This is a genomic window from Acinetobacter sp. YH12086 (genome assembly GCF_013419345.1).
In the GTDB taxonomy this organism is placed as follows: domain Bacteria; phylum Pseudomonadota; class Gammaproteobacteria; order Pseudomonadales; family Moraxellaceae; genus Acinetobacter; species Acinetobacter amyesii.
The window spans coordinates 1-57,671 of sequence record NZ_VPAF01000012.1 but is presented as its reverse complement, the minus strand read 5'-3'; the positions used below and the strand labels follow the sequence as shown (position 1 = coordinate 57,671).

The window sequence follows — 57,671 nt, the reverse complement described above, 5'->3', positions numbered from 1 at the left end:
AGAAAATCAAAATAATTACAGCAGACACGATACGTAAGATTTTCTTTTGATCGTTAAAACGATTTGAGAAATAGTCAGGTAGGGTCAAGGCATTATTTTGAACTTCGGTATGTACACGAAGACGACCTGCCACAAGTAGCCAGTTGAGCCAAGCACCGATGATCAGACCAATTGCAATCCACATTTCAGATAAACCTGAAAGGTAAATCGCCCCCGGAAGACCCATGAGCAACCAACCACTCATATCCGATGCACCTGCAGAAAGGGCAGTGACAAAGCTCCCTAATCGGCGGCCACCTAAAATGTAGTCAGAAAAGTTACTGGTCGCACGGTAAGCAAGTAAACCGATCACGACCATGGCGACAATATAAAAGAGAAAGGTAATAAGGGTGGGATTCAGGGAGCTCATACGGTATCCGCTTTGGCGTTGGACAATTGCGTTTAATTAGGGGACTCAATGGGATTTGCCTAAGCCAAGTAGGTGAAATCGAACGATAAGTCCTAAAACGTCAAAAAAATAACGTGAAATTTAAACATAAATTCACAAACTTTGCCTTCTTTTTTGTTTTGGGCATAAAAATGGGCCGTATGTCACGACCCATTTTAATTAATGCAAAGATTTAGTTATTACGTCCCATCACACCACGAATCGTATTCAGTACATCCGCAGGTAATACCACAGTTTTGGCATTATTAGATTTAGCCATATCTTGCATGGCTTTGACGTATTGTTCACCCAGTAAGTATGCAACTGGAATTTCTTTATCGCCGACAGCTGAACTCACCATTTCAATTGCACGTTGAGAAGACTCTGCCAGTACCACTTGAGCTTCTGCATCACGACGAGAGGCTTCCAAACGACCATCAGCTTCCAAAATAGCCGCTTGTTTTTCACCGTCTGCCTTGGTGACTGTTGCACGACGTTGACGTTCCGCTGCTGCTTGCTCTTCCATTGCCGCTTGCATGGTATGAGAAGGTTTAATATCTTGAATTTCTACCGTTTTAAGCGTAATACCCCAGTCAGAGATATCATCAGAAATAGCAGCTTTAAGTTTAGCCTTAATATGATCACGCGATGAAAGTGCATCATCGAGGTCCATTTCACCGACAATAGAACGCAAAGAGGTTTGAACTAAGTTTTGAATCGCCCATGTGTAGTTTTCAATACCATAAACTGCTTTTTCAGGTGTGGTTAAGTTGATATAAGCCACAGCATTCATCAGCAGTACCGCATTGTCACGTGTGATCACTTCCTGAGAGGGAATATCTAACACGATATCTTTGGTTGTCACTTTATAAGCCACTTCATCGACATACGGAATCACAAAGTTCAGCCCCGGATTGAGCGTGGTATGGTATTTACCTAAACGCTGAACAATCCATTTATAACCTTGGGGAACAATACGGACACCTTTAAAAATGGTGACGGCTACAAAAACTAAGAGCGCTAAAAAAACAATAGAAACACCAGACATGTCATTTCTCACTTATTTATGGATTGTCAGTGGGGTGGTTGCTGCTGTGCAGTTGGACGACTAAATCATTGCCTAAAATATCGGTCACGCGAACACGGTCGCCGACTTGAAGTGCATCTTGGGTACGGCAATGCCATTCGTCTGAACCTAAAACAGGCATTGGGAAGCGAACTTTAACGCTGCCATGATTGAGCTGGGTTTGAATCACCATACCCACTTGGCCAATCGTCGCTTCACGGGACAGACCTGCTTTGGTTTTATCAATGGATAAAGGCTTAATAAATTTGAACCACAAAAATGTGCAGAGCACGGCAAAAATAATCCAAACCACAATTTGGACATTAAAGTCCATGGATGGAAAGATCCAATATAAGATCCCAACCAAAATTGCAGAAACGCCAAACCATAGCGCAGCAAAAGACGGCAAAATCAGTTCAAAAAGCATCAAAGCGACGCCCAATACAAACCAGTGCCAAGGTTCTAAAATAAATTCCATACATCTACTCTTATATAAGGGTGAATTGATATAGATGAACCAGTATCTATATCAATGTAGCAGATGTATAACTCAATGAATATAAAAAAAATCGTTGAATTATATTTTCGCTTTTGGTGCTGGTTTAAAGGCCGCAGGGGACTGTTTAAAGTTATCGATCGCCTTAATAATGCTATTCACTTTGAGCTGTGCGGCTTTTTCACCTTCTAAAATCGTCGCATTGCTCGACTTCAAATCGAGTGTGCCGATATGTCCCACTTTAGGTTGAATCACGAAATTAGCATTTTTCAGTTCTTCATTAATACTTTGTTGTCCCATGATATTAATGGTTTGATCGAGTAAACCAAACATGCTTACGGCTTTGCTACCGTCAGGACGCGCAGAAATATCAACCGCAATCACGATATCTGCACCCATATCACGTGCCGTTTTCACCGGAATCGGGCTGACTAAGCCACCATCGACATATTTCACCCCTGCAATGGTTGCAGGTACAAATACATTTGGAATGCTGCACGATGCACGTACCGCTTGGCCTGCATTACCACGGTTAAATTCAGTTTTACTGCCATTATCCAAACGGGTGGCTACAGCAGCAAAGCGTTTTGGAAATTGTTCAATCGATTTATTGCCGACGTTTTTATTAACAAAGTCTTGCAGTTTTTGCCCTTGAATAATGCCTTGGCTATTTAAGGTTAAATCACGAATATCAGACTCTTTAAAGTTCAGGGCCAATTGCTGCATTTGATATGGCGTTTTACCGCTGGCATATAAGCTGCCAACAAAACTACCCGCACTGGTCCCAGTCACAATTTTAGGTTTAATACCGTGCGATTCGAGCACTTTAAGCACACCAATATGTGCAAAACCTTTGGCACCGCCGCCACCGAGCGCAATCGCGATCACCGGTTCACGTGCTTTGGCTGGTGTAGGTGTCGTGGTCGCAGGTGTTTTGGTTGCAGAATCACAGCCAGTGAGTGCCAATACAAAGAGGCTAGGAATCAGGTATTGCAAAAGTTTCATGGGTGAAATCTGATGGTTAAATATACAAAGTGCACATCACATCAAAAAAATAGCCATTTGACTAGGGCTTTTTCCAGTGCTTTTGTAACGGCAAGGCCAACCATTCGGGATTTTTCGGGGAAAATTTGCCATCATAAATCTTCAAAATTTTTTCGAGATCAGTTTCAAAATCTCCACTGGGTTCAAAAACACCCAAGCAATGAATGGTTTTCTTTGCATAATCAAAGCTAAACATCACAATAGGTATCTGTGCTTCATAGGCAATATAGTAAAAACCACTGCGGATTTTATCGGCTTTTTTTCGTGTTCCCTCAGGTGCCATTCCAATCCAAATTTGATCTGTCGCTTGGACAATCTCAGCAATTTCATGCGTCAGTCCATGTGGATTTTCACGTTGCACAGGGATCACGCCGACCCAATCCAAAAGTGGTTTTAAGGGAGTATCAAAAAGGGTGTTTTTACCAAAAATGGTTATTTTTATCCCGATTCCAAGCAAGGCGAGAAAACCATGCCATGCATCTATATTAGAAGTATGCGGAGAAATGATCGCTACAGCTTTGGCAAGGTTGGGAAATTCGCCGTCAAATTTCCATCCTTGTGCCAAAAAAAGTTTTTTAAAAATAGCGCGGCTCAGAGTGGAACCACGTGATGGGACTTGATCGGGCAAAACCGGAAATAATAGAGTCTCTTGATTCATTGCATATTCTTATATAGGTGAAATCCATTTTTGATGTGATGCACATTTAAAAGTACGGCATCAGCATTGACCTTTATCTTAGGTCGATGATTTTTTTAGATCATTGGCAAAATAGCCGTATTTTGACTACTCTAAATGTAACTTCAGCGCACTCAACATTTAGGAACATATGATCCAGCTTCGTCAGCTCTATCTTTTACTGTTTTCCTTATATTGGGCGCAAGGGTTACCTGTCGGTTTTATGACGCATGCTTTACCAGTGATTTTAAGAGCGCAAGGTGTATCTTTGGCACATATTGGTGGCTTTGGATTACTCATGCTGCCATGGTCGATCAAAGTTTTTTGGGCACCGTGGATTGATCGACATGGTTCAAGGTCCAAAGGGCACTATCGGAGTTGGATTATTCCAATGCAGTTGTTGTCCGTGGTGGTCTTGGTCTTCCTGTCTTTTTTGCCGATCCAAAGCTTGAATGAACCAATGTATTTGCTGCTGTTTTTTGTGGCTTTACTCAGTATGAATTTGGTTGGTGCGACTCAAGATGTCGCAACCGATGGCTTGGCCGTCAATATTTTAAAAACTGACCAACAGCACTGGGGCAATACCTTTCAGGTGATTGGTTCCAGACTCGGCTTTATTGTCGGTGGTGGTGCTGTGCTTTGGGCCTTGGATTGGTTGGATTGGCAAGCCACCTTTCTGTTTTTAGCGGCATTGGTGTTCATCAATACCATTCCTATTTTTATGTATCGAGAACCTTTAAAGCCACAGCTCAACATAATTTCCTCTCAAGAGAATGATAACAACCATAAGCATACTTCAGACTTGCTCTACGCTATTCGCCAGTATTTGACTTATTTTACCCAAACTAAAACCCTCACACTGTGGCTGATGATCTTATTGAGTTTTAAGCTTGCAGATGGTCTAGCAGGTCCTTTACTTAAGCCGCTGATGGTCGATTTAGGATTGAGTTTTAGTCAAATTGGTCTGTATGTCACCATGTTAGGTGCGGTGGCTGCTTTAATTGGGGCGGGGCTTGCTGGTCTTAGCTTGAAGTATATTTCTCGGGCGCAAGCCTTGGTTTTCTATTCGGTATTGAAAATATTCAGTTTATTGACCTATGCATGGCTGGCTTTGCAGTTCGAGGCAAAACGGCCCGTCCATGAATGGCTGATCTATGGGATCAATGCTGCCGAAGACATGATTTCAGCCATGCTGCTTGTGATCATGCTGACTTTGGTGATGCAATATAGTCGTAAAGCATTTGCAGCAACGGACTTTACATTTCAGGTTGCCATTATGGCTACGGTGAGTGGGGGGCTGTATAGCATCAGTGGCATAGTGGCCGATCAGTTGGGTTATAGCACTTATTTATTTTGGATCACAGGTTTGGCTGCATTGAGCTTAGTCCCGATTCTATTTTGGGGAAAAGCATCAAAAAATGACCAAAATCACTTCTAAATCATGATTTTGGTTGTTTTTTATCAGCTAAAGCACTAAAAGAGCAATGCAAATATTATTTTAATAATTTTGTAATATGTTTCGCGTGTGTAATATCTGTTACAAAATAATTTAAGGAAAATTTTTGATGAAAACTAAGTTAGCAGCGGCTATCGGATTGAGCCTTTTGGCTGGGTCAACCTTTGCAGCACCAACCTTCTACGGTGAAATTGATGCGTCAGTTGATTATTTACCTGAAGATAATAAAACGGGTGTTTCAGATAAAGATGTCGTTGAAATCAGTTCTAACAGTTCTTTCTTGGGTTTAAAGGGCGATGAAAAACTGACTGACCGTTTAACCGCAGTTTATGCAATTGAATGGGCATTTAACTCAGACGGCGAAGGCGATGACTGGTCTAAGCGTAACCGCTTCGTTGGTTTGAAAGATGCGAAACTTGGTACATTGAAAGTCGGTGCACACGATACACCATTAAAACAATTGTCTAGTCCAGTTGATACATTCAATAACTACGTGGGTAACCGTGCTGATGTTACAGGCATCATGACGGGTGAAAACCGTGTAGATAACGTTGTTGTCTATGAATCACCAGCATTTAAAATTGCTGAAGGTGCAATTAAAGTTAATGCATTGTTTGCAACAGGTGAGTCTTCAGGAATCAAGAGTGATAAAGGTGTAGTAAAAACTGCAGGTCGTGGTCTTGGCGATGCTTGGTCGGCGTCTGTTGTCTATGACAGCCCCGTTGTTGTCGCAGGTTTAGCGTATGACAAAGCCATTCCATCGAACTTTGGTGGTGTAGGGATCTTAAATGCTCAAACTCCTGAAGTTACAGGTACCAAAGTTTTTGCTGCCGCAAATACCGTTCGTGCGATTGGTCGTGTAAATCTTGAGGGTGGTTTGGCACTGAAAGCTTTATATCAAACGTCTGAAGTAGAAAAAACACCATATTCAAGCAAAGAAGACACAAACACGAATGCAGAGAATGCAGCAAATATTGATGATGCTCAAGGTTGGTTAGTCGGCGCAGAATACAATCTACCTTCTGCAAAAGCGTGGACAGTCAAAGCACAATATAGTCAAAATACTACGACCTATAAAGTGGGTGATGATTACGAAGCTCAGCAATTCATTGCAGGTGCAGATTATGCATTTAGCAAACAAGTGAAAGCTTATGGTTATGCAGGTTACTTAGCACTTGAACAAGGTTCTAATGAAAGCGAACAACCTGTTTTAGGTACAGGTCTAGAATTTAAATTCTAAGACCTTGATTTAAGTTGTTCAAAAGGCGATGTTTTACATCGCCTTTTTTTATTTTTCTTGCTTGGTTTTGATCAGTTTTAAGTGATTTTTAAGTTTGAATTTTTAGATTAGGGCATCAAAAATCAATAATTGATGCCAATATGCTTCAGGTCATAGCTAAAATACAGCAAAAAATTCCAAGACTTAGTTTAAGTCAATTTAACCTCGTGCTTGCCTTATGGCTTGGGGTGGTTTTGAACCTCGCGTTTTATCAGCAAATCCAGCAGCTCACACCTTATACGGGATTGAAGGCCGGACTATTTTTAGCGGCAACCGTACTGGTGGTAGTGGCACTTTATAATGTGCTGATGCAACTCCTGCAATGGCGATGGAATTCAAAACTTTTGGCGAGTGTTTTGCTGATCATTGGTGGCTTGAGTGCTTATTTCGTCAATAGTTTAGGCGTGACCATTACATCTGACCAAGTGCAGAACATGATGCAAACAGATGTAAAGGAAGTGCAGGATTTAATCTCGCCACAATTTTTTATCTGGGTCTTTGGACTGGTTATTTTGCCAGTGCTTTTGATCTGGCTTTTACCACTGCATAAAGAAGCCCTAAGCACGGTGGTAGCCAAAAAGGGTCTACATATAGTGCTATCGCTCATCCTGATGGGTGCTTTGCTGTTTGTTTATTTTGTCGATTATGCTGCGATCTTTCGTGAGCATCGTGACTTAAAAGGCATGCTCTCACCACAAAACACTATCGCTTCTATATTTTCCTATTATCACAAAAAAGCACCGAAACAGAATTTGCCATTGTTGATCTATGGTGAAGATGCACATATGGTTGAAAACGTAAGCGCCAAAAGCTTACCAAAATTGATGGTCTTGGTGGTTGGTGAAACTGCGCGCGCGGAAAGTTTTTCACTCAATGGCTATGCTAAAAATACCAATCCTGAACTCAGTCAGCAAAATATTATCAATTTTAGCCAAGTCAGTTCATGTGGCACCGCAACCGCTGTGTCTGTTCCTTGTATGTTCTCGGGCATGCCGAGAACCGAATATGACGAACAGCTTGCAAGTCATCGCGAAGGTTTACTCGATATTGCACAGCGTGCAGGCTATAAGGTGACGTGGCTAGATAATAATTCAGGCTGTAAGGGTACATGCACACGTGTTGAAAAATATGAATTTCCTGAAGCATTGAAGAAAAAGTGGTGTGATGCCGATGGCGAATGTCATGATGAAATCTTAGTGGATGGTTTGAAGGCATATTTGGCTTCGATTCCCAAAGCAGATCAAACTCCCCGTTTAATTGTGTTACACCAAATGGGCAGTCATGGCCCTGCCTATTTCAAACGAAGTACCACAGCGTTTCAAAAATTTAAGCCAACCTGTAATAGCAATGCCATACAGGGATGTAGCTCGACGGAATTAATAAATAGTTATGACAACAGTATTGTCTATACTGACCATGTGCTGAGTGAATTGATTAACACCTTAAAAGTGACTAACAACTATCAAACAGGACTGTGGTATTTGTCCGATCATGGTGAGTCGACAGGTGAACATGGCTTATATTTACACGGTTCTCCATACGCAATTGCACCGTCACAGCAAACCCATGTACCGATGTTGATGTGGTTTTCACCGGCGTGGCAAAAAAATAATTCAGCGCAATATACTTGTTTAATGGCAAAAAAAAGCCAAAAATTAAGTCAGGATAATCTATTTCCATCGCTATTGAGTTTGCTCGATGTGCAGACTCAAGTGATTGATGAAAAAAACAATATGTTGCAACAATGTACTTCAGTACAGCGCAGGACTTAAGCCATGCACAAAATACTTATTATTGAAGATGATTTCATGATTGCCGAATCGACTAAAACCTTGTTGAACTATCAACAGTTTGAAGTCGAGTGGGTGAATAATGGTATCGATGGCTTAAAGCTCATAATGCAAGGGGGGATTGATATCGTCTTGCTAGATCTGGGTTTGCCGATGATGGATGGTATGCAAGTCCTGAAACAAATTCGTCAAATGCAGCCCAAATTGCCGGTATTAATCATCTCGGCACGTGATCAATTACAAAATCGTGTAGATGGTTTAAACCATGGGGCAGACGACTATCTGATTAAGCCATATGAGTTTGATGAACTACTTGCACGGATTCATGCACTCCTTCGACGCACAGGGCTGAGTTCAGTCGAAGCACCACAGAAAATTTTAAAACATGGTGAATTGATTTTAGATATTGAGCAGCATCTTGCGCGCTATAAGGGGCAATATGTCGATTTATCTAACCGTGAATGGGCCATATTGATACCACTGGTGACGCATCCGAATAAGATTTTTTCGAAAGCTAATTTAGAAGATAAGCTTTATGATTTTGATAGTGATATCAGCAGTAATACTATTGAAGTGTATGTGCATCATCTCAGAACAAAATTAGACAAAGATTTTATTCGCACCATTCGTGGTTTAGGTTATCGACTCGGTTAAGGCAAAGGAATTATCAACCATGCAGCAGCCTTATTCTCTGAAAAAGAGACTAATTATTTATGTGTCTGTTTTCAGTATGCTGTTGGGCTGTCTTTTGGTGTTTTCAGCTTATCGAATTGCACTTGAAGAAATTAATGAAATTTTAGATGCGCAAATGCAAAATTTGGCGGAACGTGTTGCAGAGCATGATCCGCAGCCTATTCGCAGCGAATTTGATCAACATAAGCGTTATCACGAAGAAGATTTATTTGTTGATGTGTGGACTTATCAGTCCAATGCGCATCAAACCCATCAATTAAAATTATTGGTCGCGCCTCAGCCCAAAGCCGGTTTTTATACCCACAATACCCAACAAGATGAGTGGCATACCTATATTTTGCCACTTGCAGATCGGCAAATTCAGGTCAGTCAGCAAGAATCGGTACGACAGCATCTTGCTGCTGAATTGGCCAGTAGCATGTTTATTCCCTATTTGGTTTTTATACCTTTTGCATTAATCGCTTTGGGATGGTTGATTCAACGCAGTTTAAACCCACTGGAAAAATTTAAAAAAGAACTGGCAAAACGGGATGCCTTTGAACTTTCTCCAATCTCTCAAATGCCGTATCCAGAGGAAATTGCACCGACTATTATTGAAATGAACCAGTTGTTTGAACGAATTTCATTGTCACAGCAGGAACAGCGCCAGTTTATTGCTGACGCAGCGCATGAGTTACGGACCCCGATTACCGCACTGAATTTGCAAATGCAGATTTTGCTACAAAAATTTCCACAAGATGACGCTCTACAAAATTTGAGTAAAGGTTTAATTCGTATTCAGCATTTGGTCAGTCAATTATTGAGTTTGGCAAAACAAGACGCCTCGGTCTTTGAACTTGAGCGCAAACAACATTTTGATCTTAAGCAAGTCGCAACCAATTGCGTGGAGCAACTGGTACATTTGGCTATGCAAAAAGATATTGACCTTGGCATGGAGCAACAACAAAGCATTGCCTTATATAGTCTTGAGCCAACGGTACATTCAATCATTTTTAATTTGATTGATAATGCCATTAAATATACCCCTGCACAGGGCATGATTAATGTCTCCGTCTTTGAACATGCGGGGCAGGCGGTTGTACAGGTTGAAGATAGTGGGCCTGGCATCGACTCAGCTTTATATGAGCAAATTCGAAAACGCTTTTATCGAATTTATAATCATGAAGAAATTGGAAGTGGTTTAGGGCTGGCAATTGTAGATAAAGCCGCAAAACATATCGGTGCGGAATTGGAGTTTTCTAAAAGTGAAACATTGGGCGGTCTGAAAGTGAGCTTACAGATTCCATTCAGTGAATCATGAGTGACTCAATCATTTTCAGATCAAGTTCAATTTAGACACTTAAAGATTAGATCCATGTAAATGCTTTGCTCTTTTGCTGCGTAGTTGTAGTTAATGCAGTGAAATGGCGAGAAAACAGCACATACATGACACAATTAAATGCCCAAATGATCCATACAGTCCAAAGGTTATGACTCAGAAAATGTGCACCCCGCATCATTTGCGCCCAGCCAAAAGCAAAGCCTAAAATCAGCCCAGCAGATAAAAAGAAATAGGCACGGGCAGGTCGATGTATTCGATAAACAAAATAGCCCGTGATTAGGGCAAAACCAGTCGCAGCATGGCCACCGGGGAAACAGTGTCCTTGGCGTGCTGAAAAATCCCAAGAAAAGCCATGGGCTGTAGCGACTGTCATATTCCAAGGGCAGGCATGCGCAGATTGTGATTTGAGCAACCCAATGACTGCCGTGCTGAGTAGAGCCACTACGATAAAATAACCGAATTCAAACTTACGTGCTTTCAGATGCGGATATTTAAAACTGCATATCCATGCTGCGATATAGAGAACATAAACGCCTATGACGATATTCTTGATATAGCGATGGTTCAGCACCGCAAGTGCCCAATCATTACGATGAGGAAAACCACCATGTAGGTCGACCCAAGGCTGAATAAAAGTTTGGTCGAGCGAACCACCGACGGGAAAAACATAAAGGAGGCCAACCAAACTGAGTGCGAGCAGCAGGGCTTGTCGTAATAAAAATGAACGGTTCGAGAGCATAAGTCGTGTGATGTGCTGAAATTATTTTGTTTGAATGCTGCTATTTGAAACCACAAAACTTAAATCAGACTTAATCGGCTATTTGAACAGTATCGATATCGATAGCGAAGAAGGTGCATAAAGCAAAACGGGCATTGTGTTAAAGTTTTTGAAAACTCAGTAATAAAGATTTATGAGCATACGTGCAGTCCTTTTTGATTTAGATAATACTTTGACTCATCGAGATCACAGCGTTCAGGCCTATACGCAGTATTTAGCCGAGTCTTATCAGTCGACGCTGGTGGAGGTAGACCTTGTACAGATTAAACGTATTATTAATCGTATAGATAATGGGGGATATCCGAAAAAAGAACTCCTTACTCATCCGAGTATTGGGGCATCTGTCGCTTATGCTCTACAAACGGAGCTGGATTGGATACATCAACCCGATTTTGATGAGCTCACACAATTTTGGTTTCAGCACTTTGGTCAGTTTGCCGTGGCGATGCCGGGAGCATTGAGCTTGCTGCAGCAACTAAAACAGCAGCAGTATAAATTGGCGGTGGTGTCGAATGGTGGACATGCCACACGCCTGAATATTTTAAATGGACTGGGTTTTGCATCGTATTTTGATCAGATCATCAGCTCGGAAAGTGCAGGCATCAGTAAGCCCAAAGTTGAAATATTTCAGTACAGTTGTCGTGAGTTGGGCGTGACGGAAACCGAGTGTTTATTTATTGGTGATCATCCTGTCAATGATATTTATGGTGCGAGCCAAGCAGGGATGTCTGCTGTATTGCTTGAAGGCTTTCATACTTTAAGTGCTGAACAACAGCACAGCATTCCGAATAAAATTCAGCATTTGGATCAGGTCTTAAATTTTCTGAAATAATGCTAACAGAAATAAGGTATTGTCGAATTTTAGGGTTAAAAAAAGCGGCTTAAAAGCCGCTTTAGATTGTGTTGTTTAGAACATGTTTTCTTCAGAGTTTGCCGAAATGCGGTGAATACTTAAGTCTGCACCACGGAATTCTTCTTCTTGATCTAGGCGAATGCCCATCGTTACTTTGAGTAAACCATAAACGATAAAACCACCAGCCACTGCAATCACGATCGCGAGCAGCGTACCGATACATTGAGAGATCATTGAAATACCGCCTAAACCGCCCAACCATTTTTGTCCAAATACACCCACTGCAATACCACCGAAAGCACCACATACACCATGTAGTGGCCATACGCCAAGTACATCATCGACTTTGAGTTTGTTTTGAGTGTATGTAAATAGTTTGACAAAGATCAGACCTGCGATAGCGCCGATAATCAACGCACCGACAGGATGAACCACATCTGAGCCTGCACAGATTGCAACCAAACCTGCTAAGGGACCATTGTGTAAGAAACCCGGGTCATTTTTACCCATAAAGTTTGCTGCAAGCGTGCCGCCCACCATTGCCATGAGAGAGTTAATTGCAACCAGTCCTGAAATGGCATCCAAACGTTGCGCACTCATCACGTTAAAGCCAAACCAGCCAACGATTAAAATCCAAGAACCTAAGGCAAGGAATGGAATACTTGAAGGCGGGTGCGCGCTGATACGACCGTCTTTTTTATAGCGTCCATGACGTGCGCCAAGTAAAAGTACTGCAGCTAAAGCGATCCAACCGCCCATGGCATGTACCACGACCGAACCTGCAAAGTCATGAAAGGCTGCGCCAAATGTGCGTTCTAACCATGCTTGTAGCCCAAAATTACCATTCCACGCCATGCCTTCAAAAAATGGATAGACCAAAGCGACCAATAATAATGTGGCAATCGCTTGAGTCCGCATTTTTGCACGTTCAGCAATACCACCCGAAATAATCGCTGGAATGGCTGCGGCAAATGTCAGCAGGAAGAAACAACGCATTAAGTTGTAGCCATGATCGGCTGCTAAAGTGTCCCCAATATGGAAAAAGTGCTGACCATAAGAGATGTAATAACCCACAAAAAAGTATGCAATTGCGGAAATAGAAAAGTCAGTCAAAATTTTACTCAGCGCATTGACCTGATTTTTATGTCGTACTGTACCTAATTCTAAAAATGCAAAGCCAGCATGCATGGCAAGAACCAAGACTGCACCAAGAAGGAGAAAGAGGAGATCTATATTTTGCATAAGGTGTTCCAGTTTAGTGCGCTAGTTCACGAAAAGAAGTTCAGTATATCGAGCGGAATAATTTCGAAAAGAGGAGTGAGAGAGGGAAATTTTGATTAAAAAAACTAAAAAATGTAGAAGACTCGATATAAAGCAAAGACTTGCTTGAGCATGACAATAATGCACTAAAATAGTGCAATAATGATTTGCAATGACAAAATTAAATGAATGATTATTAAGTAAAAACTATGTTTTTAGAATCTGTTTAAAAAATGAAAAACAAATAGCGCCATTTCTGAGTTAATTCAGGGCAATTCATTATTTTGTATTTTTATCTGATTGATAGATGTTAGCGCGAGAATGAAACTTAAAATTGACGAATGATACATTTTGGGAGTCTGTCTGAGCATCTTGTGGTCTTCAAAAGATGAAAGCTGGATGGCTTGCCTGAACTGAAATAATGCACAGATATTAACCAATGAAATCTCTGCTGTTGCACTTTTAGATGGCGAAATAAACATCCAAGAGGGGGTTTTGTGGTGATGGTCGTTGGATCTTACTGTATTTTGATGACGTGTTTAATTGAAGCGGCACAGAATTTTAAAATTTAAGCCTTGAATGCTTAAGCTAAACGCTGTGTATTAATCGCTTCAGCCCAGTCACAACATCCGCAGCGCGGGCAGGTATCCTGAGCACCGTGAATGTACATGGTTTTGCCACAGTGCGTACAGGCATACAGCTGATGCATTTTGATATCTCGAACCGCTTTGTAGGGTTTCGGAAATAGTGGCAGTCCATAACGTACCTGCTCAGGTGGATAAAACAAAATACTAAATTTGCCATCACTTTCTAATAAACCAACTCGAACTTGTCCAAGATGCTCCACATTTTGCTGACGCATTTCAGAGAAAAATTCATCATGCGACATTTTTCCTTGTTTAATCTTTTCTAAAACCAATTCACCATCTTCAACAATGTAGAGGGCTTTGCCTTCAATTAAATCTTCAAAGGGTTGGTATTTCATCATGAGCCAAGTGATTACGCGGTATAAACCAATCACTACCGTCATCACAATGAGCGCTTGTAAGAGGGGGAGTTCCTCTTCAAACATCGGGTCGCCTGCAATAGAACCCAAAGCAAGGAGGATGGCAACTTCAAAGATGGATAACTGACGCACCCCGCGTTTACCTGTTAGGCGTAAGAATACGATGATTAAAACGAACATAATGACGCTACGCAAAATCACTTCGGCAGCAAAAGTCCATGTAGTGTCATGGATGAATATTTGATTTAAATCCATGTCTCATCCTTTTTTATCGTTATATGTTTTAACTTAGCAAAGCGCTAGGCGATAAAGCAGCTCAATTGTGTTAATTTTTAAGCATTATTTGAAAATGGATTTCATGCTAACGGTATTGTATGCATGAGATATTTGATGAAAAAAAGTGCTTTAAAATAGCCATAAAAAAAGCACCGACGAATCGATGCTTTTGATGTGGTCTGGCAATTTTTAAAGATGCTCAGTTATTTAATATGTTCTGCAATATCCGTAAAGATTACACCTAAACCATGTGCGCCAGCATCTGGATAGCCAAGACTACGGTCGCCTACAGTTCCCGCACGTCCCATACGCGCTACAATCTCTTTGGTATTTTCAGCGCCTTGAACCGCCGCTTTTGCACCAAGTACAAAGTTTTCTTTAAAGGTTTTATCTGTATGGGCAGACCAAGAATCTGCGCATGGCACAAGTGCATCAATCAGGGTTTTATCACCCACCACTGCGCCGCGTCCAAATGAACGCTCACCTGTAGTTTGAATGCCTTTGACCGCTGCTTGCAGCATCTCTGCGAAATCAGCGACAGTTAAAACTGATTTGCCTTGAATTGATTTCGCTGCTGCACGGAATGCTGAACCCCAGATTGGGCCAGACGCGCCACCACAATGTTCCATAATGATCATTGAGCAGTTCAGCATGAATTCATCCATCTGCTGCGCTTGAATCAGACTTTGCCATTCACGTTTTAATTGCTTAAAGCCTTTCGCCACGCTCATACCGAAGTCGCCGTCACCAGCATGCGCGTCCAGCTCACAGAATGGCACTTCATTTCTAATGATACAGGCAGACATCACATCCACCACATAACGCATGTTTTCGATGGTGAATTGCTCATTGCTAATCACCGCATGTTCAGGCTGTGTTTCAACTTGGGTGTTTACTACAGCTTTGGCTGAAGCATCTTTGGACACAAAAGTTAAAGGCTTTGCTGCTGAACCATCCATTTTAAATGCAGGGGTGTTGGCTGCTGCATCGAGGTAAGTTTTCAATTCATCATCGACAGAAAGCAAGGACACAGATGCACCATTCATGTCGATACTGGTCATATAGTTGCCGACAAATGTGCGGTAAATTTTGATGCCTTTACGTGCAAGGTGTTCGCATACATCATGGTTAAAGACATACAACTCTTGCAGCGGTGTGCTACCAAAACCGTTGACCAAAACTGCAACTTCAATCAAATCAGGACGATCCAGAAATAGGTCATCAACAATGCGCTGCGCCAGTTCTTTAGATGGCAGGATTTTTTCACGACGGATGCCCGGTTCACCGTGAATGCCGACGCCGTATTCCATTTCATCATCAGCTAAAGTGAACGTTGGCGTGCCTTTGGCAGGAACGGTACATGAGCTATAGGCAAAACCAAGGCTAATAACGTTATCCGCAGCTTTTTGAGCCAGCTCTTTCACGCGAGCAAGTTCATACCCTTTAGAGGCAGCAGCACCGGCAATCTTATGCACGAAGATTGTACCAGCAACACCACGACGCCCAACGGTATATAGGCTGTCTTTAACCGCAATGTCATCTGCCACTTTTACATAGTCAACTTTAATGCCGTCTTCAGTTGCAAGGGCTGCGCCATTCTGGAAATTCATCATATCGCCAGAATAGTTTTTGATGATCATCAGCACGCCTTTGTCAGTTGCGACTTGCTGTAAGGCTTTATAAACCTGAATTTGCGATGGAGATGCAAATACATCACCACATACGGCAGCGTCTAACATGCCTGTGCCTACAAAGCCTGCATGGGCAGGTTCGTGACCGCTACCACCACCACTGATAAGTGCCACGTTATTGTGTTTTTCTTTACGTGAAATGATTTTGTGCGACTCGTTAAATGCGAGTTCTGGATGGGCAAGAACAAAGCCTTTGCACATTTCAATTACGATGTTTTCTGCACCGTTCATGAGTTTTTTCATGGATGTACCAATCTGTATTTATAGGGGAGAATGTAAAAAAGTTTATTATTATCGAAAAACATAATGTTTGCTGACATAAAAGTGTAAAAAAGGGCGGTTTTAGATTGAAGAGTTAGAAAATAAACATTTTTTGATATATAAATCTTGTTGGAATGAATCCCCCTAAATCCCCCTTTTTTAAAGGGAGGTTAGGAGGGATTGCATAATTGAGGTGTAGCAGTCATCTTTTGTAAGAAAATAGTAACGCAACTTGAATGTTGTTTTTTAAGTTTTTGAAAAATATAATTTATTTGTATTTAAATAAGTGAAAAATTATGACAGAGTATACAAAAGTAAATTTCTTAGTGGGGGTTAATGGGAGTGGTAAAAGCCGACTTTTGAATTCTATAGGACAAAAGTATTTAAGGCAAAATAAAAGTGTTTTAGCAATATCAAATACGGTCTTTGATAAATTTCATCAAAAAGGCTATAAAAAATTAAGTGCTAGAGCAGGAAAATTTTTTTTAAAGAAGACTATAATTGATTCAATATTAAGTGAAAATAACAGAATCTATAATATCTTAGAATATTTAGGTTATGAAAAAGAGCTAGGTGTTTTAATCTCATTCTACCCAGATTTTGATGGTGATTTTCTAACATATTTTATTAGAAGTATAGATAAATATAATAAATTTAAAGCGCCTGATGCGCATAGTTATATTGACTATAATTTAGATGACCTTGAAGCATTCTGTATTCAATTAAAAGAATTTTTACATCCATATAATGATTATGATGAATATTTCTTTGATCTTGGATATTGGGGGCATCTTGATAGAAACCTCAAGACAATGCCAATTTTTAGAAAACTTTATGAATTATTTGCAAATAAGAAAATAATTAAAATTGACTTCTTGCTATTTAAAGGTAATCAAAGTTTTAAGTTGGATGGAGCAAGCTCAGGAGAGTCTCATTTTTTGGCACAGATGCTATTTTTGGATAATAGTTTAAATAATAATGAAAAAAATATTATTTTAATTGATGAGCCTGAAATTAGCTTACATCCAAAGTGGCAAAGAGAGTACTTGGTCAAGATATATGATTATTTTTATTTGTATGATATGAAAATATTTATAGCTACACATTCGCCACTAATTATTTCAAAAATTCAAGTAAATCAAAAAAAATTATATGATGACTATATAGGAAATATTGAATATAAAATATTTAAGGTCGTAAATCAAAACTTAACTGTTATAGAAGAAGATGAAGACTATAGTATTGAGTCTTTATATTGGGAAGTATTTGGTATTCTAACTCCAGATAATTCTTTTTTATCGAGATATTGTGTAGATTTACTCGATCAATATGATCTTGGAAGGATTACACATGATGAAATTTCTCAAAAATTTAATGAACTCAAAGATGCATGTGATCTCGATATTCAAAGAAATACACTAAATAAAATATTTGATGAATTTGTAAGAGGTTAAGCAAATGAGCTCTATAGATTTCTCGAATTACCAATGTATATACCCTAAGCTAACTTTAAAAGGTGAACCGAGAGCTCACCCATGTGTTTGTAAAAATAAACCTTGGGATTGCAAATCTTTTAAAGGCTTAAAACAGCAAATTAAAAAGAAGCTAAAAGCTGATTTTGATTTAAGATGTTCATATTGTTTAAGAAAATTTTCTGAAGATGAAGACATTATTGTTCATATAGAACATGTATTACCTAAAGATGTTTATACAAAATATACTTTTGATGATAGAAATTTAGCCTTATCATGCCCTAGATGCAATACAGGATCTCAAAAGGGAACTAGAGTTGATTTCATCAATAATCTATTATCAAATAAGAATTATGATGATTCTGTTGATTTTTCCTTAGATAATTATTTGTTCATTCATCCTGTATTAGAAAAAAATATTAATTTTTACCAGCTGATTAGTTTGGATATAGATAAAGATGTTTTTAGAAGATATAAAATTATTAATTATCATCCTAAGCTCCGCTACACTTTTAAATTTTTTAATTTAAAGAGAATCGAAGTAGGTAGTCTAGATAGTTGTATGGGAATTCCTAGAAAGCAAATAGAAAGACTTAAAGATAAATATTTACGAATTCCAACTCAAATATAAAAAATCCCCTCATTAGAGGGGATTTTTTCAAACTAATTACTGAACTGAATCATCCAAATTTGGCGCTAACCAACGCTTCGCCTCATCCAATGTCCAGCCTTTACGTTTCGCATAATCCTCAAGCTGATCGCCTGCGATTTTACCCACGTTAAAGTATTGGCTTTCAGGGTTTGCATAGTAGAAACCGCTGACAGATGAAGGCGGCCACATTGCAAAACTAGAAGTCAATTGCGTACCAATCTTGTCAGTGGAACCGAGCCAGTCAAACAATGGTGCTTTTTCAGAATGCTCAGGACAAGCAGGGTAGCCCGGTGCAGGACGGATGCCCACATACTTCTCTTTAATCAATTCTTCATTGCTTAAGGTTTCAGACGCTTGGTTACCCCAGAACTCTTTACGGATGCGCTCATGCAAATGCTCCGCAAACGCTTCCGCAAAACGGTCACCTAAAGATTGCGCAAGAATTGCAGAGTAGTCATCGCCTTTAGCTTTGTACTCATTGGCCATTTCTTCTGCACCAAAGATCGATACAGTGAAACCGCCCAAGTAGTCTTCTGCGACACCTTTAGGCGCAATAAAGTCCGCTAATGACAAGTTTGGTTTACCTGTCACTTTATCAGACTGTTGACGAATGTGATGGAAGGTATGCGTAACCGATTGACCATCTTCGCTATACACTTCAACCGAATCCGCTGCAGAACGGTTAGCAGGGTAAATACCAAACACAGCACGAGCATCAAAACGTTTGTTGTCGATGATGTCTTTTAGCATGGTCTGTGCTTGTTCATACAAGTCAGTTGCTGCTTCACCTACAACTTCATCCGTTAAGATAGCAGGGAATTTACCTGCCAAACTCCAAGAAATGAAGAACGGTGTCCAGTCAAAGTACTCAACTAATGTTTCCAATGGATAATTGATCAGCGTTTGCGTACCAATAAAGTTTGGCTTCACAGGCGCATTGGCAGCAAAGTCAATTTTTAAGCCATTTTCTACAGATTCAGCATACGTCAGTTTGGCCGCTTTTGGCTGTTTATTGGCAATACGCTCACGGACTTTTTCATATTCAGCACGGGTTTCTGCAACAAACTTCGGTTTCATTTCTTTAGAAAGTAAAGTTGTTGCTACACCCACCGCACGAGATGCATCGGCAACATAAATCACCGCATCATTTGAATATTGCGGATCAATTTTTACTGCTGTATGTGCTTTAGATGTGGTTGCACCGCCAATCATCAATGGAACATTAAAGCCTTTGCGCTGCATTTCTTTCGCAACAAAAACCATTTCATCTAAAGACGGTGTGATCAGACCTGATAGACCAATAATGTCGACTTTTTCATCAATCGCAGTTTGCAGAATCTTCTCGCAAGGCACCATCACGCCAAGGTCGATAATGTCATAGCCGTTACAGCCCAACACCACGCCCACGATATTTTTACCGATGTCATGCACATCGCCCTTCACAGTTGCCATTAGGACTTTACCCTTAGATTGGCCAGCTGTTTTTTCCGCTTCAATGAACGGGTTCAGCCAAGCTACAGCCTGTTTCATGACACGTGCAGATTTCACGACTTGCGGCAGGAACATTTTGCCTGAACCGAACAAATCACCTACAACGTTCATTCCGTCCATCAGCGGACCTTCAATCACATCGAGTGGACGTTTAGCTTTTAAGCGCGCTTCTTCAGTATCTTCATCGATGAACGTTGTGATGCCTTTAACCAAAGCGTGTTCAAGACGTTTTTCAACTGGAAGTTCACGCCATTCCAAGTTTTCCACTTGTTTTTGTGCAGCGCCTTGACCACGGTATTTTTCAGCAACTTCAAGCAGCTTTTCTGTAGCTTCTTGATGGCTTTCACCTTGGTTTTGGTTCAAGATCACATCTTCAACCGCAGCTTTCAGTTCAGCATCAATATCATCATAAATCGCCATTTGACCTGCGTTGACGATACCCATAGTCATGCCTTGCTGAATGGCATGGTATAAGAACACTGAGTGAATCGCTTCACGTACAGGCTCGTTACCGCGGAAAGAGAACGATACGTTAGACACACCGCCAGAAATCATGGCATGCGGCAAGTTTTGCTTAATCCAGCCAGTCGCTTCAATGAAGTCCACAGCATAGTTATTGTGTTCTTCAATACCAGTTGCCACGGCAAACACGTTCGGGTCAAAAATGATGTCTTCAGCAGGGAAGCCAACTTCATTCACTAACACGTCATAAGAGCGCTTACAGATTTCTTTTTTACGTGCAGCTGTATCGGCCTGACCATTTTCGTCAAAGGCCATTACAATTACGGCAGCGCCATACTGACGGCACAAACGTGCTTTTGCAACGAACTCGTCATAGCCTTCTTTTAAGGAAATCGAGTTAACAACCGCTTTACCTTGTACACATTTTAAGCCCGCTTCAATGATTTCCCATTTAGATGAGTCAATCATGATCGGCACACGTGAAATTTCAGGTTCAGAGGCTACAAGATTCAGGAAGTGCACCATTGCGCCTTCTGAATCCAGCATGCCTTCATCCATGTTGATGTCGATAATCTGAGCACCGGCTTCAACTTGCTGCTGTGCAACTTCTAAAGCTTCGGCAAAGTTTTCTTCACGGATTAAACGTAGGAATTTTTTAGAACCTGTCACGTTGGTACGTTCACCGACGTTTACAAACAGCGAATCTTCTGTAATGTTGAACGGCTCTAAACCGCTTAAACGGCAAGCGGGTTTGGTTTCTGGCACTTGGCGCGGCGCAATGTCTTTTACGGCATTGGCAATAGCACGGATGTGATCCGGCGTTGTACCGCAGCAGCCGCCAGTGATGTTAATCAAGCCACTTTCTGCAAATTCTTTAATAAAGGCAGCGGTTTGTTCAGGGGTTTCATCATAACCGCCGAAGGCATTTGGTAAGCCAGCGTTCGGATGCGCCGAAACAAAAGTATCGGCAACGTCAGCAATGGTTTTTACATGCGGACGCATGGCATCTGCACCTAGGGCACAGTTAAAGCCAATCGACAATAAATCACCATGACGCACAGAGTTCCAGAACGCCTCTGCGGTTTGGCCTGTTAATGTACGACCTGAGGCATCGGTAATCGTGCCTGAAATCATCAATGGCAATTCGTAGCCAATTTGGTTGAAGACTTCTTTCACTGCAAAAATGGCAGCTTTACAGTTCAAAGTATCAAATACTGTTTCAATTAAAAGAATGTCTGCACCGCCTTCAATCAGGGCATGCGCAGCTTCAATATAGTTTTCTTTTAACTCATCAAAAGTAATGTTACGAAATGCTGGGTCATTTACATTTGGCGAGATCGAGCAAGTACGTGAAGTCGGGCCAAGCACACCTGCTACAAAACGCGGTTTTTCAGGCGTTGAGTATTTTTCACAAGCGGCTTTGGCAATACGCGCTGCTTCACGGTTGATCTCTGATACCAAATCTTCCATGTGGTAGTCAGACATTGAAACTTTAGTGCCGTTAAAGCTGTTGGTTTCAATAATGTCTGCACCAGCATCGAGATAGGCTTCATGAATGCCTTGAATAATTTGCGGTTGAGTCAACACCAATAGGTCATTATTGCCTTTGAGGTCAGATGCCCAATCTGCAAAACGCTCACCACGGTAGTCAGCTTCTTCGAGTTTATGACGCTGAATCATGGTGCCCATTGCACCGTCGATAATCAGAATCCGTTGAGCGAGCAGCTCTTTTAGGGTGGCAAGCGTGGACATAAATAACCCCAATCCGATGGAATATAAAATCGGCAAATATATTAACAGAATTCATTGCAGTTTTATTGATATTCAATCATCTTCACAGTGCGCAATTATTAGCTTGTTGAATTAATGAGCAATATTGCAACTTGATAATTTCATATTCCAATTTCATATAAATGTATGGAAAGCTTCATGAATTTGTAATATTGCTCAGGCAAGATTAAAAAACATCCAGCAGGGCTATGCAATATGACAAAAAAACATGACAGATGAAATATAAGTTGAAACATTGGGTTTTAAAGAAAATAAAGTTTAAATACGCAGATTAAATAACTGATTTACTTTATGAAAGTAGAGTATGGAAGTCGGTGTTTAACGCTTAAAAAAAACAAATAAAGCATGAAAAATTGCTTTATATGACACCGCTTTGTCATATAATTGTCATAATTAAATTGAACAATATGGGGATTTTAAAATCCTCTATTCCTGCCTGCATGAATTCTAAACAAACTCCCGTAGATTCAGCGCACACGTCGACTCCTCAAAAGTCCACGAATGTTCATGTGCCTACACCGAAATTCTTTATGCCGGTATTTTTAACGGTGATTATTTCAACGTTGATTTATATTGGTTTTCAGGTGACTGCCGATTTAGCGCATGTTCCGCCTTTAAGTCTTTATTCAATGATTTTATTGGGCACAGCCTTATTCATCGCACTTGGCTTTGAATTTGTAAATGGTTTCCATGACACTGCAAATGCAGTAGCAACAGTGATTTATACCAACGCCTTGTCAGCACCGGTTGCGGTAATGTGGGCGGGTTTCTGTAACTTCCTAGGCGTAATGGTTGCCAGTGGTGCAGTCGCTTACGGCATTATTGCCTTGTTACCTGTTGAATTGATTATGAATGTCGGTTCAGGTGCTGGCTTTGCCATGGTTTTCGCTATGTTGATCGCAGCGATTTTGTGGAATTTAGGGACTTGGTTCTTAGGCATCCCAGCGTCTAGTTCGCATACTTTGATTGGTTCTATTCTTGGCGTTGGCATCATGAACTACCTGTTAAATGCAGGTGGTGGTGCGAGCGGTGTAGATATGGAGCAGGTGCTTAAAGTCGGTAAGGCGTTATTGTTTTCTCCACTGATTGGTTTTGCATTTGCAGCCCTAGTTTTCTTGTTGGTGAAGCGTATTTTCCGCAAACAGCTAGAATTGTTTCAGCCACCAGAAGGCAATAAGCCGCCACCACCACTGATTCGTGCAATTTTGATCTTTACCTGTACAGGTGTAAGTTTTGCGCACGGTTCAAATGATGGTCAAAAAGGTATGGGGCTGATCATGCTGATTTTGATCGGATGTGTGCCATTGGCTTATTCATTGAATAAGAACTTAGATAATCAACATATTCAATCTTTCCATCAGTTATCTGCTCAAACTGCGACTGCGATCTACGCAGAGCATAAGGATATTCCTGATGCACAAGCACGTGATGTACTCACCAAATACATTCAAACCAAAGAAGTCAGCCCAGAAGTTGTGCCAGCTTTGGCAAGTTTGACCGATCATTTAGGTGAGCGTGTTGCACAGTATGGCGACTTAAAAGATATTCCTGAACAAGAAGTATCTTCGATTCGTAATGACATGTACCTCAGTACCACTGCTTTTAAACGTCTAGATAAAGCTGAACAACTACCAGCAATGGCAGAAGCTGAACAAAAGACAGTGAAGGAATATCGTAGTCACTTAGATTCGTTCTTGCAGTACATTCCAACATGGGTAAAAGTCGCTGTTGCATTGGCACTAGGTCTTGGAACCATGGTGGGTTGGAAACGTATTGTTGTGACTGTCGGTGAACGTATTGGTAAAAACCACATGACCTATGGTCAGGGTATGTCTGCCGAGCTTGTTGCTATGTCAACGATTGCTGCTGCGGATGGTTTTGGTATGCCTGTATCGACTACACACGTACTTAACTCTGCGGTTGCAGGTACCATGGTCGCGAATAAATCGGGTCTGAACTTTACAACAGTGAAAACCATTCTATCGGCTTGGGTCTTCACTTTACCTGCAACGATCTGTCTATCAGGTTGCTTGTACTGGTTATTCTTGAAAGTGTTCTAAGCAACTCAAATTCTAGGTATAAAAAAACGCTGCTTCGGCAGCGTTTTTTTATGGCTTTATCTCAGACATCACCGATTTGAATGGGATGACTGAGCTGAAATGGAATAGTCAAACTAACAAGTTGAAGCTTTGCAAAGTTCAACACTTATTTGAACCAATGCCGTTACGCTTTTTTAAACAGTCCCAATACTTTTTTCACGGGCAATTTCTCTTCAGCAAAACCATACAGCGCCGCAAAAGGTAAGGCGGTACGTGCCAAATAAGCTACACGCCATAAGCCACCATGGTTGGCACCATGCATCATGAGTTCTAAAGGATGGTCTAGCGCTGTTTCAGGGTTTGCAACTGAGTGAGGATTTCTCAAGTCATGAATCCATAAAGCCGCCATGAGTGCATTGGTGGTTTCAGGTTGAAAAGATTCAACATCAAATAAACTCGCACCATTAAATGCGGCTTTTAATAATGGATTCTTCGTCACTGAGCGAGTCGTGGTGGATGGCGCAATATTGATACTAACCCGCTGACCATTTTGACGTGCGACAGTTGCGCGCCATTGTTGGATACGTTTTGCGAGTGCGTAGTTTGGACCTTGTTCCACCACCAAACAGTCAGCGATACCATAGGATTTTCCATTGTCTGCTGTGGTGGTTTGCTCATTATTTTGCTTAAAGAAATGCTGACCTGTGACTTTGGCAATGCTTTGCGTCAATAGCTTTTGTGCAGACGCACGGTTTTGGAATTTGGCTTGCGCTGCCGTAACAATCTCTTCTGGAACCGCATAGACATCGGTCGGAGTACACATAAACATCAAGCTGGTGTCGGCTTTTTGTTGACTGACATAAGCCATGATGCTGTCCATCGCCATTGCAACACGAACATGCTTTTCACCATCTAAATAGGCAATTGCAGCCAGATCAAGTTGATGTTCACTTTGTGCAAGCCACTGTGCAATTTCAGGAATGTGTGTCAGTAAATTGGCGCCCAATTTGTGTTTTAGTTCTTGAATGGGAGTGTCTTCATGCACAGCGTCGAGACTTGGTGCATATAAAGTGGCATTACCGGCCTGAACCGTGCTTAAGATTCGATCCCAAACACGTTCATTATTGAGGTCGATAGCTACAATATTGGCTTTCCATTTTGCTAACCACGTCAGAGGGCCTGCTTCGGAGGCAGCACCAAAGAGCACCATAGTCCGATCTGACAAATCGAACCATTCTGGGTGTGCAATGGCTTCACGTAATGCGTCGGCATGACTGGCTTCAATGATGCCAGCATCTTGCCATTTTTGAATCTGAGCCAGTAAAGCCTCACCTTGAAGTTTTTGACCATGATAGGGCACATACCACTCAGGCGCTGCGACACTTTCACCTTTTAATTTCACGGTATGCAGCGGATGTGCAGTCAAAGCTACTGCATCTTTGAGCGTATACTTTTCTTGATTACGATAAAACTCAAAGACGTGATGCGCTTTATTTAAACCTTGCTCAGCAATGTTGATCGCAGCTTCAGATGATTGAATTCCTTGTTCAACCAAGGCTTTAAAATATTCAGGATATTTTTTACGCCAGTTTTTTTCTTGTTTTGCACGTACAGAAGAGTGATGGTCAACTGCAGCTAAGGCTTCAGCGATAATTTCACGACCAGTTTTAGATGTACTCGGCTTTTGGTTTGAAGCCGAAATGGGAAATTGAAGACCTTCAGTTGAACTCGACATGCAAAATATCTCAGCTAATTTTGTCATTAATATACAGATGTATACATTATCTATGCCAAATTAAAAAATAGGGTGGCATAAAGTGCCAGATTTATATGATTTGTCATGTGCTTTTGTGAACTTTCGTAGAATATACAGCGTCAATTTTTATTGTCGGAATTGAAAAAGCCTTCGGTTTGAAGGCTTAAAAGAAGAGGGCATTATATCAATAACGGCAAATCAACAACGGCCTTTTTTAGCCTGTCCGGGCGGGCAAAAGTCGCCATGGCGATCTGGATAATTATAAGGATAGTGATTACGATCTGGGTCGACCACGATACTGCCTTCACGGGTGTGAACCGCACAAGCACTCAACACGCAGGTCAACAACAAACTTGAGAACATCAGGACTATTTTCATTGGAATTTTCCCTTTTTTATTCTGTGTCATTTCAGTTTAAATCAGGGCAAGGGAAGATAGCGTTTCAATCTGCTGTGAAATTGTATAGCTCGATATTCAAAGTGCAGTGTTGGAGATGTGGGAAATTGGCTAAAGAAAAAAATTAAAGGACATTTCGATTTAACGCAGCACAATAAAAAGCCTAAACTGAAACGGTTTAGGCTGTCATTTTACTGGTTACATCAGGCTGATTTTTTAGACTTAACGTTAGAAAGGAACATTTAGTAACTGACTTAAGAAATGCGGAATAAGCTTCGGTTCAAGAATGATCGTCATGATCACACCATAAGCTGCGCCCCATAAGTGCGCGCTGTGGTTAATGTTACTGTTGCCACGTTTACCTGACCAAATACTATAAGCCACGTACAGCACGGCAAAAATAATCGCAGGAACAGGAATAAAGAATACAAAAATCAGTTTCCACGGTTCAAACAAGATATAAGCAAAGAGTACTGCAGATATTGCCCCAGAAGCCCCTAAACTTGCCCAATGGGTATCATGCTTATGTTTTAAATAACTCGGAATAATCGCAGCGATCAAACCGCCTAAATAAAACAATACAAAGCCCATGTCGAAGAAATATTGGCGATAAAAACTTTCAATCACGCTACCAAAGAAAAATAAGGTAATCATGTTGAACAATAGGTGCGCACCATCTGCATGAATAAAACCATGGCTAATAAATCGGTCATATTCGCCACGACTGAGGGCTGGCGGCCAAAATAACAAACGATTCATCACTTTCTGATTTGAAAATGCAATCAGTGAAATCACCACCGTAATCAGGATAATGGTCACGGTGTGGTTAAAGGGTAGGCCCAACATATATGACTATTCTACTTGTTAAAATTTATGCTCAATAATGCCATTAAATCTGCCTAAAGCGTGAACTTTCAGAATAATTCCGACAATTTTAGTTGATTTTTTTCTAATGCCCCGCATCTTAAGTTAAAATAGCGACTTCAGCTTGAGGAAATATTGTAATGTCGACTGAGAACAACAGCACAGCAGTTGCTGAAGAAATTCCAAACCTATTGATCACTCCAAATGCCCAAGAGTATTTGAAAGATCTTTTGGATAAACAAAATACACCGGGCATTGGTGTACGTGTTTTTGTGGAAAATCCGGGTACGCCACGTGCTGAATGTTGTATGGCTTACAGTGCACCAGAAGAAGTTGTGCCTACAGACTATAAACAAGACTATCCAGATTTCCCTGCATTTATTGACACACCGTCTATTCCATATCTTTTGGATGCGGTGATTGACTATAACAAAGACCGTTTTGGTGGTCAGTTAACTTTCCGTGCGCCAAACTCTAAAGTGCCACGTGTGGGTCCAGATGCCTCTGTAGAAGAGCGAATCACTTATGTTCTACAGTCAGAAATTAACCCTGGACTTGCAGGTCATGGTGGTAACTGTGCATTGGTAGAGGTGGTTGAAGATGCAGAACATGGTTTAACTGCAGTGCTTAAATTCGGTGGTGGTTGCCAAGGTTGTTCTTCAATCGATTTAACCTTGAAACAAGGTGTTGAAACAACATTGAAGCAGCATGTACCTGAGTTAATGCGTGTTGTTGACCAAACGGATCACAGTAATACTGAAGGTGCTTATTTCAAATAAGTTCAGTATTTTTATGAAAAGCCGCAACGTTGCGGCTTTTTTATTGTCTAAATCAAAAAAACGAAGATTTTCAGATATTTCTAGGGTTTTTACATCAAAATGATAAGCGATATCACAAATATAAATGAGAATGATTATTAAAATTAATTGCAATATTATTTATGTTGGTTACAATGTGCAACACATTATTCTAGATTTCTCCATAACTTAGCCACTTTGGGAACAACCAAATGACCAAGCATCTCCTCCGTTCAACACTTACACTTTCAGTACTAAGCGCAATGGTAAGCCTCAGCCATGCGAATGAAGCAGCAGAAGCAGTCGATGAATCTGTAGTTAAAATGGAAACTATTGTTGTTACCGCAGCAGAACAGGTTAAACAATCATTAGGTGCTTCAAAAATTACGGCAGAAGATTTAGAAAAAATGCCGGTTGTGAATGATATTTCAGAGTATGTGCGCCGTATGCCGGGTGTGAATTTGACTGGTAACAGTGCCACAGGCCAACGTGGTAATAACCGTCAAATTGATATCCGTGGTATGGGGCCTGAAAACACGTTGATCTTAATTGATGGCAAGCCTGTAAATTCGAGAAACTCAGTACGTTATGGCTGGCGCGGTGAGCGTGATACACGTGGCGATTCGAACTGGGTACCTGCAGATGCCATTGAATCGATTGAAGTGCTGCGTGGTCCAGCAGCAGCGCGTTATGGTTCAGGTGCGATGGGTGGTGTGGTCAATATTAAAACCAAGAAAGTGACCAATGAAGTGCATGGCTCTGTGGAAGTTTTTACCAATCAGCCTGAAGACGCTAAAGAGGGTGCGAGTCACCGTGAAAGCTTTAACTTAAGCGGGCCAATTCTCAAAGATGTCCTTTCATATCGTTTCTACGGTAGTTATAACAAAACCGATTCAGATGCTGCGGATATTAATGCATTAATGGACAATGGCGCGCGTATGGCGGGTCGAGAAGGCGTTGAAAATAAAGATATCGCAGGGCGCTTGGCTTGGCAGTTGAATGATCAACAAGTCTTGATGTTTGACGCAAGTGTTGGCCGTCAAGGCAACCGTTTTGCAGGCGACAGTCAAAACAGTGTATTTGATCCAGCCGATCCAAACAAAGCACCAATTTTATCCGCTTTAATCGGTGAAGAAACCAATACCATTTATCGTGATAGTTTTGCATTAACTCATGAAGGTACTTGGGGTTGGGGTGACAGTAAACTCATTGCGCAATATGACAAAACCAAAAATAAACGCCTACCTGAAGGTACAGGCGGTAGTACTGAGGGACAGATTAATAATCTCGAGAATAAACAAACGTCACATCTAGAAACCATTCGCTTTAATGCAGAAGCCAATCTGCCGTTCCAATGGTATGTCCCACAAGTATTAACTTTAGGCGCTGAATGGGTTGAAGATGACTTTACCGATACGGTTAATACACAAGCTGGCGCAGGCGGTTTTGGTGATGTGTTGACCTCAGGTGACCGTTCACACATGGATTCACGGATTGCATCGGCCTATGTTGAAAACAATATGAACTTGGGCGAAAGCACCGATGTTGTTTTGGCACTACGCTATGATAATCATAGTAAATCGGGCGATAGCTGGAGTCCAAGTCTCAATATTACGCAAAAACTTGGCGACTATTGGACATTAAAAGGTGGTGTGGCTAAGGCGTATAAAGCACCCAATATGTACCAAAATGCGGAAGGTTATCTGTTAAGCACTCGCGGTAATGGCTGTCCGATTGGGCTGAGCCAATGTCTATTACAAGGTAATGGCGATCTCAAACCTGAAACTTCAGTGAATAAAGAATTAGGTGTACAGTTTGAAAAAGACATCGTAAATGCAAGCTTTGCATGGTTCCGTAATGATTATAAAAATAAGATAGTTGCAGGGGATACACGTCTAGAAGAACTAGAAGTAAATGGAACAACATATAATGTACTGCGTTGGATGAATACGCCAGAAGCCTTGGTGGAAGGTGTTGAAGGAAGTATTTCTTTGGACTGGGGTGATATCACGTGGACCAATAACGTCACCTATATGATCAACTCTGAAGATAAACGTACTGGCAATCCACTTTCAGTGATTCCAAATTACACCATAAACTCTATTTTGAACTACAACATCACGGATCGATTAGACAGTAACTTTGTCTATACCCAATATGGTCGTCAAAAACCACGTCAATATGCAGAAACCAGTCTTGAAAGCAAAAATGGCTTGGCGATGGATAGCGTGAAAAGTTATGGCATTGCAGGCATTAACTTTGGTTATAAATTTAATGCGGCTTTAAGTGCTCGTATCGGTGTGAATAACCTATTTGATGAGCAAAAACTGCGTGATAAAACGGTCAACCAAACATATAACGAGCCGGGTCGAGCTTATTATGCAAGTTTGAAATACCAGTTCTAAGTATGTCCAAAAAGAAAAGCCGCTTAACGCGGCTTTTTTTATGTTGGGATATTTAAAATTTTCAGTGCTTCACTTGAGTAGTAGAATTGTTCTAAATAGAGACGTGAACGCTCACGCAAATAACCCGACTCAATCATTTGTTGAACGATAGGATTGAGTAAGTTTTGAAGTTCATGCTGAATCAGTGCTTCATCAATATTTAAATCACATAGCAATAAATCAAAAGGGCGTTCTGCATTGCGCACGTACCAAGCGTATACGCCATCATGCACTTGCTGTTTCATATACTCAGACTGTCGCATAAAGTCCCAAATTTCATGACCCATGGCAACTGTTTGCGGCAAGTCCTGAACTTCAACATAGTTCTTTAATACTGAAACTGGCAGCGCTTTAATTTTATGCCACAAATTGGCTTGGAAATGGTAAAGCTTATGATCATCAAAGTGCTGATTTAACACGGTTTCACTCATTTGACTGAGCTTTAAAATATTCTTTTGCAAGTATTTGCTGACCGCATTATCTAAATTGGTATCAGTGACATTTTCCAGTACCGATTTCCCCATTTTCATAAATCGTGAAACACCGGGTACCGATTTTGCAATCACTGAGTTGTCTAAATAATCTTGTATCGCATGTTGAATCAACTGACTGATCATGGCTGAAAATGCAGGATTGTTGACCATGGTATGAATTAAACGCTGACGATGTCCTTGTTTACTTGCCACATACTGCGCAATTTTATCGATGGTCAACACTGGAATGATTTCCGCAATCGTGGTGCTGTCATTTGCAGGATGAATCAGTGCAAATTTGATATGTTCAGCAATTTGTTCAATCAGAAATTGACTTGCAGGGGTATTTAGAATTTGCTTTTGCAACAAAGCATTGATTTGATCAAAACTCCAAATCTGCTGCAAAGATTGTTTACGAAACCATTGATAAAAATGGGTGAATTCAGTGGCTACGGTATCATTGTGTGAAAAGCTCTGATCTAAAAAGTTCAGTTGAGCGTCAATCAACTGCTCAATCATCGGGTTTTTCTGCATACTTTCCCTGAAGTCCCAGTGATGGGGATCTAAAAATGGCGAATGCTCAGTTTAACTGAATCAGTTTATCTACCAAAGGGTTTTTAAACTTTTGACTTTTCGCAAGGAAAGGCAAGTAATGGTCTGCAACTTGTTGTTCAGCTTCTAAGATTGGCATATGACCAACGTTATTTAAAATCACTGGGGTTTCTGCACGTTTCAGTAAAGACTTGAGTTCGCCAGCCACTTCCACATTAAAGATTTTATCTTGTTTGCCCCAAAGGATCAGGGTTGGGGCTTCTACTGTTCGTGTTAATCGAGCAAAAGTTTCAGGGGTGTAGATTCGATTGAGCGTGACGACTTGATCGATCATTTTACTAGTGAAGGGCGCACGCGCAATTAAGATATTTTCCTGCGCTTCTTTAAGCTGTGTTGGAACATTGGGCGGATTTTGCATGAGTTTATGCATAACATCATCTAAATCACCCGGTTTTGAAACGATTAAATTTTTAAGTTTATACGGGTCGCGGGTGTAACTGGTATTGGCCTGTTTATAAATGCCCGCGCTGTTGAGTAAAAATAAGCTTTGGGTGTCAAAAGGATATTGAGAGGCATATACCGTGGCAATGGAACCACCCAATGAGTGACCTGCAACATTTAGTTTATCTTCAATATCTATTTTAAGGACAAACTGGCGTAGTTGTTCCGTGACATTCGGCACTGAGACATCAAAATCGACCGGCACATGTGTATCGCCATTGGCCGGAAGGTCAGGGATGATCACGTGATAGTTCGGTGTTAAATAATGCGCAACACGATTCCAATTATCACGTGTGCCGCCTAAACCATGAATCAGCAAAATGGTAGGTTTAGAGCGTTGACCGCCTTCGCTATAACTCCAATTCACATTTCCGACTTGAACGCTGTGTGTGACTAAACCTGCCGCTTTACGTTCTTGGCTCAAATAGTTTTGCACGATAGAGGGTACAGCCAGATTTTTGCTGATGGGAGATGGATTTGCAGCCAAAGCATGGTTGGCAGTAAACGTCATACAGCAAATTGTTGCTAGCTTGAAAAAGTCAAAAACGCGTGAATGATGTCCTTTCATTGACGTTTACCCCAGTTAAATCGAATAGATATATTTTTTAGATCATTTATATGACTATTATCAGAATGGGCTGAAATAGCAAAATCGTATATTTATGAAATATATTGTAAATTAAAAATGACCTTTGTCATCCATTGCTTTTTTGACGTGGTTAAACTTGCGTTTTAATAATGTGAACCATTACAGAAAAAATATTTTTTTTTGATGAATGTAGACTAACATTTTCTATCAAGTAGCATCGTCTTAGAAAAAATTCATAGCAATTGTTTTTGCAAGTGACAATCGATTCGACTGGGATTAAAATATTGCAACTTCGGATAAGGGTAATTAGAACATGCTAACAGCAGCAGAAGCTTTAGATCGTTTAAAAAAAGGGAATCAACGTTTTGTAGACGGTGAAACGAATCACCCAAAGCTTTTGACGCATCAACAACGTGCTGAAATGGCCGAAAGCCAAGAACCTTTTGCGATTATTTTAGGGTGTTCAGACTCACGTGTTCCTGCTGAAATGGTATTTGACCAAGGCTTAGGCGATTTATTCGTGATTCGTGTTGCAGGTAATATTGTGGCACCGTCTCAAGTCGGTAGCGTGGAATTTGCAGCAGAAAGCTTCGGTTGTCCTGTGGTCATTGTATTGGGCCATACACACTGTGGCGCGATTCATTCTACGATTGAAGCTTTAACTAACCCTGCGACACCGCCATCAGCGAACTTGATGTCGATTGTGAACCGCGTTCGTCCATCTGTAGAAATACTTATGCAAACTGAATTGAAAGATGACCTTGAAAAACTTTCAATGCATGCAGTACGTTCAAACGTTTTTGCATCAGTAAATCAACTGCGTCATGGTTCAGCAGTCCTCGAAAACTTAATTGCGCAAGGCAAATTAAAAGTGGTGGGCGCTGAGTATTCACTCGAAACGGGTGAAGTAAGCTTCTACGATTTCTAAGCAAACTACAGTAAATACAAGATTTAAAAAAAGGCGCTCAAATGATGCGCCTTTTTTAACGAATCCATTTTCACCCACTAAATTTATAAGCTTGCTTTGATCAATGGATATGCATTGTTCAGCAAAATCGGTTGCGCTTTGGCATTCGGGTGAATTTGATCTTGTTGCATCAAATTTTTATGTCCCGCCACCCCTTGCATAAAGAAAGGTAATAATTTGATTTTGTACTGTTGGCTCAACACTTGATAGTTATTTTCAAAAGCTTGGCTATATGCCTTGCCATAATTCGGTGGAATTTTCATTCCAAATAAAATGACTTTCGATTTGGCCTGTTGGCTTTTTTGAATCAGCTGCGCTAAGTTTTTTTGAATTTGCGCAGGGGGCTGTCCGCGTAAACCATCATTACCACCTAACTCAATCACCACAAGGTCTGGACGATGGGTCTGCAACAGTTTAGGCAGTCGCGCTAAAGCACCACTGGTGGTTTCACCGCTGACACTTGCATTGACCACTTTATGTTGTTTCGGATACTGTTGGTCTAGACGTTTTTGTAATAAGTGGACCCAACCTTGCTGCACTGAAACACCGTAACCTGCACTTAAGCTATCGCCCAAAATCATAATGGTTTTGGCAGAGAGCAGCATCGGGCAGAACATCAGTGCAATAGCCAGCAAGTAACTCAATAGACGATTATTTTGAATGCGATTTTGCATATAGGGAAGATATGACCCAACTCACGACAGATGTTGACATCATGCCACAGGCGATTATTTCTGCACAGCAATTGACACAAAAGATACAACTTCCACAAAAACAGTTATCGATCTTTGAACAACTCGATCTTGAAATATTTGCAGGGGAACAAGTTGCGATTACCGGTCGTTCTGGTTCAGGTAAATCCACCTTGTTGGGGATTTTGGCGACCTTAGATCAGGCCAGTTCGGGACAGTTACGGGTCTGTGGTCAGGACATTCATCTATTAAATGAAGAACAGCGTGCTCAAGTCCGTTTGGCCCATATTGGTTTTGTCTTTCAGTCTTTCCAGTTGTTGCCACATTTAACGGCACTGGAAAATGTCATGCTGCCGCTACGGTTACAAGCAAATTTTCAGGTCAAAGCTGCCGAAGAAAAAGCATTAAAATTATTAGCAAAGGTTGGATTAGAACGTCAAGCGCAACAAGCTCCCAAAGTTTTATCGGGTGGTGAGCAGCAACGGGTTGCGATTGCCCGTGCTTTGGTGAGTGAACCCGATCTGATCTTTGCAGATGAACCGACAGGTAATTTAGACAGTGCAACGGCACAGGAAATTGAACAACTGTTATTTCAGTTAAATCGTGAAATGGGAACCACTTTGGTATTGGTGACGCATGATGCCGATTTGGCCCGTCAATGTCAGCGCCACTTTGAATTGGTCAATGGTCAATTGATTGAGCATCGAACAGGAGATGCTGCATGAATCTTTTGGCATTGTTTCGACCACTCTTACAGCTGAGTTTTAAAACCACGGGTGTGTATTTATTATTGATCGCACTGACCTTGGCGATCAGTGCTACCACTGCTTTAAAGTTTAGCAATGTACAAATTCAAAATGCAGTAGCGCTACAAGCTGCTGAAATGTTGGCAGCAGACTTGGTGCTGACAGCCAATGAACCAATTCCACAAGAGTGGCAACAACAAGCCAAAGCACAGCAATTAAAACAATCGAATGTCACGCTATTTAGCAGCATGGCGCACACTGATCAGCAATTTGTCATGGTCAATGTCAAAGCCGTTGATGCTGCATTTCCATTACGAGGTGAACTCGAAACAGAACCGAAACTAAACCGTTCCATACAAGCAGGTGAGGTCTGGTTAAGTCCTCGTGCCATGGATTTATTGGGTGTAAAGGTTGGAGATCAGATCAATATTGCCGATGCTGCTTTTCAAGTCAGTGCCAAAATCATCCATGACACCAATCAGGAACTCGGTTTCAGTGGTTTTTCACCGACAGTTATGATTGCGCAGTCTGAGGTGGCGAGAACCAATGCCATCCAAGTCGGGAGTCGGATTGAATATCGCCTGTTAATGGCAGGAGATGCACAAAATACCCAGCGCTTTGAAAAACTGTATAAGCAGAAATTTGGCGATCAAACAGAAAGTGGTGCTGCCAATTCAGATCAAGCGCAGGTTCAGGATGCGGCTCAAAGCAGTTTGAAATTGAGAAATGCCAGTGAAGGCAATACTCGCTTGATGAAGCCGATTGCCAACCTAGAAACGTTTTTACAACTGGCGAATATTTTAACCATCCTACTTTGTGGCATCGCCATCGCATTAACCAGTCAGCGCTATGTCCAACAAAATCAGGATGCCATTGCACTGATGCGCTGTATTGGATCGACCAAACAGCAAATATTAAGTGCTTATCTAGCTTTACTGTTGGTTGTACTCGGGCTTTCAATCCTGTTTGGAAGTTTGATTGGTCTGGGATTGGGTTATGGCTTATTGCAACTGATGCTACAGCTGATTCCAAATTTACAATTAGAGTTTTCAGCCATTTCCATGCTGCTTGGGCCACTTCCAATTGCAATATTCACCAGTGTGATTGTGCTATTAGGATTTGTTCTTCCAAGTCTTTGGCAATTATTAGGGACGCCGCCAGCACGGGTGATACGACAACAAGAGCGTTCTGTACGTTCCATGCTTTGGATGCTCAGTTTCGGCACACTCAGTTTGGTGGTGTTTTGTGTGGTATTAACTGAAAATTTACAACTCACCCTGTGGCTGATTTGCGCCATCATCTTCCTATGTATCGGCCTATATATGATGGTCTGGCTCAGTTTAAAGGCCTTGAAAAGTTGGGGGACGAAAATCTCAGCGTATATACGCACACCGTATCAAACGGCATTTCAAATTACCGCATTAGCATTGGGGCTAAGTCTGATCACGGTTTTAGCGGTATTGCGTACAGATTTGCTGGAACGTTGGCAACAACAATTGCCGCAAGGAACACCTAACCAATTTGTCTATGGATTACCTCCATTTGAGTTGCAGGATTTTAATCAACAACTCAAGCAGCATGGTTGGCAAGGGACGCCGATGTACCCGAATATTCGTGGACGATTAGTTGCCAAAAATGATCTCCCTTTTTCGGATGCCTTAATTAAAAGTAATAATTCACTACGCCGTGAATTGAATCTCACACAGGCCGCAATTTTTCCGAAAGATAATCAAATCATCGCGGGCAATCAGCAGTTTCAACAGGTTAATGAAGTGTCAGTAGAAGTGAAAACCGCACAAGAACTGGGTATTCAAATTGGAGATCGACTGAGTTTTAGCCTTCCTGAAGGGATTTTACAAGCCAAGGTAATTAACCTTCGCAGTGTGGAGTGGGAAAGCTTTAGTCCAAACTTTTTCTTTATTTTTTCTCCCCAAACCATGGATGAAAATGCTGGCAGTTACTTGGGGAGTTTCTATGTTCCACCGCAAGATAAAAATCAGTTAATTGGTCTGATTCAGCAGTTTTCGAATACCGTGTTTATTGATGTCAGTCTGATTTTGGATGAGATCAAACGCATCGTCAGCGTATTGGTTCAAATTATCACCATCTTGGCGCTGTTGGTCAGTATTTCAGGCATTTTGGTCTTGGTTGCATGTTTGAATTTATTTATGGATGAACGCAAAAAAGAAGTGGCATTACTGCGCTCCTTCGGCAGTTCCAAGCAAAAGTTAAAGTCGATGCTCAGTTTGGAGTTTGGTTTGATGGGACTAATTTCAGGTGTCGTGGCGTGTATTTTTGCTGAAGTGATCAGTGCGATTGTCAGTTATAAAATGGAACTGACCATCCAGCTACATGCAGAGATTTGGTTGATCCTCCCACTGGTCATGACCTTAGTCTGTACATTGATCGGACGTTATCGCTTAAGTTATCTTTGCGACATCCCACCCTTAGAAAGCTTACGTGAACTAAATAGTTAAGGGGGGAGATGGTTAACAGCCGAGCAAGTTAAGAGTGGAGCAGGAACCCAGTGCGCAGTCCAGATTTAGACATGATTTGATATGTTTTCAACATATCTGTGTTGATAGCCACAGGGTTCATTCCACTGTTTAACGTGCTGCGAGAGATTGCTTCATCAGCAGGATAAAGTGTTCCCAAAGCGGTAAAATCGGTTGGATTAATTGTTGGCAATGCAGATAAAACAGGTAGCATCCGACAGCTGCGGCGATTAGACCGATCATTTGAATGAGCAAGGATTGATGTAATTTTTGTCCTATATACCAAATGAAAGCCAAAGCAGCGCCCATCAACATGCCGCCAATATGCGCGGCATTGTTAATCCCACTAATCATAAAGCCCATCGCGAGGTTAATTCCCATCACCATCAATAAGGTTTTTTTATCCAGATAAAATCGTTGGTTAGGTAACATGGGGAGCAGCGAAATAATCGTCAGCGCGGCACCCAGTCCCATCACTGCACCCGATGCGCCTGCACCAATACTCGGAAAAAGTTGCTGATTGGCTGCACCTTCGGCCAATAATGTATAACTGTTTTGAATGGTTAAATAACCACTCAATAAACTTCCCATCAGTCCGGCTAAAACATACAGGCCGAGGAAGTAGAAACGACCTAACATTTGCTCGGCAACACTGCCAAAAATATACAAAGCCCACATATTCAACATCAGGTGAATCAGGCCAAAATGAAAAAACATACTGCTGAATAAGCGGATGGGTTCCTCTAAAAAGGTTAAAGGTGCATAATCAGCACCCCAACGCAAAGCATCCAGTGTGTCGGGTTGGCTAACGTTCATTCCATGCAACACTTGCCAGCCAAAGAGTCCAACATTGATGGTAATTAAGAGTGCCGTGATCCACCACAGTTGGATTTGCAGCTTACGGGTTGATACAGCAGGAGGGCTGAGTTCAGACATGCTATTCTTGTACTGTGTCAAAATATTTAAAAATAAGCTTAACATGAAAAAACAGAATTTCTGGAGTAACACACTGACATGAAAGCCTTTATTGTTCGTACATTGTTAATTCTTGTCAGTCTTGTGCTTTTGGTGCAGCTTTGGATCTTTGGTAGTCTGGTGTGGTGGCGTACACATCCTGTGGAATCCACGATGATGATGCGATTAGATTATTGGTCTGAGCCGTCTAAACCGATTAAGCATGAATGGCGTGATTATGACCAAATTAGTGACTATGTAAAACATGCTGTAGTTGCTGCGGAAGATGGTAAATTTTTACAGCATAAAGGCTTTGACTGGGAAGGCATGCAAAATGCTTTAGAGCGCAATAAAGATAAAGGCAGAGTAGTCGCAGGTGGGTCTACCATTTCTCAGCAATTGGCAAAAAACTTATTTTTATATAACAAGCGTTCATTTATCCGAAAAGGACAGGAAGCCGTTGCAACATGGATGATGGAACGCATGTGGACGAAGCAACGCATTTTAGAGGTATATCTCAACTCGGTTGAGTTTGGGGACAACATCTATGGTGTAGAAGCTGCAACACAGCACTATTTTGGTAAAAGTTCACGGAGTTTGAGCCGAGAGCAAGCGGCATTTATTGCAGCAATTTTACCCAATCCAAAATATTATGATGAAAATCGACAAGATCGTAAGCTAAATTATCGTAAGCGCATGATCCAAAAATATATGCGTTATAGCCATATCCCAGATTAATAACAATCGACACACCCGTCAAATGGCATGGTAGCGATTTGAATTACAACAAAAAGCTCATATTAATGGGCTTTTTTTATGAAATTGTCACAAATTTGAAGCATACTAAACTGAGTACAGCACACATTTTTTAATATGGGTTTGAGATGAATACTGCAGCTGAAGTCGCGCAAGTACCTACTGAATATACTTATAATGATCGTTATATTAATCGAGAGTTATCGATTCTCGACTTTCATCTGCGTGTGCTCGAACAAGCGGTTGATCCGATACATCCATTACTTGAACGCATGAATTTCTTGCTGATCTTTTCACGTAACTTAGACGAATTTTTTGAAATTCGTGTTGCAGGAATGATGGAACAGCTAGACTTAGGTAATGAAAGCCGCAGTCCAGATGGCTTAACACCAAAACAAGTATTAGATGAAATTTCTGCGACAGCGCATGCGGCAATTGAGCGCCAGTATCGTATTTTAAATCAAGAAATTTTACCCAAACTGCGTGAAGAAGACATTTGCTTCTTACGTCGTGGTGAGTTAACCCCTGCACAGTCGGCCTGGGTGAAAAAATATTTTCAAGAGCAAGTTGCTCCGGTCTTAACGCCAATTAGCTTAGATCCCGCACATCCATTCCCTCGCTTGGTCAACAAGTCGCTGAATTTTATTGTGACTTTAGAAGGGAAGGATGCTTTTGGTCGTCAGATTGACTTAGCCGTTGTACCTGCACCACGTTCGCTGCCACGTGTCGTTCGGCTTCCTGATGAATTAACCGGTGGCAAAGAGCATCATGTGATGCTATCGGCAATTATTCATGAACATGTCTCTGATTTGTTCCCCGGCATGACGGCGACGGGTTGCTACCAATTCCGCGTGACGCGTAATGCCGATTTGGCTTTAAATGAAGATGTTGAAGATTTGGCTAAAGCCCTCAAAGGTGAGTTGAATTCACGTCGTTTTGGTCGCGCCGTTCGCTTGGAAGTGACAGAAAATTGTCCGCAGCATATTTATGAATATTTGCTTGATGAGTTCGATTTAGAAGAAGAGCAACTCTATAAAGTAGATGGACCAGTTAACCTTGCACGTTTACTGTCAAACTTTAAACGTCCACATCTACGTTATGACGCGCATATTCCTGTTATACCGAAAGTACTCAAAAAATCTGAAAACATTTTTAGTGCGATGCAAAAGCAAGATATTTTGCTACACCATCCCTTTGAATCATTCGCACCGGTAATTAATTTACTGCGTGAAGCTGCACGTGATCCACAAGTTTTGGCCATTAAACAAACGCTTTATCGAAGTGGCGCAGATTCGGAGATTGTGCAAGTTTTAGCGGAAGCAGCACGTAATGGCAAAGAAGTCACCGCTGTAATTGAGCTTCGAGCACGATTTGATGAAGAATCAAACATTGCTGTGGCTAATGTATTACAAGAAGCAGGCGCAGTTGTCGTGTATGGCATCGTGGGCTATAAAACTCATGCCAAAATGATTTTGGTGGTACGCCGCGAAAACAATAAATTGGTGCGATATGTGCATTTAGGTACGGGCAACTATCATGCGGGAAATGCGCGTATCTACACGGATTACGGTCTATTAACCACAGATAAAGAACTCTGTGAAGATGTACATCGTATTTTCCAAGAATTGACCGGTATGGGTAAAATGGCGAAGCTAAAAAAACTGCTGCATGCGCCATTTACCTTACATACTCAACTCATCAATTATATTGATAATGAAATTACTAATGCTAAAGCGGGTAAGTCTGCGCAAATTATAGTCAAGGTTAATGCATTAACAGAAGTTCAGTTGATCAATAAACTGTACGAAGCGTCACAAGCAGGTGTACAGATTGATTTAATTATTCGTTCTATTTGTTGTTTGCGTCCAGGTTTACCGGGGCTGTCTGAAAATATTCGCGTGCGTTCTATTGTTGGGCGTTTTTTAGAGCATACTCGAGTGTATTATTTCAGTAATAATGGTGATTCACGTATTTTCTGTTCAAGTGCAGACTGGATGGATCGTAATTTATTTAATCGCGTGGAAGCCTGTTTCCCAATTGAAGATCCAGCCTTGAAAAAGCGTATTTATCAATTAGGTTTAGTGAATTACTTAAAAGATAATCAGCAAGCTTGGTTGCTCCAAAGTGATGGGCGTTGGATTCGTACGCATGTTCAAGAGGGTGAGGAAGCACATAATTCACAGCATGTGCTTATAGAAGCATTTAAATAAATGCGTTAGAAAAGTAAGAGGGAACAATGCTCCCTTTATTTTTTTTTAAATTTTCTAGATTGTTTTTGAATCGTTTATCTCAGCTAAATTTAGCTGTAGCTACAAATTTTTCGGTAGATATTTTTAACAAAACCATCAATTTGATACGTTGAAAGTTTTAACTCACGGACCATCTGCTCTTGAGTCGCGCTATGGCTGACCATATCTAAAATTTGGTATTCAGCTGGATTCAGACTGAGCTGTTTAGGTGCTGCATTTTGCGGACTAAAAGTTTCACTCAATAAAAATTTAGCAAAACTGGGATGCAATGCAGCGCCACCTCTTAAAATGGTTTTCAGTTGGTTGTAGGTATCTTCCATCGGTTGTTGAATCAACATATAGGCGGTTGCACCTAACTGAATGGCATGTAAGGTTAAATCTGTAGATTGTTCATTGACTAAAATGATGAGATTACTCGAAGGATAAATCTTTTTGATTTTATGGATGAAAGAGAGATCAGACTGCTGAGTGATCACAAAAAAAATTAAATTGGGTAATTGATTGAAAATTTGTTGTTCTGCATCTGCTAAGTTTTCTGTAAATGTGATGAGATCTTCAGGATAACCGAGGTTTTCTAAGATGTTAAACAGCACTGTTTTTGAAGTCATTGCTTGATGATCAATGATCAAAACGGGTACTGGTAATAAAAATTCACTCATCATACATTTCGCTCATTTATTATTTTTAATCAAATTGCATTTCCATAATGTGCATGAAAGTGAATTAGAAAAATATACCTAGAAGTAGTGATTTATATATCAAAGTATAATTAAGTTAATGTGATATAATAGAATTTAATTAATGTATGGTTTTTTGTGTTTTTCATTATATTGAATGCAAAGATTTATAGTTTTTTCGTTTTTAATTTTATAATATCTGGTTAAATAATAGTCAAGATTGGGTATGGATTGAAAAAGCAATAATTTAAATATGAAAGCTGTATTTTAACAACTGATAAATTGAACTGTTTATGTTGTGAGTTAATATTGATTTATTGCTTAGTTATTTTAAATATAAATATTAATAAATTTTCAAAATAATGTGATTTATTTCTCATCTATGTTTATTTTATAGCACAAAAATACTATTATAAAAAAAGCCGTTTGAAAATGAATCAGACATACTTTATCTAAAATACCTGAAACTAGTGATTTTAACGAAAGTTATATTTTACTAAGATGTATTTATCTTCTTACTTATCTGGCTAGTGTGAAGATATTGTCGAGGCGATGAATTGAGATATACATCAAGTCATATATTACCTTATCAGGCTACCTATTTGGGTTAGCCTTTTCTTTTTTCTAGAGAATGTATTTTTCATTTTCAATTGTAAACTCATCTCAATATTATTACTTCTGCATTATTCATTTCTGCCAAATAAAAAAGAGAGCACAGGGCTCTCTTTAATTTTCACACTGATTAGTTAGTGCAGATTGTTAGTGATTTTCTGCAAGATTTGAAGCAATACATCAAATTCACTTTGAAGCGGTGTACTCTTACGTGTTACCAATGCCAATGTGCGTGTAGGACTTGCTTCAATTTCTTTCACAGCCAAATCTTCATTGGCTTTGATCATATTGGTATGAACTGCAATTTCAGGCAATAAGGTAAAGCCTAAATCTGCGGAAACCATTTCAACCAAAGTTGGCAATGAGCTTGCTTTTAATCGATGGTCATTTTTACGTTCACCAATCGGACAAGCACTCAAAGCATGATCACGTAAGCAATGGCCTTCTTCAAGCAACATTAAACGAGATAAATCTAAGTCGTCTAATGATTTTGCTTGAGCTGCATTTTGATCAGCTTTGTTGTACACCAAGAACAATTTTTCTTTGTTTACTTCTGCAACTTTCAAGCTACGTGTATCGAAAGGAAGAGCAAGTAATACGATATCTAGATTACCGTGCTCGAGTTTCTCAACAATTTTTTCACTTTGCGCTTCATGTAAATGCAATTGAATTTTAGGTAACTGCTTATGCACTTCATCAAGTAAAGGTGCAAGAAGGAAAGGCGCAATGGTCGGAATGACCCCTAGATGTAAATCACCCGTTAGAGGTTCGCTCATTTCACGACTTAAACGCATTAGGTCTTGCGCATCTGCCAATAGAACTCGGGCTCGTCCGACAACTTGTTCGCCAAGAGGAGTTAAACGCACGTTTTGACGGTCGCGTTCTACCAATACGCCACCTAGTAAACGCTCAAGTTCCATGATCCCGCCAGACAAAGTAGACTGGGTGACAAAAGAACGACGCGCAGCTTCAGTAAAGTGTAGCGTTTCTGACAGTGTTACTAGATATGACAGCTGTCTTAAGGATGGTAATGCAGCCATAGTGTCCTAATTTATGATTTAAAGTGATCAGCAAACAAACCGCTAAGATATGGAATAAAATGCGGTGGGATATCATGCCCCATTCCATCAATTAATTCAAATTTAGCACCTGAAATAGCCTTTGCAACGGCCTTACCATGGCTTGGCGGCAGCAAACGGTCACGAGCTCCATGAACCACAATGGTTTTATGCTGAATTTGTTTATCCAACTGCAGCAGGGAACCTGTACATAATATTGCTAAAAACTGTTGAAGTACACCCGCTGGGTAATAACTCCGCTTATAGAGTTTACGTGCAGTTTGTATTGCTTCAAGCTGATTAATATAGCCTGGAGAGCCTATAATATTAAAAACTTTCAGGCTATGGTTAATAATGCCATCTTCATCGTTAGATTCAGGTTTTTCAATTAGACTAAATAATTGCTTTGGAAATGGCGGTGGAAGTAAGGGTTGGATGTTACTGGTAAAAAGCAAGCTTAAGTTGTGCACTTTGTCTGGATAGCGTGCTGCCACGATTTGAGCGATCATGCCGCCCATTGAAGCGCCTAAAATATGGACTTTATCAAGTCCCATACGATCAATTAACAGTGCAACATCGTCTGCCATATCGTAGAGGTCATAGGGCGCACCTTGATTCTCTAGACCTAAGGCAAAACGTCCCATCAATTTAAAGGTATTGAGACGTGGACCTGGGTTACGAATTTTACTAGATAGACCAATATCACGATTATCAAAGCGAATAACTCGGTAACCTTGATCTATTAGGGACTTACAAAAGAAATCGGGCCAATACAACATTTGTGCGCCGAGTCCCATAATCAATAAGATTGCAGGATCTTCAGGATGACCACCCACCTCGACATGAAGTTCAATGCCATTGCCTAACTCTACGCGAGTTTCATGCATAAAAGAGGCATAAGGTGAAATATTAAACTGAAGGGCACTATTCATTGTTATTTTCCTTTAAAAAGGACGTCTATTATTATCAGGACGTCCTTGTATTTAAACCTTAAACTGAAGCAGGAATCAAGTCCGGAACCTGCTTAGTCAAAGTTAAGCGTTGCTTCCCAGCAGTTGCACCGAGCAGTACAAATCCACGTAATACGCCATCTTGATCGATCGCACGGGCAATCATGCCATCTTCAAGCTCTTCTGTTTCCCATTGGGTTTCTACATCAATTGGCGCAGGAAGGACAGTTAAAGGTGCAGCAGGTGTTTTAACAGCTACAGGCATGGCAGGATAATGCACTGCGGTATGTTCGCCATTGAGGGTTTTTGCCAAAGCACGCGCTTGTTGCATGATTGGCATCACGTATGGCAGAAGGGTACCATTGACTTCAGCACAGTCACCGACAGCATAGATATCTGCCAAGTTGGTTTCTAAGCTTTTATTGGTTAATACGCCACGACTGGTGTGAATGCCGGCTTGTTTTGCTAAGTTAATCTCAGGCTGTAGACCAATCGCAGACAACACAACATCTGCCACTAAGCTTTGACCATTTGCAAGGCTTACTTGATAGTCACCATTTTCAATACGTGACACTTTGTCGACTGTCGTACCTAAAACGAATTGAATACCCGTTTCTTCTAAATTGCTTTGGAATTTAGCGGCAACATGAGACGGCAGTAGGCGACCCAAAGGTTGCGGAGCTAAATCGACCACCGATACTTTCGCCCCAGTATTTTGGAGGTCGTTGGCAAATTCACAGCCAATCAAGCCTGCCCCTAAAATCACCACACGTTTATCTTCACGTGCTGCAAGCTGTTTACGGAAAGCTTTGTAGTGATCTAAATTGTTGACGACGTGAATGTCTTCACTGCCATCACCCGAAATAGCTAAGCGAATTGGATTTGCGCCGACTGCTAAAACGAGTTTTGAATATAGTTGTGTTTGAGTTCCATTTTGGCTTTCAATAGTAAGCTCATGTTTTGCTGCATCAATGGATTTAACCCAACTCTTATTGATGATTTGCAGATTGAGTTGAGCCGACATTTTTTCGGCATCCCCTAGAGGGATTTGCTCAGGAGTTTTATTACCAACGAGCGCATTGGATAATGTCGGTTTAGCGTAGTTAATGGCATCATCCGCACAGATCATAATAAGTTCTAGTTCAGTATTTAACTTTCGAAATTCACGTGCAACGGCATATCCCGCCATACCAGAACCAATAATGACAATAGGGTGCATACTCAACTCCAAACACATTTCATATTTTTTAAAGACAAAAAAAAGACCATAACGATGATGGCCTTAGATTCTATTTATTAGATTTCAACCATTTCAAAATCTACTTTTGAGACGCCACAGTCTGGGCAAGTCCAATCATCTGGGATATCTTCCCATTTCGTTCCTGCCACGATACCGTCTTGTGGCCAGCCTTCTGCTTCGTCATAAATCCATCCACAAACGATGCACTGATACTTTTTCATTCCATTCTCCAAAAACTGACACAAAATTAAGTCAGTAAATACTTCATAACTGTATAAGTTTATACCTTAAGGTTAATTAGCTTTATACAGTAGACTCTTATGTTAAATTTTTACGCAGTTCTAACGATAAAGTAAAGTGGCTAAGAGTTTAATGAGTGAAATTAAAAGCAGAATGGCAGTGAGGGACAATAAATATCATCAAAACCCCAGATCTGGGAAAAATTGTCTGACAATATTTATGCCTATTGAAAGCTATATTGGAATTCATTTCCGTGAATTGGGTTCTAAATACCGCTTTTTCTATATTCATAGACTAAAGTCTTGCAGAAAAAAACTCTAAAATCTTTTATTTTATGATTAGAAAAATATATATTTGATATTTTTTAAATAAATACAATATTAATAATCAATAACTTATGTAAATTTGCTGTATCTTAAATATGCATTTTAGTCGGGGGTTAGCTGTTCTTTTCTCTCAAATCGCGTTAAAATTCACACATTCCTTCCTTAATTTATTTTCTCCTATTATGAGTAATTCTACTGCTGCGGCATTGTGGTCTAACATTCGTACTGTCCAAGATTTCCCAAAACCAGGAATTTGCTTCTTTGACCTTACGCCGTTATTTATGAATAACATCGAATCGTTAACTGATGCCCTAATTGCAAGTATTCCAGCTGAGCAATTGGCAGAAGTAGATAGCTTTATTGCAGTTGAAGCGCGTGGTTTTGTTTTGGCAAGCTTACTTGCTCAGCGTACAGGCAAAGGTTTGGTGTTGGTACGTAAAGCCGGAAAATTACCACCACCTGTTGTCGGTGTTGGTTATAGCCTTGAATACGGTTTAGATCGTCTTGAAATGTCAGCTGAAATCGAATCACAAAAAGTAATTATTGTGGATGACGTATTGGCGACGGGCGGTACGCTTCGTGCAGTGAAACAATTGGCTGAAAAATGTAAACACCAAGTTTTAGGCGCAAGCATTTTCTTAGATTTGCCTGACTTGCATAAAGATTTAGGACTAAATATTTGGTCTGTTTTAGATGATAAAACACGTCCTGAAGCAGATGCAGCTTAAGCGTCAGTTTTAAAATGTAAAAAGCCTTGTCTATGACAAGGCTTTTTTATGTCTGATAAAAGCGACGTTGCTGCTTAAGGTTAATATTAATATTATGATTTATTTTTTTAAGTAATTTAATTCGAGATGTTGAATTAAATCATTAATATTTTCAGGGCATTGAAGGCGATGATGTCCGCCATCCATGACTTGAACCTGCATATAGTCTTCGAGTTGTTTTTCTGCCTCATACATATCCAAGATTTCATCGCCACGTTCGATATATGCAATTTGTGGAATATCGTTATCCAAATCCATTTCATTGATTGCAGGGTAGTCGTCACGAAAGTCTGGATGCAGACTCGGGTTAGCAATCACACAAGGAATGCGATGAAACAGCGACATTTTCAAAGCCCAGTATGCCCCGAGACTATGACCGACGATGATATCGGGCTTAATGGTTTCAATACTCTCGTGGTAAAAGTCCGCAACAGTTTGAAAATTTAAGTTGCGATAGTCCACTTCAATGCAGAATTTTTGTTTTGCATTGATGGCATGGAACTTCGTAGATTCACGGGAAGAATCCAATCCATGTAAAAACAGAATTTTCGATAAGCAGGAAGTCATTGTTTTTCTACACACTGTTTTCAGACATTTTGGATGTGTTGAATATTTTATTTTTCAACAATTTTATGACTTCATTGTAGAGAGAATTGTCAAAAAGAGAATTTAGCTTTTGGTCTAATTTATAGGCATTTAAAAGACTTTAGTCTTAAAGAAAATAGATTAATAGGTTGAATTAAGTTATTGATATATATTTTAATATATTGATAATTATAAGTATTTTTAAAGCTTTTGGTTATCATCTGATATCATTAAAATGTAGGTTTTCGAGCTTGAGTATTTAATTTTTATCTACTGCACATCTGTAAGGTATGTTCTATGTCTACCTGAAGGTATAACGATTAAAACATCTTACTTCGATAAATTTCTACTTATTAAAAAAATGCGCGCATTGCTTACTGCTCAATTCAAAGGAAATCTGCTATGCTATACAACTTCCGTTTTTTAACTATTTGAGACAGAGATGACGCAACATAACGCTCAATCGACTTCTGAACAAGCCATTTCCGAAAACGATTTAATTGCACAGCGTCATGCCAAGTTAGAGCACATCAAAGAGCACGCCAAGGAAACAGGTGTTAGCCCGTGGCCTAACACATTTAAGCGTGAACACTATGCACAAGACCTACAAGATCAATTCGCTGAAAAATCAAAAGAAGAAATTGAATCAGGCGAAAAGGTTTATGTAAAAGTTGCTGGTCGTGTGATGTTGAACCGTGGTTCATTCATCGTAATCCAAGATATGACTGGTCGTATCCAACTTTATGTACCACGTAAAGAGTTGGATGCTGATGTTCTTGCAACTATTAAAGCACTCGATTTGGGCGATATTATTGCCATTGAAGGTTATATTGGTCGTTCTGGTAAAGGTGACCTTTATGTTCATATTGAACATTTTGAGCTTTTAACCAAATCACTCCGTCCACTTCCAGACAAATTCCATGGTTTGACTGATACTGAAGTTAAATACCGTAAGCGTTATTTAGACCTCATCATGAACGAAGAAACACGTAAAACTTTTGAAATTCGTGCAAAAGTGGTGTCAGGTATTCGTTCATATTTGAGCAATGAGCGTTTCATGGAAGTTGAAACACCAATGATGCATGTGATTCCGGGTGGTGCATCTGCGCGTCCATTCGAAACTCACCACAACGCATTAGATATGCCTTTATTTTTACGTATTGCGCCTGAGCTTTACTTAAAACGTTTGGTCGTTGGTGGTTTTGAGCGCGTGTTCGAAATTAACCGTAACTTCCGTAACGAGGGTGTATCAACACGTCATAATCCAGAATTCACCATGATTGAATTCTACCAAGCATATGCAGACTACAAAGACCTGATGGCTTTGACAGAAAATATGCTTGAAAAATTGGCCATTGACATATTAGGTTCGACTGATGTGCCTTATGGTGATGAAGTGTATAGTTTCAAAGGTCCATTCAAGAAAATTTCGATGTTTGATGCGATTCTTGAACATAACCCAACGTTCACTGCTGAAAATGTATCTGATCGTGAGTTCCTTGCAAACTTCGTTAAAAATGAACTGAAAGAGCAAGTAAAACCTGGTTTTGGTTTAGGCAAACTTCAAACCATCGTATTTGAAGAAACTGTTGAAACAGAACTTCGTCAACCGACATTCATCACAGAATACCCAGCGGAAACTTCACCATTGGCACGTCGTAATGATGAAAATCCACATATTACGGACCGTTTTGAATTCTTCATCGGTGGTCGTGAGTTGGCAAATGGTTTCTCAGAGTTAAATGATCCGATTGACCAAGCTGAACGTTTCCAAGCCCAAGTTGCCGAAAAAGATGCAGGTGATGATGAAGCAATGCATTACGATGCAGACTTCATTGAAGCATTGGAATACGGCTTACCTCCTACAGCGGGTGAGGGTATCGGTATTGACCGTTTGGTGATGTTGTTTGCAAATGCTGCAAGTATCCGTGAAGTGATCTTGTTCCCACATATGCGTCATAAAAACTAATTTAGTTTTTGAAATAAAAAACCCGCTTAATGCGGGTTTTTTATTTTGTATTTTTATTGGACATCTTTACCGAAATGATGAAAAAAAATGAAAGGAGATACAGTTTCGCCCTTGAATAAATGAGTTGAAAAATCTAAGGTGGGCTGTGAATTAAACTTGAGAAAAAGAGCATGTATTTTAGAAAGTCACTCTATGCTGCTGTACTGTTTGGATTATCAGTTCCTGTTTTTGCTCAGGGGATTGTATTAAATAATGAAGAGTTACGCGCAGATTTGAATTGGTTGAATCAGCAAGGCGTTATTCAAATTAGTACCTCAACATGGCCAATGAGTGGTGATGAAATACAGCGAGCTTTAACTTCTGCAAAAGTGATGACACCTGTACAACAAAAAGTATTACAAAGTATTCAAAATAAATTGACTGCCGAAAATGCATTATTAAAAGCAGAATTGTTTGCAGAGTCAGATAAAAATAATTTACCGCAAAATTTTGGTGATCATCAAAAAGCGCAATATCAAGGTGCACTTGAACTCAACGTTGGTGGTGAAAATTGGGATGGTCGTTTACGTGTAAATGCTGAAGATAAACAGCAAATTAATAATGATCAAGATGTAAATGTGGAAGGCTCATACATTGCCGGGAAGCTTTGGAACCAATGGTTAATTGCAGGTCAGATTCCGACTTATTGGGGGCCTGGTCATGATGGTAGTTTAATCCGTGGTGATGCGAGTCGTCCTGTGTACGGTGTTACTGCACAGCGTGCACAACAGAATGCTTTTGAAACACCATGGCTATCATGGATCGGCCCTTGGCAGTATCAAGCTTTTGCTGGACAGTTAGATGATTATTCTGCTATCCCAGATGCAAAACTCATTGGACTTCGACTAACTGCACAACCTACTCCATATTTGGAATTGGGAGCATCACGTTCTATACAATGGGGTGGCGAAGGTCGTCCCGAAAGTTTTAGTTCACTTTGGGATGCCTTTATTGGTAATAAAGATAATGGTGGAACAGGTAAGGCTGATCCATCAAATCAAGTCGCGGGTTTTGATGCGCGTTTGAATTTACAACCACTTGTGCAAGTTCCAGTTAGTCTTTACGGCCAATATATTGGTGAAGATGAAGCAGGTGGTTTACCGGCAAAAAGCATGTATCTTGCAGGTGTTGATTATTCTTCAAGTGTAAATAATATGCCTTATCAACTGTATACTGAATGGGTTGATACTCGAACTAATGGTGATGCCAAAGGCATTTCATACAATCACTCTATTTACACAGATGGATACTATCAGCATGGCTATCCACTTGGTCATGCCTTAGGTGGTGATGCTCAAATGGTTTCAGTGGGTGGGAATATACGTATTGATCCATTAAATCGTCTAAATGGTCGTGTACTTTTTGCAAAAGTTTCTGAAACAGAGCGTGCAGCTTTGAATAACGCAGCATTTCCTGAAAAAGATGAATTGAAAGCTCTAGACTTGACTTGGACACATTATTTACGTCCAGATATACCTTTAAAAATTAATGGTTGGGTGAGTGACTCGGATTTAAATGGTAATGATGGTGGAGCGTCAATTGGAATTGAACTACCATTAGATAAACGTTTATTTCATTACTAATTTATATTCATTTTTAAAATGATGTATTAATTGAAAAGTCCGCTTATAGCGGACTTTTTGATATTGGTTATTGCTAATTTTCAGACAAAAAAATACGCAATGATTGGGGTGTTCATTGCGTATAACAACGAATCTGTTTTCACAGGTTCGGTAAAGGAGAAATGTTATGAATTTAGGTATTCCTAAAACATAAATAGATAATAGAGTGAACGGTCAGTCATTTCATTGGTGTTCACGTTAAGTGATGTTACCTAACGTTAAAACTAAGGAGATTTTGTGAATACCTTCACAAAAAGTGCCTATAAAAAAGCCTTTCACATTGGAAAGGCTTAATTTTATAGAATTTTTTAAATTTAGAAGTGGAATACACCCAGTCCAGATTTAATTTCGTCTAACGTTTGTTGGGTAATATCACGGCATTTATCGGTACCGGTTTTTAAAATATCCATGATGTAGTCAGGATCTTTTTGCAATTCTAAACGGCGTTCACGGATCGGGCCGATCAGCTCTTTTAGTACACCTTCAAGACGCTTTTTCACAGTACCATCGCCTAAGCCACCACGACGATAGTGTTCTTTTAATTCTGCAACAGCTTCTTTATCTGGATCGAATGCATCAAGGTAAGTAAATACGACGTTACCTTCCACTTGACCCGGATCTTCAATACGTAAATGATTTGGGTCGGTATACATTGCATTAACAGCTTTCTTGATATCTTTATCAGTCGCGTCAAGCACAATAGTATTGCCCAAAGATTTAGACATTTTTGCTTTACCGTCAAAACCTGGCAAGCGGCCGACATTAGAGAGTAAAGCTTTACATTCAGGAAGTACGTCACGACCAATTTGACGGTTTAAACGACGAACAATTTCATTGGTTTGTTCAATCATTGGAATTTGGTCTTCGCCCACCGGAACGACAGATGCTTTAAACGCTGTAATATCGGCAGCTTGAGCCACTGGATAGCATAAGAAACCTGCAGGAATGTCACGCTCAAATCCACGCATTTGAATCTCAGATTTGATGGTTGGATTACGCTCTAAGCGAGAAACCGTCACAAAGTTCAAATACAACATGGTCAATTCATTCAATGCAGGTAAGCATGATTGAACGCAAATCGTGGTTTTAGTTGGGTCAATTCCTACAGCAAGATAATCGGTTGCGACTTCAATAATATTGCGACGAACTTTTTCGAAGTTATCGGCATTATCAGTTAAGGCTTGAGCATCAGCTAAAAGAAGATGTTGATGATGCGAATCTTGTAAACCTACACGTGATCGTAAAGAACCTACAAAATGACCTAAATGTAATTGTCCAGTCGGACGGTCGCCAGTCAAAATCACTGGACGATTATCTTGAGTACTCATTATCTGTTCCAAAGTGGTAGTCAAAGCTACGGTTGATTTTCAAAGAATGTCCCCATTGTACGGCATTCTATTTTTGATTGTTACTGACACAGCACAATTGACTGAAAAATGGGTGAATATTTTGTTAATTATTAAAAAACTAAATACAATTTTAGTGTTAAATAGAATTAGAATAATAAAAAATGCCTAAAGGATAAAAATAATGGCGAGTAGCTTATTAATCTTACTTGATGATATTGCAACTGTGCTGGATGACGTTGCTGTCATGAGTAAGATGGCAGCCAAAAAAACAGCGGGTGTCCTTGGAGATGATTTAGCACTGAATGCGCAACAAGTCAGTGGTGTCCGTTCGGATCGTGAACTTCCAGTTGTTTGGTCTGTGGCCAAAGGTTCTTTTGTTAATAAATTAATTTTGGTTCCGGCTGCCTTATTGATTAGTGTGGTTGCACCTTGGTTGATTACACCGCTTTTGATGATTGGTGGTTTGTTCTTATGCTATGAGGGTGTGGAAAAAGTCCTGCATAGTTTGCATCATAAAAAAGCCAAAACAGAAGAAGTTGCTCGTGAAGAGATGACCCATATTGAAACGGATTTGGTGACTTTTGAGAAAGAAAAAGTTAAAGGAGCCATCCGTACCGATTTTATTTTATCTGCTGAAATTGTGGTGATTTCATTAGGTACGGTTGCGACTGCGGCATTTGGGACCAAGGTCATGGTGCTTTCAGTGATTGCAATTTTAATGACTGTTGGTGTTTATGGTTTTGTCGCGATGATTGTCAAAATTGATGACTTAGGACTTTATCTCACTCAACAAGCATCACAATTTAAAAAGACCGTTGGACAAGGTTTGTTAGCATTTGCACCTAAGTTGATGAAGACATTGACCATTGTCGGTACGATTGCCATGTTTTTAGTGGGTGGTGGCATCATTACCCATGGTGTGCCTTTGCTACACCATTTTATTGAAGGCTCTGTAGATTATGCAGAACATATTCCTACAGTTGGCAGTATTGTGGGTGCATTAACACCGACTTTAATTAATTTAGTGACAGGTTTTATTGCAGGTTTAATCGTGCTGTGCGTTGTATTTTTAGTTCAAAAAGTATGGCCAAAGTCGCAAAAGGATTAATCTGTAAACACACGGATATCAACTATTTTATATAAGGAAGATCACTATGCGCTGGAAAGGTCGAAGAGTTAGTTCAAACGTAGAAGACCGTCGCGGTGGTGGCGGTGCAAAAGCGGGTGGTATTAGTATTCTCGGTTTAGTTGTGGCATTTGTTGCGTGGAAATTTTTTGGTGTAGATCCGCAGCAAGCTTATCAGGCGACCAAACAAGTGACTTCACAGGGTCAAACGGCTGAAGTCAAAGGTCTGGATAATCCAACACCGGAACAACAAGAAGCGATGGATTTTGTTGGCACTGTTTTGGCCGATACGGAAGATACGTGGAATACAGTCTTTCAAGAACAGTTAAATGCTCAGTATAAAGCGCCTAAATTGGTTATGTTTAATGGTGTGGTCAATTCAGGTTGTGGTACAGCACAAGCGGCAATGGGGCCTTTTTATTGCCCAGCAGATCAGAAGGTCTATATTGATACTGCATTCTTTAAAGATATGCGTACGCAAATGGGCATCACGGGTGAACAAAATCAAACAGAATTGAGTCGCCAAGATCAGGCGGGTGATTTTGCGCAAGCCTATGTGGTTGCCCATGAAGTTGGACATCATATCCAAACGATTTTAGGCATTTCTGAGCAAGTCCAGCAGGCCCGTGCGCAAGCATCTAAAGCTGAGGGTAATCGTTATTCGGTTATGCAAGAACTGCAAGCAGACTGTTTTGCGGGTATTTGGGCGCATCATAATCAACAGCGTACCCAATTTTTAGAGCAGGGTGATGTAGAAGAAGCGATGGACGCTGCACATAAGATTGGTGATGACTATTTACAGAAAAGTGCAACAGGGCAAGTGGTCCCAGATAGCTTCACGCACGGCACTAGTGAACAACGTATGAAATGGTTCCAGACAGGGTTGAAATCAGGCAATATCAATAGCTGTGATACCTTTAATCAAGCCATTTAAAACAAAAAAGAGGATGCAAAACATCCTCTTTTTTTTCATTGAAAAATAGATTGAAGCTTATTTATTGAGAAATGATCTAAAGTTTCGAACAATACGATAGCTCACATACAAGGCGGCAAATGCAAATAAAGCCACGCCAAAAACTGTATATTTAAGGCTTGAAATATCGTTTTGATAGAACTGTTTTAACTGGGCATCGCTATAGCGTAATTGTTTTTTTTGTCCAGTGCGGCTATTGGTGAAACTCACATTTTGGATATATTGAAATTGTCCGATTTTTAGTAAATCGAGGTGTTGAATTTGTCGGGTGTGTTGCTGATTAAATTCATCGAGACAAATATCTTGTGCATAGTTTTCACAATTCAGTTTGGCAAGATAACCATTATTCGCCAGCATGATAAAAATCGCACGATCTGGTGATTCATTATTGGAGACCAAAACCAATTGTTCTTTGGGTGTTGAATCCAGTGAGATCGTTTTTGCCTGACTAAAATAGTGCTCAGCACGTAAAATTTCCTGTGACTTGCTATAGCAAGTGAGGATCAGGGCCGCAGTAATGATAAAAATCACAGCAGCAAAAAAGAGTCGAAAAACAGTTTTAATAGTCTGATGCATAGGAGAAATCATGTAGATGATGAAAATGCATAAAATCTATGCAGGCTTGCTATGTTAAATGATCTTGATAAAAGATGTGAAAAAAACTGAATTGATACACGGAATTTAGATAAAATTCGTTAGAATATTTTATTTTTAAATACTAAATAATTTGGTATTTATTTTCAAAATACCTATATCTCACTCTGTAGGCGACACAGCACCAAAATTGGGAACGAAATGGGAAATTATTTTTTTCTACAGGTTTTTACCGTTATTTTTGCACTTTCGATTGCAACCACGATTTTTAATAAACGTATCTTGGGCTTTCCACAAGCCATAGGTGTTCCCATTGTTTCTGCAATTTTTGTCTTTATTTTGCAATGGGGCGCAAGCCTGCTCAATGGCAATCAATTTGTGACGATTAATTTGCACAATATTGAAGAGGCCGTTCGTCATATCGACTTTTATGACTTTTTAATTAATGGCGTGATTTGTTTTATTTTGACCTCATCTGCCTTGAAATTTAAAGTTTCAGATTTACGTTTGCATTGGAAGCCTATCAGTATTTTAGCCAGTATTGCCTTGGTGCTTTGTGCGGTGTTTTTTGGTGTTGCTTTATATGGTTATCAGTTCTTAATTGGTCATCATGTTGATTTATTGGTGTTGTTATTATTAGGCGCTGCTTTAGGTGCGACTGACCCAATTGGGGTTAAAGGTGTATTAAGTTCTGTACGTGCGCCACATCATTTGATGGTGAAATTAGAAGGCGAATCGCTCTTTAATGATGCCATGTGTATTGCCGTGTTTATGACCTTACTCAATGTCTTGCAAGGTGAGCATTTTACCGTCATTGGTACGCTTGAAACGCTGTTATATGAAATTGTTGTCGCAGTCATCATTGGTTGGGCATTTGGTTTAGGAATATTACGTTTACTCCGTGGTAAACATGAAATGGAATCCTTGATTTTAACCACAGCGTTGTTGGCAAGTGGTTCTTATCTAGTCGCTTTATTCGCACATGCATCTGCACCAATCGCATGTGTTATTGGTGGTTTGATCGTTGGGAATAAATGGAAAGAAATTCTTCAAGAGCGAGAAATCAGGGAAGTGAATCATTTCTGGCATACCGTGGAAGGAATCATCAATTCCTTTTTATTTACCCTGATCGGTCTTGAGTTATTTATCTTAGATTTAAGTCTTAGCTTGATTTTAGGCGGCATGGTGGCGTTTATTATTTTGCATGCATCGCGCTTTGCAGCAAACTATTTATCTTTCGCATTTTTCCCGAGTTTCCGTAAAAAAAGCTATAACGGTAGTCTTGCGATTTTATCCTGGGGTGGGGTTCGTGGAGGCATTTCATTGGCTTTGATCCTCGCTGTTGCCAATATTCCTGAACTCAGTGAATACAGTAGTATTTTGATTGGATATACATTTATTGCGGTATTAATGTCGGGGCTCGTGTGTGGTCTAGGTTTACCTGCTGTGATGAATGCTTTTTATTACAATCCCAATGAAGAAACCAAAGGCTTTAAAGGTTGGTACCAAAGAATGTGCCATAAAATGAATAAAAAGGGCTTCCAATATATTGTGGGTGAAGATATCCATGGTAATGAAACCATTACGGTTTATAACCCAGAAGCGTTAATAGATACCAAAGCGGATGATGGTGTTGCTGCTGTACATAACCCAGAAAAAGTGCAAGAAGTTCGTCGTTTGGAGAACCCTGAAAACTTCTAAAACTGTTTTGTTTGACTTAAAAAAGGAAATGCTTGAGCATTTCCTTTTTTTATTTATAGTTATGTTTCATCATGGTACATCAAAATGGGGGGAAATTATGACTGGTCATTCATTGGTATTATTGTGACTTACATCACATAAATAAGTGTTTGTTATTACTTGCATAAAGATGGATCTAAAATCTAAATGTATTGATAAAAATATTAAAATATTAAAATATTAAAATATTAAAATATTAAAATATTAAAATATTAAAATATTAAAATATTAAAATATTAAAATATTAAAATATTAAAATATTAAAATATTAAAATATTAAAATATTAAAATAT

General features: G+C 40.2%; 47 protein-coding genes (1 of these 47 running past the window's edge). 22 read left to right on the top strand and 25 right to left on the bottom strand.

What is annotated here, in order from left to right:
- From putP to FTU29_RS12795, 5 genes are all read right to left on the bottom strand, one after another.
- Positions 1 to 409 carry the 5' portion of a sodium/proline symporter PutP gene (gene putP, locus FTU29_RS12815; RefSeq protein WP_180055351.1) on the bottom strand. It extends 1,082 nt beyond the left edge of the window, so the window shows 409 of its 1,491 coding nt (coding positions 1–409); its start codon is at positions 407 to 409; the stop codon falls past the left edge of the window.
- 211 nt (positions 410 to 620) lie between these two features.
- A complete protein-coding gene (locus FTU29_RS12810) occupies positions 621 to 1,475 on the bottom strand; it encodes an SPFH domain-containing protein (protein WP_078189969.1) in 855 nt (284 codons plus the stop codon).
- Between the two features lie 16 nt (positions 1,476 to 1,491).
- The gene (locus FTU29_RS12805; protein ID WP_078189968.1) at positions 1,492 to 1,971 is read right to left on the bottom strand and encodes an NfeD family protein; all 480 of its coding nucleotides are present in this window, start codon (positions 1,969 to 1,971) and stop codon (positions 1,492 to 1,494) included.
- Between the two features lie 99 nt (positions 1,972 to 2,070).
- Complete coding sequence (locus FTU29_RS12800) at positions 2,071 to 2,994, bottom strand: patatin-like phospholipase family protein (protein WP_180024072.1); 924 nt, start codon at positions 2,992 to 2,994, stop codon at positions 2,071 to 2,073.
- A gap of 61 nt (positions 2,995 to 3,055) precedes the next feature.
- A complete protein-coding gene (locus tag FTU29_RS12795) occupies positions 3,056 to 3,691 on the bottom strand; it encodes a 1-acyl-sn-glycerol-3-phosphate acyltransferase (protein WP_180122242.1) in 636 nt (211 codons plus the stop codon).
- A gap of 169 nt (positions 3,692 to 3,860) precedes the next feature.
- Between FTU29_RS12795 and FTU29_RS12790 the strand changes: the two genes are divergently transcribed.
- The 5 genes from FTU29_RS12790 (at position 3,861) to FTU29_RS12770 (ending at position 10,227) form a co-directional block, all read left to right on the top strand.
- Positions 3,861 to 5,147: an MFS transporter gene (locus FTU29_RS12790; protein WP_180122240.1), complete on the top strand. Its 1,287-nt coding sequence runs from the start codon at positions 3,861 to 3,863 to the stop codon at positions 5,145 to 5,147.
- A gap of 127 nt (positions 5,148 to 5,274) precedes the next feature.
- Entirely contained in the window at positions 5,275 to 6,405 is a 1,131-nt protein-coding gene (locus FTU29_RS12785) for a porin (RefSeq protein WP_180122238.1), read from the top strand.
- Positions 6,406 to 6,545: 140 nt separating this feature from the next.
- Positions 6,546 to 8,216 carry a phosphoethanolamine transferase gene (locus FTU29_RS12780; protein WP_180122236.1) on the top strand — a complete coding sequence of 557 codons (1,671 nt, stop codon included), beginning with the start codon at positions 6,546 to 6,548 and terminating at the stop codon, positions 8,214 to 8,216.
- A 3-nt stretch (positions 8,217 to 8,219) separates the two neighbouring features.
- Complete coding sequence (locus FTU29_RS12775) at positions 8,220 to 8,888, top strand: response regulator transcription factor (RefSeq protein ID WP_078189962.1); 669 nt, start codon at positions 8,220 to 8,222, stop codon at positions 8,886 to 8,888.
- A 19-nt stretch (positions 8,889 to 8,907) separates the two neighbouring features.
- The gene (locus tag FTU29_RS12770) at positions 8,908 to 10,227 is read left to right on the top strand and encodes an ATP-binding protein (RefSeq protein WP_180122234.1); all 1,320 of its coding nucleotides are present in this window, start codon (positions 8,908 to 8,910) and stop codon (positions 10,225 to 10,227) included.
- Positions 10,228 to 10,273: 46 nt separating this feature from the next.
- Here the strand turns inward: FTU29_RS12770 and FTU29_RS12765 are convergent, their stop codons facing one another.
- On the bottom strand, positions 10,274 to 10,987 hold the full coding sequence (locus FTU29_RS12765) for a phosphatase PAP2 family protein (RefSeq protein WP_180122232.1): 714 nt from the start codon (positions 10,985 to 10,987) through the stop codon (positions 10,274 to 10,276).
- Between the two features lie 172 nt (positions 10,988 to 11,159).
- Here FTU29_RS12765 and FTU29_RS12760 point away from each other — a divergent pair, with 172 nt between their 5' ends.
- Positions 11,160 to 11,858, top strand: a complete 699-nt coding sequence (locus FTU29_RS12760; RefSeq protein ID WP_180122230.1) for an HAD family hydrolase — start codon at positions 11,160 to 11,162, stop codon at positions 11,856 to 11,858.
- Positions 11,859 to 11,933: 75 nt separating this feature from the next.
- Here FTU29_RS12760 and FTU29_RS12755 read toward each other — a convergent pair whose 3' ends face one another.
- From FTU29_RS12755 to dhaK, 3 genes are all read right to left on the bottom strand, one after another.
- A complete protein-coding gene (locus tag FTU29_RS12755) occupies positions 11,934 to 13,121 on the bottom strand; it encodes an ammonium transporter (RefSeq protein WP_180103038.1) in 1,188 nt (395 codons plus the stop codon).
- Between the two features lie 601 nt (positions 13,122 to 13,722).
- Positions 13,723 to 14,400, bottom strand: a complete 678-nt coding sequence (locus tag FTU29_RS12750; protein ID WP_180122228.1) for a DUF421 domain-containing protein — start codon at positions 14,398 to 14,400, stop codon at positions 13,723 to 13,725.
- 224 nt (positions 14,401 to 14,624) lie between these two features.
- Entirely contained in the window at positions 14,625 to 16,355 is a 1,731-nt protein-coding gene (dhaK, locus tag FTU29_RS12745) for a dihydroxyacetone kinase subunit DhaK (RefSeq protein WP_180122226.1), read from the bottom strand.
- A gap of 314 nt (positions 16,356 to 16,669) precedes the next feature.
- On the opposite strand from dhaK, the gene FTU29_RS12740 reads away from it, so the two are divergent.
- Both FTU29_RS12740 and FTU29_RS12735 read left to right on the top strand, forming a co-directional pair.
- Complete coding sequence (locus tag FTU29_RS12740) at positions 16,670 to 17,827, top strand: AAA family ATPase (RefSeq protein ID WP_180122224.1); 1,158 nt, start codon at positions 16,670 to 16,672, stop codon at positions 17,825 to 17,827.
- Between the two features lie 4 nt (positions 17,828 to 17,831).
- Entirely contained in the window at positions 17,832 to 18,476 is a 645-nt protein-coding gene (locus FTU29_RS12735; protein ID WP_180122222.1) for an HNH endonuclease, read from the top strand.
- Positions 18,477 to 18,512: 36 nt separating this feature from the next.
- On the opposite strand, the gene metH is transcribed toward FTU29_RS12735, so the two are convergent.
- On the bottom strand, positions 18,513 to 22,202 hold the full coding sequence (metH, locus tag FTU29_RS12730) for a methionine synthase (RefSeq protein WP_180122219.1): 3,690 nt from the start codon (positions 22,200 to 22,202) through the stop codon (positions 18,513 to 18,515).
- Positions 22,203 to 22,681: 479 nt separating this feature from the next.
- Between metH and FTU29_RS12725 the strand changes: the two genes are divergently transcribed.
- Positions 22,682 to 24,301 carry an inorganic phosphate transporter gene (locus tag FTU29_RS12725; protein WP_180122263.1) on the top strand — a complete coding sequence of 540 codons (1,620 nt, stop codon included), beginning with the start codon at positions 22,682 to 22,684 and terminating at the stop codon, positions 24,299 to 24,301.
- Positions 24,302 to 24,464: 163 nt separating this feature from the next.
- Here FTU29_RS12725 and FTU29_RS12720 read toward each other — a convergent pair whose 3' ends face one another.
- From FTU29_RS12720 to FTU29_RS12710, 3 genes are all read right to left on the bottom strand, one after another.
- Positions 24,465 to 26,015, bottom strand: coding sequence for a hypothetical protein (locus FTU29_RS12720; protein ID WP_180122211.1), 1,551 nt, complete (start codon positions 26,013 to 26,015; stop codon positions 24,465 to 24,467).
- A gap of 219 nt (positions 26,016 to 26,234) precedes the next feature.
- Complete coding sequence (locus FTU29_RS12715) at positions 26,235 to 26,414, bottom strand: hypothetical protein (protein ID WP_180005268.1); 180 nt, start codon at positions 26,412 to 26,414, stop codon at positions 26,235 to 26,237.
- 246 nt (positions 26,415 to 26,660) lie between these two features.
- Positions 26,661 to 27,278, bottom strand: a complete 618-nt coding sequence (locus tag FTU29_RS12710; protein WP_180122209.1) for a rhomboid family intramembrane serine protease — start codon at positions 27,276 to 27,278, stop codon at positions 26,661 to 26,663.
- Positions 27,279 to 27,436: 158 nt separating this feature from the next.
- Here FTU29_RS12710 and nfuA point away from each other — a divergent pair, with 158 nt between their 5' ends.
- Positions 27,437 to 28,075 carry a Fe-S biogenesis protein NfuA gene (gene nfuA, locus FTU29_RS12705; protein ID WP_078189947.1) on the top strand — a complete coding sequence of 213 codons (639 nt, stop codon included), beginning with the start codon at positions 27,437 to 27,439 and terminating at the stop codon, positions 28,073 to 28,075.
- 230 nt (positions 28,076 to 28,305) lie between these two features.
- Positions 28,306 to 30,498 carry a TonB-dependent siderophore receptor gene (locus FTU29_RS12700; protein ID WP_180122201.1) on the top strand — a complete coding sequence of 731 codons (2,193 nt, stop codon included), beginning with the start codon at positions 28,306 to 28,308 and terminating at the stop codon, positions 30,496 to 30,498.
- Between the two features lie 38 nt (positions 30,499 to 30,536).
- Here FTU29_RS12700 and FTU29_RS12695 read toward each other — a convergent pair whose 3' ends face one another.
- Together FTU29_RS12695 and FTU29_RS12690 are read right to left on the bottom strand one after the other, a co-directional pair.
- A complete protein-coding gene (locus FTU29_RS12695) occupies positions 30,537 to 31,544 on the bottom strand; it encodes a hypothetical protein (RefSeq protein WP_180122199.1) in 1,008 nt (335 codons plus the stop codon).
- Between the two features lie 46 nt (positions 31,545 to 31,590).
- Positions 31,591 to 32,631 carry an alpha/beta fold hydrolase gene (locus FTU29_RS12690; RefSeq protein ID WP_373423622.1) on the bottom strand — a complete coding sequence of 347 codons (1,041 nt, stop codon included), beginning with the start codon at positions 32,629 to 32,631 and terminating at the stop codon, positions 31,591 to 31,593.
- 334 nt (positions 32,632 to 32,965) lie between these two features.
- On the opposite strand from FTU29_RS12690, the gene FTU29_RS12685 reads away from it, so the two are divergent.
- Complete coding sequence (locus FTU29_RS12685; protein WP_111884438.1) at positions 32,966 to 33,580, top strand: carbonic anhydrase; 615 nt, start codon at positions 32,966 to 32,968, stop codon at positions 33,578 to 33,580.
- An 83-nt stretch (positions 33,581 to 33,663) separates the two neighbouring features.
- Here FTU29_RS12685 and FTU29_RS12680 read toward each other — a convergent pair whose 3' ends face one another.
- The gene (locus FTU29_RS12680; RefSeq protein ID WP_180024090.1) at positions 33,664 to 34,293 is read right to left on the bottom strand and encodes an arylesterase; all 630 of its coding nucleotides are present in this window, start codon (positions 34,291 to 34,293) and stop codon (positions 33,664 to 33,666) included.
- Positions 34,294 to 34,304: 11 nt separating this feature from the next.
- Here FTU29_RS12680 and FTU29_RS12675 point away from each other — a divergent pair, with 11 nt between their 5' ends.
- Together FTU29_RS12675 and FTU29_RS12670 are read left to right on the top strand one after the other, a co-directional pair.
- Positions 34,305 to 35,036, top strand: coding sequence for an ABC transporter ATP-binding protein (locus FTU29_RS12675; RefSeq protein WP_180122197.1), 732 nt, complete (start codon positions 34,305 to 34,307; stop codon positions 35,034 to 35,036).
- Positions 35,033 to 37,534 (top strand): ABC transporter permease, encoded by a 2,502-nt coding sequence (locus FTU29_RS12670; protein WP_180122195.1) that lies wholly within the window; start codon positions 35,033 to 35,035, stop codon positions 37,532 to 37,534. The genes FTU29_RS12675 and FTU29_RS12670 overlap by 4 nt, the downstream gene beginning before the upstream one ends.
- Positions 37,535 to 37,663: 129 nt before the next feature.
- Here FTU29_RS12670 and FTU29_RS12665 read toward each other — a convergent pair whose 3' ends face one another.
- On the bottom strand, positions 37,664 to 38,488 hold the full coding sequence (locus FTU29_RS12665; protein WP_180122193.1) for a rhomboid family intramembrane serine protease: 825 nt from the start codon (positions 38,486 to 38,488) through the stop codon (positions 37,664 to 37,666).
- Between the two features lie 78 nt (positions 38,489 to 38,566).
- On the opposite strand from FTU29_RS12665, the gene mtgA reads away from it, so the two are divergent.
- Together mtgA and ppk1 are read left to right on the top strand one after the other, a co-directional pair.
- A complete protein-coding gene (gene mtgA, locus FTU29_RS12660; protein ID WP_180122191.1) occupies positions 38,567 to 39,244 on the top strand; it encodes a monofunctional biosynthetic peptidoglycan transglycosylase in 678 nt (225 codons plus the stop codon).
- A gap of 146 nt (positions 39,245 to 39,390) precedes the next feature.
- A complete protein-coding gene (gene ppk1 / locus FTU29_RS12655; RefSeq protein WP_111884435.1) occupies positions 39,391 to 41,472 on the top strand; it encodes a polyphosphate kinase 1 in 2,082 nt (693 codons plus the stop codon).
- A gap of 89 nt (positions 41,473 to 41,561) precedes the next feature.
- Here ppk1 and FTU29_RS12650 read toward each other — a convergent pair whose 3' ends face one another.
- The 5 genes from FTU29_RS12650 to rubA all read right to left on the bottom strand — a co-directional run bounded on the left by FTU29_RS12650 (position 41,562) and on the right by rubA (position 46,269).
- Positions 41,562 to 42,173, bottom strand: coding sequence for a response regulator transcription factor (locus FTU29_RS12650; protein ID WP_180122190.1), 612 nt, complete (start codon positions 42,171 to 42,173; stop codon positions 41,562 to 41,564).
- 761 nt (positions 42,174 to 42,934) lie between these two features.
- The gene (gene oxyR, locus FTU29_RS12645) at positions 42,935 to 43,840 is read right to left on the bottom strand and encodes a LysR family transcriptional regulator OxyR (RefSeq protein WP_180035348.1); all 906 of its coding nucleotides are present in this window, start codon (positions 43,838 to 43,840) and stop codon (positions 42,935 to 42,937) included.
- Between the two features lie 11 nt (positions 43,841 to 43,851).
- A complete protein-coding gene (gene estB, locus FTU29_RS12640; protein WP_078189932.1) occupies positions 43,852 to 44,790 on the bottom strand; it encodes an esterase EstB in 939 nt (312 codons plus the stop codon).
- Between the two features lie 58 nt (positions 44,791 to 44,848).
- A complete protein-coding gene (locus FTU29_RS12635) occupies positions 44,849 to 46,027 on the bottom strand; it encodes an NAD(P)/FAD-dependent oxidoreductase (RefSeq protein WP_180122189.1) in 1,179 nt (392 codons plus the stop codon).
- Positions 46,028 to 46,104: 77 nt separating this feature from the next.
- Positions 46,105 to 46,269, bottom strand: a complete 165-nt coding sequence (gene rubA / locus FTU29_RS12630; protein ID WP_005179369.1) for a rubredoxin RubA — start codon at positions 46,267 to 46,269, stop codon at positions 46,105 to 46,107.
- A 527-nt stretch (positions 46,270 to 46,796) separates the two neighbouring features.
- On the opposite strand from rubA, the gene FTU29_RS12625 reads away from it, so the two are divergent.
- Positions 46,797 to 47,342 carry an adenine phosphoribosyltransferase gene (locus FTU29_RS12625; RefSeq protein WP_078189930.1) on the top strand — a complete coding sequence of 182 codons (546 nt, stop codon included), beginning with the start codon at positions 46,797 to 46,799 and terminating at the stop codon, positions 47,340 to 47,342.
- Between the two features lie 99 nt (positions 47,343 to 47,441).
- On the opposite strand, the gene FTU29_RS12620 is transcribed toward FTU29_RS12625, so the two are convergent.
- The gene (locus FTU29_RS12620; protein ID WP_180077258.1) at positions 47,442 to 47,948 is read right to left on the bottom strand and encodes a YqiA/YcfP family alpha/beta fold hydrolase; all 507 of its coding nucleotides are present in this window, start codon (positions 47,946 to 47,948) and stop codon (positions 47,442 to 47,444) included.
- A gap of 460 nt (positions 47,949 to 48,408) precedes the next feature.
- Between FTU29_RS12620 and lysS the strand changes: the two genes are divergently transcribed.
- Both lysS and FTU29_RS12610 read left to right on the top strand, forming a co-directional pair.
- A complete protein-coding gene (gene lysS, locus FTU29_RS12615; RefSeq protein ID WP_180122188.1) occupies positions 48,409 to 49,935 on the top strand; it encodes a lysine--tRNA ligase in 1,527 nt (508 codons plus the stop codon).
- A gap of 170 nt (positions 49,936 to 50,105) precedes the next feature.
- Positions 50,106 to 51,557, top strand: coding sequence for a capsule assembly Wzi family protein (locus tag FTU29_RS12610; protein WP_180122187.1), 1,452 nt, complete (start codon positions 50,106 to 50,108; stop codon positions 51,555 to 51,557).
- 353 nt (positions 51,558 to 51,910) lie between these two features.
- Here FTU29_RS12610 and trpS read toward each other — a convergent pair whose 3' ends face one another.
- Complete coding sequence (gene trpS / locus FTU29_RS12605; RefSeq protein WP_168379231.1) at positions 51,911 to 52,924, bottom strand: tryptophan--tRNA ligase; 1,014 nt, start codon at positions 52,922 to 52,924, stop codon at positions 51,911 to 51,913.
- A 202-nt stretch (positions 52,925 to 53,126) separates the two neighbouring features.
- Here trpS and FTU29_RS12600 point away from each other — a divergent pair, with 202 nt between their 5' ends.
- Positions 53,127 to 54,053 carry a DUF808 domain-containing protein gene (locus tag FTU29_RS12600; RefSeq protein WP_180035351.1) on the top strand — a complete coding sequence of 309 codons (927 nt, stop codon included), beginning with the start codon at positions 53,127 to 53,129 and terminating at the stop codon, positions 54,051 to 54,053.
- Between the two features lie 46 nt (positions 54,054 to 54,099).
- The gene (locus tag FTU29_RS12595) at positions 54,100 to 55,005 is read left to right on the top strand and encodes a neutral zinc metallopeptidase (protein WP_180042270.1); all 906 of its coding nucleotides are present in this window, start codon (positions 54,100 to 54,102) and stop codon (positions 55,003 to 55,005) included.
- Between the two features lie 57 nt (positions 55,006 to 55,062).
- On the opposite strand, the gene FTU29_RS12590 is transcribed toward FTU29_RS12595, so the two are convergent.
- Entirely contained in the window at positions 55,063 to 55,620 is a 558-nt protein-coding gene (locus tag FTU29_RS12590; protein ID WP_180035352.1) for a hypothetical protein, read from the bottom strand.
- Between the two features lie 219 nt (positions 55,621 to 55,839).
- Here FTU29_RS12590 and FTU29_RS12585 point away from each other — a divergent pair, with 219 nt between their 5' ends.
- Positions 55,840 to 57,339, top strand: a complete 1,500-nt coding sequence (locus tag FTU29_RS12585) for a sodium:proton antiporter (RefSeq protein ID WP_111884425.1) — start codon at positions 55,840 to 55,842, stop codon at positions 57,337 to 57,339.
- Positions 57,340 to 57,671 lie beyond the last annotated feature (332 nt).

Coding starts and splice junctions, on each gene's coding strand:
- FTU29_RS12720 (WP_180122211.1), bottom strand. CDS start 26,015: ATGTCGAGTTCAACTGAAGGTCTTCAATTTCCCATTTCGGCTTCAAAC.
- FTU29_RS12670 (WP_180122195.1), top strand. CDS start 35,033: ATGAATCTTTTGGCATTGTTTCGACCACTCTTACAGCTGAGTTTTAAA.
- FTU29_RS12595 (WP_180042270.1), top strand. CDS start 54,100: ATGCGCTGGAAAGGTCGAAGAGTTAGTTCAAACGTAGAAGACCGTCGC.
- FTU29_RS12610 (WP_180122187.1), top strand. CDS start 50,106: ATGTATTTTAGAAAGTCACTCTATGCTGCTGTACTGTTTGGATTATCA.
- FTU29_RS12715 (WP_180005268.1), bottom strand. CDS start 26,414: ATGAAAATAGTCCTGATGTTCTCAAGTTTGTTGTTGACCTGCGTGTTG.
- FTU29_RS12625 (WP_078189930.1), top strand. CDS start 46,797: ATGAGTAATTCTACTGCTGCGGCATTGTGGTCTAACATTCGTACTGTC.
- FTU29_RS12775 (WP_078189962.1), top strand. CDS start 8,220: ATGCACAAAATACTTATTATTGAAGATGATTTCATGATTGCCGAATCG.
- mtgA (WP_180122191.1), top strand. CDS start 38,567: ATGAAAGCCTTTATTGTTCGTACATTGTTAATTCTTGTCAGTCTTGTG.
- rubA (WP_005179369.1), bottom strand. CDS start 46,269: ATGAAAAAGTATCAGTGCATCGTTTGTGGATGGATTTATGACGAAGCA.
- estB (WP_078189932.1), bottom strand. CDS start 44,790: ATGAATAGTGCCCTTCAGTTTAATATTTCACCTTATGCCTCTTTTATG.
- FTU29_RS12590 (WP_180035352.1), bottom strand. CDS start 55,620: ATGCATCAGACTATTAAAACTGTTTTTCGACTCTTTTTTGCTGCTGTG.
- FTU29_RS12735 (WP_180122222.1), top strand. CDS start 17,832: ATGAGCTCTATAGATTTCTCGAATTACCAATGTATATACCCTAAGCTA.
- FTU29_RS12780 (WP_180122236.1), top strand. CDS start 6,546: ATGCTTCAGGTCATAGCTAAAATACAGCAAAAAATTCCAAGACTTAGT.
- FTU29_RS12755 (WP_180103038.1), bottom strand. CDS start 13,121: ATGCAAAATATAGATCTCCTCTTTCTCCTTCTTGGTGCAGTCTTGGTT.
- FTU29_RS12785 (WP_180122238.1), top strand. CDS start 5,275: ATGAAAACTAAGTTAGCAGCGGCTATCGGATTGAGCCTTTTGGCTGGG.
- FTU29_RS12805 (WP_078189968.1), bottom strand. CDS start 1,971: ATGGAATTTATTTTAGAACCTTGGCACTGGTTTGTATTGGGCGTCGCT.
- lysS (WP_180122188.1), top strand. CDS start 48,409: ATGACGCAACATAACGCTCAATCGACTTCTGAACAAGCCATTTCCGAA.
- FTU29_RS12725 (WP_180122263.1), top strand. CDS start 22,682: ATGAATTCTAAACAAACTCCCGTAGATTCAGCGCACACGTCGACTCCT.
- FTU29_RS12800 (WP_180024072.1), bottom strand. CDS start 2,994: ATGAAACTTTTGCAATACCTGATTCCTAGCCTCTTTGTATTGGCACTC.
- FTU29_RS12600 (WP_180035351.1), top strand. CDS start 53,127: ATGGCGAGTAGCTTATTAATCTTACTTGATGATATTGCAACTGTGCTG.
- FTU29_RS12680 (WP_180024090.1), bottom strand. CDS start 34,293: ATGCAAAATCGCATTCAAAATAATCGTCTATTGAGTTACTTGCTGGCT.
- FTU29_RS12795 (WP_180122242.1), bottom strand. CDS start 3,691: ATGAATCAAGAGACTCTATTATTTCCGGTTTTGCCCGATCAAGTCCCA.
- FTU29_RS12650 (WP_180122190.1), bottom strand. CDS start 42,173: ATGATGAGTGAATTTTTATTACCAGTACCCGTTTTGATCATTGATCAT.
- FTU29_RS12765 (WP_180122232.1), bottom strand. CDS start 10,987: ATGCTCTCGAACCGTTCATTTTTATTACGACAAGCCCTGCTGCTCGCA.
- FTU29_RS12700 (WP_180122201.1), top strand. CDS start 28,306: ATGACCAAGCATCTCCTCCGTTCAACACTTACACTTTCAGTACTAAGC.
- FTU29_RS12790 (WP_180122240.1), top strand. CDS start 3,861: ATGATCCAGCTTCGTCAGCTCTATCTTTTACTGTTTTCCTTATATTGG.
- FTU29_RS12665 (WP_180122193.1), bottom strand. CDS start 38,488: ATGTCTGAACTCAGCCCTCCTGCTGTATCAACCCGTAAGCTGCAAATC.
- FTU29_RS12810 (WP_078189969.1), bottom strand. CDS start 1,475: ATGTCTGGTGTTTCTATTGTTTTTTTAGCGCTCTTAGTTTTTGTAGCC.
- FTU29_RS12675 (WP_180122197.1), top strand. CDS start 34,305: ATGACCCAACTCACGACAGATGTTGACATCATGCCACAGGCGATTATT.
- metH (WP_180122219.1), bottom strand. CDS start 22,202: ATGTCCACGCTTGCCACCCTAAAAGAGCTGCTCGCTCAACGGATTCTG.
- FTU29_RS12740 (WP_180122224.1), top strand. CDS start 16,670: ATGACAGAGTATACAAAAGTAAATTTCTTAGTGGGGGTTAATGGGAGT.
- FTU29_RS12635 (WP_180122189.1), bottom strand. CDS start 46,027: ATGCACCCTATTGTCATTATTGGTTCTGGTATGGCGGGATATGCCGTT.
- trpS (WP_168379231.1), bottom strand. CDS start 52,924: ATGAGTACTCAAGATAATCGTCCAGTGATTTTGACTGGCGACCGTCCG.
- FTU29_RS12685 (WP_111884438.1), top strand. CDS start 32,966: ATGCTAACAGCAGCAGAAGCTTTAGATCGTTTAAAAAAAGGGAATCAA.
- dhaK (WP_180122226.1), bottom strand. CDS start 16,355: ATGAAAAAACTCATGAACGGTGCAGAAAACATCGTAATTGAAATGTGC.
- FTU29_RS12750 (WP_180122228.1), bottom strand. CDS start 14,400: ATGGATTTAAATCAAATATTCATCCATGACACTACATGGACTTTTGCT.
- FTU29_RS12690 (WP_373423622.1), bottom strand. CDS start 32,631: ATGAAAGGACATCATTCACGCGTTTTTGACTTTTTCAAGCTAGCAACA.
- FTU29_RS12620 (WP_180077258.1), bottom strand. CDS start 47,948: ATGACTTCCTGCTTATCGAAAATTCTGTTTTTACATGGATTGGATTCT.
- nfuA (WP_078189947.1), top strand. CDS start 27,437: ATGTCGACTGAGAACAACAGCACAGCAGTTGCTGAAGAAATTCCAAAC.
- FTU29_RS12585 (WP_111884425.1), top strand. CDS start 55,840: ATGGGAAATTATTTTTTTCTACAGGTTTTTACCGTTATTTTTGCACTT.
- FTU29_RS12710 (WP_180122209.1), bottom strand. CDS start 27,278: ATGTTGGGCCTACCCTTTAACCACACCGTGACCATTATCCTGATTACG.
- FTU29_RS12760 (WP_180122230.1), top strand. CDS start 11,160: ATGAGCATACGTGCAGTCCTTTTTGATTTAGATAATACTTTGACTCAT.
- ppk1 (WP_111884435.1), top strand. CDS start 39,391: ATGAATACTGCAGCTGAAGTCGCGCAAGTACCTACTGAATATACTTAT.
- oxyR (WP_180035348.1), bottom strand. CDS start 43,840: ATGGCTGCATTACCATCCTTAAGACAGCTGTCATATCTAGTAACACTG.
- FTU29_RS12695 (WP_180122199.1), bottom strand. CDS start 31,544: ATGCAGAAAAACCCGATGATTGAGCAGTTGATTGACGCTCAACTGAAC.
- FTU29_RS12770 (WP_180122234.1), top strand. CDS start 8,908: ATGCAGCAGCCTTATTCTCTGAAAAAGAGACTAATTATTTATGTGTCT.